Annotated in this window: 56 protein-coding genes and 1 pseudogene (1 of these 57 cut by a window edge); 19 read left to right on the forward strand and 38 right to left on the reverse strand. The window is 70.9% G+C overall.

The features are described 5' to 3' along the window. Positions 1–91: 91 nt before the first annotated feature. Positions 92–1,321: an MFS transporter gene (locus ABIA35_RS41665; RefSeq protein WP_370361613.1), complete on the reverse strand. Its 1,230-nt coding sequence runs from the start codon at positions 1,319–1,321 to the stop codon at positions 92–94. Between the two features lie 233 nt (positions 1,322–1,554). Here ABIA35_RS41665 and ABIA35_RS41670 point away from each other — a divergent pair, with 233 nt between their 5' ends. Then, positions 1,555–3,078: an aldehyde dehydrogenase family protein gene (locus tag ABIA35_RS41670; RefSeq protein WP_370361614.1), complete on the forward strand. Its 1,524-nt coding sequence runs from the start codon at positions 1,555–1,557 to the stop codon at positions 3,076–3,078. After that, the gene (locus ABIA35_RS41675) at positions 3,078–3,491 is read left to right on the forward strand and encodes a DUF779 domain-containing protein (RefSeq protein ID WP_370361615.1); all 414 of its coding nucleotides are present in this window, start codon (positions 3,078–3,080) and stop codon (positions 3,489–3,491) included. The genes ABIA35_RS41670 and ABIA35_RS41675 overlap by 1 nt, the downstream gene beginning before the upstream one ends. On the opposite strand, the gene ABIA35_RS41680 is transcribed toward ABIA35_RS41675, so the two are convergent. The 5 genes from ABIA35_RS41680 to ABIA35_RS41700 form a co-directional block, all read right to left on the reverse strand. Then, on the reverse strand, positions 3,488–3,985 hold the full coding sequence (locus ABIA35_RS41680) for a hypothetical protein (RefSeq protein ID WP_370361616.1): 498 nt from the start codon (positions 3,983–3,985) through the stop codon (positions 3,488–3,490). The two genes, ABIA35_RS41675 and ABIA35_RS41680, sit on opposite strands and share 4 nt — an antisense overlap. A gap of 160 nt (positions 3,986–4,145) precedes the next feature. Continuing rightward, a complete protein-coding gene (locus ABIA35_RS41685) occupies positions 4,146–5,090 on the reverse strand; it encodes an LD-carboxypeptidase (RefSeq protein ID WP_370361617.1) in 945 nt (314 codons plus the stop codon). A 93-nt stretch (positions 5,091–5,183) separates the two neighbouring features. Then, positions 5,184–5,573 (reverse strand): hypothetical protein, encoded by a 390-nt coding sequence (locus tag ABIA35_RS41690; RefSeq protein ID WP_370361618.1) that lies wholly within the window; start codon positions 5,571–5,573, stop codon positions 5,184–5,186. Positions 5,574–5,628: 55 nt separating this feature from the next. Further along, on the reverse strand, positions 5,629–6,348 hold the full coding sequence (locus ABIA35_RS41695) for a LuxR C-terminal-related transcriptional regulator (protein ID WP_370361619.1): 720 nt from the start codon (positions 6,346–6,348) through the stop codon (positions 5,629–5,631). A gap of 193 nt (positions 6,349–6,541) precedes the next feature. Next, positions 6,542–7,771 carry an IS110 family transposase gene (locus ABIA35_RS41700; RefSeq protein WP_370361620.1) on the reverse strand — a complete coding sequence of 410 codons (1,230 nt, stop codon included), beginning with the start codon at positions 7,769–7,771 and terminating at the stop codon, positions 6,542–6,544. 252 nt (positions 7,772–8,023) lie between these two features. On the opposite strand from ABIA35_RS41700, the gene ABIA35_RS41705 reads away from it, so the two are divergent. Beyond that, a complete protein-coding gene (locus ABIA35_RS41705) occupies positions 8,024–8,440 on the forward strand; it encodes a nuclear transport factor 2 family protein (RefSeq protein ID WP_370361621.1) in 417 nt (138 codons plus the stop codon). A 60-nt stretch (positions 8,441–8,500) separates the two neighbouring features. On the opposite strand, the gene ABIA35_RS41710 is transcribed toward ABIA35_RS41705, so the two are convergent. Beyond that, a complete protein-coding gene (locus ABIA35_RS41710; RefSeq protein ID WP_370361622.1) occupies positions 8,501–9,346 on the reverse strand; it encodes a MerR family transcriptional regulator in 846 nt (281 codons plus the stop codon). 149 nt (positions 9,347–9,495) lie between these two features. On the opposite strand from ABIA35_RS41710, the gene ABIA35_RS41715 reads away from it, so the two are divergent. Beyond that, complete coding sequence (locus ABIA35_RS41715) at positions 9,496–10,449, forward strand: hypothetical protein (protein WP_370361623.1); 954 nt, start codon at positions 9,496–9,498, stop codon at positions 10,447–10,449. On the opposite strand, the gene ABIA35_RS41720 is transcribed toward ABIA35_RS41715, so the two are convergent. The 6 genes from ABIA35_RS41720 to ABIA35_RS41745 all read right to left on the reverse strand — a co-directional run bounded on the left by ABIA35_RS41720 (position 10,436) and on the right by ABIA35_RS41745 (position 17,546). Beyond that, positions 10,436–11,647, reverse strand: a complete 1,212-nt coding sequence (locus ABIA35_RS41720) for an anhydro-N-acetylmuramic acid kinase (RefSeq protein WP_370361624.1) — start codon at positions 11,645–11,647, stop codon at positions 10,436–10,438. The two genes, ABIA35_RS41715 and ABIA35_RS41720, sit on opposite strands and share 14 nt — an antisense overlap. Continuing rightward, positions 11,644–12,708, reverse strand: coding sequence for an ABC transporter ATP-binding protein (locus tag ABIA35_RS41725; protein ID WP_370361625.1), 1,065 nt, complete (start codon positions 12,706–12,708; stop codon positions 11,644–11,646). Before ABIA35_RS41725 ends, ABIA35_RS41720 begins: the two co-directional genes overlap by 4 nt. Further along, the gene (locus ABIA35_RS41730; protein WP_370361626.1) at positions 12,705–13,739 is read right to left on the reverse strand and encodes an ABC transporter ATP-binding protein; all 1,035 of its coding nucleotides are present in this window, start codon (positions 13,737–13,739) and stop codon (positions 12,705–12,707) included. The genes ABIA35_RS41725 and ABIA35_RS41730 overlap by 4 nt, the downstream gene beginning before the upstream one ends. Beyond that, positions 13,736–14,635 (reverse strand): ABC transporter permease, encoded by a 900-nt coding sequence (locus tag ABIA35_RS41735; protein WP_370361627.1) that lies wholly within the window; start codon positions 14,633–14,635, stop codon positions 13,736–13,738. The genes ABIA35_RS41730 and ABIA35_RS41735 overlap by 4 nt, the downstream gene beginning before the upstream one ends. A gap of 1 nt (position 14,636) precedes the next feature. After that, positions 14,637–15,629, reverse strand: coding sequence for an ABC transporter permease (locus tag ABIA35_RS41740; RefSeq protein WP_370361628.1), 993 nt, complete (start codon positions 15,627–15,629; stop codon positions 14,637–14,639). A gap of 69 nt (positions 15,630–15,698) precedes the next feature. Continuing rightward, positions 15,699–17,546, reverse strand: coding sequence for an ABC transporter substrate-binding protein (locus ABIA35_RS41745; protein ID WP_370361629.1), 1,848 nt, complete (start codon positions 17,544–17,546; stop codon positions 15,699–15,701). A gap of 306 nt (positions 17,547–17,852) precedes the next feature. On the opposite strand from ABIA35_RS41745, the gene murQ reads away from it, so the two are divergent. After that, the gene (gene murQ, locus ABIA35_RS41750; protein WP_370361630.1) at positions 17,853–18,776 is read left to right on the forward strand and encodes an N-acetylmuramic acid 6-phosphate etherase; all 924 of its coding nucleotides are present in this window, start codon (positions 17,853–17,855) and stop codon (positions 18,774–18,776) included. Positions 18,777–18,837: 61 nt separating this feature from the next. Here the strand turns inward: murQ and ABIA35_RS41755 are convergent, their stop codons facing one another. The 3 genes from ABIA35_RS41755 to ABIA35_RS41765 are packed head-to-tail and all read right to left on the reverse strand — an operon-like array spanning position 18,838 to position 21,997. Next, entirely contained in the window at positions 18,838–19,788 is a 951-nt protein-coding gene (locus ABIA35_RS41755; RefSeq protein ID WP_370361631.1) for a GNAT family N-acetyltransferase, read from the reverse strand. Positions 19,789–19,799: 11 nt separating this feature from the next. After that, the gene (locus ABIA35_RS41760) at positions 19,800–20,801 is read right to left on the reverse strand and encodes a MurR/RpiR family transcriptional regulator (RefSeq protein ID WP_370361632.1); all 1,002 of its coding nucleotides are present in this window, start codon (positions 20,799–20,801) and stop codon (positions 19,800–19,802) included. Next, positions 20,798–21,997 carry a serine hydrolase domain-containing protein gene (locus ABIA35_RS41765; RefSeq protein WP_370361633.1) on the reverse strand — a complete coding sequence of 400 codons (1,200 nt, stop codon included), beginning with the start codon at positions 21,995–21,997 and terminating at the stop codon, positions 20,798–20,800. Before ABIA35_RS41765 ends, ABIA35_RS41760 begins: the two co-directional genes overlap by 4 nt. Before the next feature lie 36 nt (positions 21,998–22,033). On the opposite strand from ABIA35_RS41765, the gene ABIA35_RS41770 reads away from it, so the two are divergent. The 4 genes from ABIA35_RS41770 to ABIA35_RS41785 are packed head-to-tail and all read left to right on the forward strand — an operon-like array spanning position 22,034 to position 26,340. Continuing rightward, complete coding sequence (locus ABIA35_RS41770) at positions 22,034–23,023, forward strand: GNAT family N-acetyltransferase (RefSeq protein WP_370361635.1); 990 nt, start codon at positions 22,034–22,036, stop codon at positions 23,021–23,023. Next, positions 23,020–24,180 (forward strand): exo-beta-N-acetylmuramidase NamZ domain-containing protein, encoded by a 1,161-nt coding sequence (locus tag ABIA35_RS41775; RefSeq protein ID WP_370361636.1) that lies wholly within the window; start codon positions 23,020–23,022, stop codon positions 24,178–24,180. The genes ABIA35_RS41770 and ABIA35_RS41775 overlap by 4 nt, the downstream gene beginning before the upstream one ends. Then, entirely contained in the window at positions 24,180–25,643 is a 1,464-nt protein-coding gene (locus ABIA35_RS41780) for a glycoside hydrolase family 3 protein (RefSeq protein WP_370361637.1), read from the forward strand. Before ABIA35_RS41775 ends, ABIA35_RS41780 begins: the two co-directional genes overlap by 1 nt. Positions 25,644–25,656: 13 nt before the next feature. Then, on the forward strand, positions 25,657–26,340 hold the full coding sequence (locus tag ABIA35_RS41785) for a class I SAM-dependent methyltransferase (RefSeq protein ID WP_370361638.1): 684 nt from the start codon (positions 25,657–25,659) through the stop codon (positions 26,338–26,340). Here the strand turns inward: ABIA35_RS41785 and ABIA35_RS41790 are convergent. After that, positions 26,330–26,566, reverse strand: coding sequence for a hypothetical protein (locus tag ABIA35_RS41790; protein ID WP_370361639.1), 237 nt, complete (start codon positions 26,564–26,566; stop codon positions 26,330–26,332). The genes ABIA35_RS41785 and ABIA35_RS41790 overlap by 11 nt on opposite strands. Positions 26,567–26,671: 105 nt before the next feature. Then, on the reverse strand, positions 26,672–27,238 hold the full coding sequence (locus ABIA35_RS41795; RefSeq protein ID WP_370361640.1) for a TIGR03086 family metal-binding protein: 567 nt from the start codon (positions 27,236–27,238) through the stop codon (positions 26,672–26,674). A gap of 72 nt (positions 27,239–27,310) precedes the next feature. On the opposite strand from ABIA35_RS41795, the gene ABIA35_RS41800 reads away from it, so the two are divergent. The 3 genes from ABIA35_RS41800 to ABIA35_RS41810 all read left to right on the forward strand — a co-directional run bounded on the left by ABIA35_RS41800 (position 27,311) and on the right by ABIA35_RS41810 (position 29,217). After that, positions 27,311–28,147 (forward strand): helix-turn-helix domain-containing protein, encoded by an 837-nt coding sequence (locus tag ABIA35_RS41800; RefSeq protein WP_370361641.1) that lies wholly within the window; start codon positions 27,311–27,313, stop codon positions 28,145–28,147. A gap of 29 nt (positions 28,148–28,176) precedes the next feature. Next, on the forward strand, positions 28,177–28,731 hold the full coding sequence (locus tag ABIA35_RS41805; RefSeq protein ID WP_370361642.1) for a DinB family protein: 555 nt from the start codon (positions 28,177–28,179) through the stop codon (positions 28,729–28,731). A 120-nt stretch (positions 28,732–28,851) separates the two neighbouring features. Beyond that, entirely contained in the window at positions 28,852–29,217 is a 366-nt protein-coding gene (locus ABIA35_RS41810) for an arsenate reductase family protein (protein ID WP_370361644.1), read from the forward strand. Between the two features lie 21 nt (positions 29,218–29,238). Here the strand turns inward: ABIA35_RS41810 and ABIA35_RS41815 are convergent. The 3 genes and pseudogenes from ABIA35_RS41815 to ABIA35_RS41825 form a co-directional block, all read right to left on the reverse strand. After that, positions 29,239–29,877 (reverse strand): annotated as a pseudogene (locus ABIA35_RS41815) (response regulator transcription factor); the annotation flags it as partial. An 18-nt stretch (positions 29,878–29,895) separates the two neighbouring features. Then, complete coding sequence (locus ABIA35_RS41820) at positions 29,896–31,464, reverse strand: MFS transporter (RefSeq protein ID WP_370361645.1); 1,569 nt, start codon at positions 31,462–31,464, stop codon at positions 29,896–29,898. 174 nt (positions 31,465–31,638) lie between these two features. Next, a complete protein-coding gene (locus ABIA35_RS41825; RefSeq protein WP_370361646.1) occupies positions 31,639–33,348 on the reverse strand; it encodes a carboxylesterase/lipase family protein in 1,710 nt (569 codons plus the stop codon). Positions 33,349–33,738: 390 nt separating this feature from the next. Here ABIA35_RS41825 and ABIA35_RS41830 point away from each other — a divergent pair, with 390 nt between their 5' ends. Then, positions 33,739–34,107 (forward strand): hypothetical protein, encoded by a 369-nt coding sequence (locus ABIA35_RS41830; protein ID WP_370361647.1) that lies wholly within the window; start codon positions 33,739–33,741, stop codon positions 34,105–34,107. A 22-nt stretch (positions 34,108–34,129) separates the two neighbouring features. On the opposite strand, the gene ABIA35_RS41835 is transcribed toward ABIA35_RS41830, so the two are convergent. From ABIA35_RS41835 to ABIA35_RS41870, 8 genes are all read right to left on the reverse strand, one after another. Then, positions 34,130–34,600 (reverse strand): hypothetical protein, encoded by a 471-nt coding sequence (locus ABIA35_RS41835; protein WP_370361648.1) that lies wholly within the window; start codon positions 34,598–34,600, stop codon positions 34,130–34,132. Positions 34,601–34,668: 68 nt separating this feature from the next. After that, complete coding sequence (locus tag ABIA35_RS41840; RefSeq protein WP_370361649.1) at positions 34,669–35,853, reverse strand: cytochrome P450; 1,185 nt, start codon at positions 35,851–35,853, stop codon at positions 34,669–34,671. A 276-nt stretch (positions 35,854–36,129) separates the two neighbouring features. After that, positions 36,130–36,801, reverse strand: a complete 672-nt coding sequence (locus tag ABIA35_RS41845) for a hypothetical protein (protein WP_370361650.1) — start codon at positions 36,799–36,801, stop codon at positions 36,130–36,132. A 139-nt stretch (positions 36,802–36,940) separates the two neighbouring features. Next, on the reverse strand, positions 36,941–37,162 hold the full coding sequence (locus ABIA35_RS41850; protein WP_370361651.1) for a hypothetical protein: 222 nt from the start codon (positions 37,160–37,162) through the stop codon (positions 36,941–36,943). Positions 37,163–37,174: 12 nt separating this feature from the next. Continuing rightward, positions 37,175–39,148: an acetate--CoA ligase gene (gene acs / locus ABIA35_RS41855; RefSeq protein ID WP_370361652.1), complete on the reverse strand. Its 1,974-nt coding sequence runs from the start codon at positions 39,146–39,148 to the stop codon at positions 37,175–37,177. An 83-nt stretch (positions 39,149–39,231) separates the two neighbouring features. Further along, entirely contained in the window at positions 39,232–39,834 is a 603-nt protein-coding gene (locus ABIA35_RS41860) for an acetate uptake transporter (RefSeq protein ID WP_370361653.1), read from the reverse strand. A gap of 289 nt (positions 39,835–40,123) precedes the next feature. Beyond that, the gene (locus ABIA35_RS41865) at positions 40,124–40,846 is read right to left on the reverse strand and encodes a DUF899 family protein (protein WP_370361704.1); all 723 of its coding nucleotides are present in this window, start codon (positions 40,844–40,846) and stop codon (positions 40,124–40,126) included. Between the two features lie 156 nt (positions 40,847–41,002). Beyond that, the gene (locus ABIA35_RS41870) at positions 41,003–41,902 is read right to left on the reverse strand and encodes a LysR family transcriptional regulator (RefSeq protein ID WP_370361654.1); all 900 of its coding nucleotides are present in this window, start codon (positions 41,900–41,902) and stop codon (positions 41,003–41,005) included. 38 nt (positions 41,903–41,940) lie between these two features. Here ABIA35_RS41870 and ABIA35_RS41875 point away from each other — a divergent pair, with 38 nt between their 5' ends. After that, entirely contained in the window at positions 41,941–43,020 is a 1,080-nt protein-coding gene (locus ABIA35_RS41875; protein WP_370361655.1) for a DMT family transporter, read from the forward strand. Here ABIA35_RS41875 and ABIA35_RS41880 read toward each other — a convergent pair. Next, on the reverse strand, positions 43,007–43,549 hold the full coding sequence (locus ABIA35_RS41880) for a hypothetical protein (RefSeq protein WP_370361657.1): 543 nt from the start codon (positions 43,547–43,549) through the stop codon (positions 43,007–43,009). The two genes, ABIA35_RS41875 and ABIA35_RS41880, sit on opposite strands and share 14 nt — an antisense overlap. After that, the gene (locus ABIA35_RS41885; RefSeq protein WP_370361658.1) at positions 43,525–44,295 is read right to left on the reverse strand and encodes a thioredoxin family protein; all 771 of its coding nucleotides are present in this window, start codon (positions 44,293–44,295) and stop codon (positions 43,525–43,527) included. Before ABIA35_RS41885 ends, ABIA35_RS41880 begins: the two co-directional genes overlap by 25 nt. Positions 44,296–44,938: 643 nt before the next feature. On the opposite strand from ABIA35_RS41885, the gene ABIA35_RS41890 reads away from it, so the two are divergent. Beyond that, positions 44,939–45,805, forward strand: coding sequence for an Fpg/Nei family DNA glycosylase (locus tag ABIA35_RS41890; RefSeq protein ID WP_370361659.1), 867 nt, complete (start codon positions 44,939–44,941; stop codon positions 45,803–45,805). A gap of 45 nt (positions 45,806–45,850) precedes the next feature. After that, complete coding sequence (locus ABIA35_RS41895; protein ID WP_370361660.1) at positions 45,851–46,690, forward strand: SAM-dependent methyltransferase; 840 nt, start codon at positions 45,851–45,853, stop codon at positions 46,688–46,690. A gap of 42 nt (positions 46,691–46,732) precedes the next feature. Here ABIA35_RS41895 and ABIA35_RS41900 read toward each other — a convergent pair whose 3' ends face one another. After that, on the reverse strand, positions 46,733–47,653 hold the full coding sequence (locus tag ABIA35_RS41900) for a hypothetical protein (RefSeq protein ID WP_370361661.1): 921 nt from the start codon (positions 47,651–47,653) through the stop codon (positions 46,733–46,735). 23 nt (positions 47,654–47,676) lie between these two features. After that, complete coding sequence (locus ABIA35_RS41905; RefSeq protein WP_370361662.1) at positions 47,677–48,147, reverse strand: GNAT family N-acetyltransferase; 471 nt, start codon at positions 48,145–48,147, stop codon at positions 47,677–47,679. 214 nt (positions 48,148–48,361) lie between these two features. Between ABIA35_RS41905 and ABIA35_RS41910 the strand changes: the two genes are divergently transcribed. From ABIA35_RS41910 to ABIA35_RS41920, 3 genes are read left to right on the forward strand one after another with little or no spacing between them, the layout of a single operon-like run. Then, on the forward strand, positions 48,362–49,033 hold the full coding sequence (locus tag ABIA35_RS41910; RefSeq protein WP_370361663.1) for a 4'-phosphopantetheinyl transferase superfamily protein: 672 nt from the start codon (positions 48,362–48,364) through the stop codon (positions 49,031–49,033). A 56-nt stretch (positions 49,034–49,089) separates the two neighbouring features. Beyond that, the gene (locus tag ABIA35_RS41915; protein ID WP_370361664.1) at positions 49,090–49,782 is read left to right on the forward strand and encodes a helix-turn-helix domain-containing protein; all 693 of its coding nucleotides are present in this window, start codon (positions 49,090–49,092) and stop codon (positions 49,780–49,782) included. After that, positions 49,779–51,080: an MFS transporter gene (locus ABIA35_RS41920; protein WP_370361665.1), complete on the forward strand. Its 1,302-nt coding sequence runs from the start codon at positions 49,779–49,781 to the stop codon at positions 51,078–51,080. The genes ABIA35_RS41915 and ABIA35_RS41920 overlap by 4 nt, the downstream gene beginning before the upstream one ends. On the opposite strand, the gene ABIA35_RS41925 is transcribed toward ABIA35_RS41920, so the two are convergent. The 5 genes in view from ABIA35_RS41925 to iolD are tightly spaced (at most 28 nt apart) and all read right to left on the reverse strand, a layout consistent with a single transcriptional unit that may run on beyond the window. Continuing rightward, the gene (locus tag ABIA35_RS41925) at positions 51,069–51,929 is read right to left on the reverse strand and encodes an inositol monophosphatase family protein (RefSeq protein ID WP_370361666.1); all 861 of its coding nucleotides are present in this window, start codon (positions 51,927–51,929) and stop codon (positions 51,069–51,071) included. The genes ABIA35_RS41920 and ABIA35_RS41925 overlap by 12 nt on opposite strands. 27 nt (positions 51,930–51,956) lie before the next feature. Further along, complete coding sequence (locus tag ABIA35_RS41930) at positions 51,957–52,865, reverse strand: ATP-binding cassette domain-containing protein (RefSeq protein WP_370361667.1); 909 nt, start codon at positions 52,863–52,865, stop codon at positions 51,957–51,959. Further along, positions 52,862–54,022: an ABC transporter permease gene (locus ABIA35_RS41935; RefSeq protein WP_370361668.1), complete on the reverse strand. Its 1,161-nt coding sequence runs from the start codon at positions 54,020–54,022 to the stop codon at positions 52,862–52,864. The genes ABIA35_RS41930 and ABIA35_RS41935 overlap by 4 nt, the downstream gene beginning before the upstream one ends. Continuing rightward, entirely contained in the window at positions 54,022–55,086 is a 1,065-nt protein-coding gene (locus ABIA35_RS41940; RefSeq protein ID WP_370361669.1) for a substrate-binding domain-containing protein, read from the reverse strand. Before ABIA35_RS41940 ends, ABIA35_RS41935 begins: the two co-directional genes overlap by 1 nt. A gap of 28 nt (positions 55,087–55,114) precedes the next feature. Further along, positions 55,115–55,252: the end of a 3D-(3,5/4)-trihydroxycyclohexane-1,2-dione acylhydrolase (decyclizing) gene (gene iolD / locus ABIA35_RS41945; RefSeq protein WP_370361670.1), read on the reverse strand. It continues 1,740 nt past the right edge of the window; the window shows 138 of its 1,878 coding nt (coding positions 1,741–1,878); the start codon falls outside the window, past its right edge; it ends in the stop codon at positions 55,115–55,117.

The raw sequence follows: 55,252 nt of genomic DNA on the forward strand, positions 1-55,252 counted from the left end.
CGATCTGGCACAACACCAAGACCGGCGCACCCAGCAAGCGATCACTAATCGCTTACGACCACTGACCAGCCCAACGATCGGACTCAATCATCTAGACCGCCGGGACGACCGCGGGATCGAGGGCCTCGTCGAGGTCCTGGATCCCGACCCGGCGCACCGAGGACAGCATCAGCGGCGCGACCATCGCGGCCGCGAACAGCACCCCGGCCGTGACCATGACGTGGCGCGCGCCGAAGGCGTCGGCCAGCGGGATGATCGTCAGCTGGCCGGCCGGGACCGCCAGGGACCGGCCGAACTGGTCGTAGGACACGACGCGCGACATCATCTCGTTCGGCACGTAGGTGTGCAGCGCGGTGTCCCAGGACACGGCCGCGAACGTGATCCCGAAGCCGGCGACGAACGAGGCCGCCGCGATCGCCGCCACTGCCCCGTTCAGGCCGAGCAGCAGATACGGCACCGCCTGCAAGGTGATGGCCAGCTGGCCGACCAGCAGGGGCCGCCGCACGCGGACCCGGATCATCAGCACGCTCATGATCAGCTGCCCGATCGCCCGGCAGCTGATGATCACACCCCAGCCCTCGGCGCCGAACGTCTGTTTGGCCAGCACCAGGCCGAGCACCATCCCCGCACCCATCTGCAGGAAGCCGGACACCGCGGCGGCCGCCGTCATCGACCAGATCCAGGACGAGGAGCGGAAGTACGACCAGCCGACCCGCAGTTCGGCGAACAGCTTCCGGTCGGTCATGACCGGCCGGGCCGAGACCGGGATGAAGCAGAACACCACGGCCGCGGCGAAGAACGACGCCGAGTCCGCGGTCACGGCCCAGCCGCCGCCGATCGTGCTGACCAGCACGCCGCCGACGGTCGGCCCCAGCACCTTGGCCGCGTTGTTCACGGTGGCCAGCAACGAGTTCGCCTGCCGCAGCCCGGCGGGTCGCACCGTCCGCGGCACGATCCCGCTCAGCGACGGGCCCACGAACGCCGACAGCACCCCGGTGACGAACGCCAGCCCGATCAGATACGCGACCGGCTGCTTGGTGAACAGGCAGAACGCCATCGCGCCCTGCGTCACCCCGAGCCCGAAGTGCGTGACCCGCAGCAGCAGCGCCTGCCCGATCCGGTCGCCGATCCCGCCGCCGAGCAGCACCAGCGCGATCGTCGGGATCATCTGGGCGCTGATGACGTAACTCAGGTCCCGGGGACTGCCGGTGATCTGCAGGACCGCGAAGAACAGCGCGATCTGGGTCGCGGCGCCGCCGGTCACCGAGATCGACTGACCGATGAAGAAACGCCGGAACGGTTTCTCCCGAAGCGGATTCATTATCGCGACCCCAACAGGCGGACGGCACGAGGCGCGCCGAGGCTAACAGCGCCGTTCCGGAGGACGCATCCGAATTTCGCCCGGCTGGCACCGTGCCGCTTCTAAACCTTAATACGCAGATCCACGTACACCGGGGTGAACTGGCGGGCCCCGCGGATTAGCGTCACGCGCATGCCGCCGCGCCGGCCACCGGCGGCAGTCCTCTGAGTCGCCGGCGAACAGGGAGGTCTGCCATGACGGTCTTCGTCGCGCCGGGTCAGCCCGACGCTCTGATGAGCTACCAGCCCCGGTACGAGCACTGGATCGGCGGCGAGCCCGTGGCTCCGGCCGGCGGGCTGTACTTCGAGAACCCGACGCCGATCACCGGGCAGCCGTTCTGCGAGGTGGCCCGGGGCACCGCCGCGGACGTCGAGCGGGCCCTGGACGCCGCGCACGCCGCCGCGCCGGCCTGGGGGCGCACCTCGCCCACGGAGCGGGCCGAGATCCTCAACCGGATCGCCGACCGGATGGCGATGAACGTGGACCGGCTGGCGGTCGCCGAGTCGTTCGAGAACGGCAAGCCGATCCGCGAGACGCTGGCCGCCGACATCCCGCTGGCCATCGACCACCTGCGCTACTTCGCCGGGGCGATCCGGGCCCAGGAGGGCGCGCTGTCGGAGATCGACGAGGACACCGTCGCCTACCACTTCCACGAGCCGCTGGGCGTGGTCGCGCAGATCATCCCGTGGAACTTCCCGATCCTGATGGCGATCTGGAAGCTGGCCCCGGCGCTGGCGGCGGGCAACGCCGTGGTGCTCAAGCCGGCCGAGCAGACCCCGGTGTCGGTGCACTACCTGATGAGCCTGATCGCGGACCTGCTGCCGCCGGGCGTGGTGAACATCGTCAACGGCTTCGGCGTGGAGGCCGGCAAGCCGCTGGCCTCCAGCGGCCGGGTGGCCAAGGTGGCCTTCACCGGCGAGACCACCACCGGGCGCCTGATCATGCAGTACGCCTCGGAGCACATCAAGCCGGTCACCCTGGAGCTGGGCGGCAAGAGCCCGAACATCTTCTTCGACGACGTCTCCCGCGCCCGCGACGACTTCTACGACAAGGCGCAGGAGGGCTTCGCGATGTTCGCCCTGAACCAGGGCGAGGTCTGCACCTGCCCCAGCAGGGCCCTGATCCAGCGCGGCCACTACGGCGACTTCCTGGCCGACGCGCTGGCCCGCACCGAGCGCATGAAGCAGGGCAACCCGCTGGATTCGGAGACCATGGTCGGCGCGCAGGCCTCCAACGACCAGCTGGAGAAGATCCTGTCCTACCTGGAGATCGGCCAGAGCGAGGGCGCGAAGGTCCTGATCGGCGGCGAGCGCGTGGACCTGGGCGGCGAGCTGTCCGGCGGGTACTACGTGCAGCCCACCGTGTTCGAAGGCGACAACGCGATGCGCATCTTCCAGGAGGAGATCTTCGGCCCGGTGGTCTCGGTGACCAGCTTCGACGACTACGACGACGCGATCCGCATCGCCAACGACACCCTCTACGGCCTCGGCGCCGCGGTGTGGACCCGGGACGGCACCACCGCCTACCGCGCCGGCCGCGCGATCCAGGCCGGCCGGGTGTGGACCAACTGCTACCACCTGTACCCGGCCCACGCGGCCTTCGGCGGCTACAAGAACTCCGGGATCGGGCGCGAGAACCACAAGATGATGCTGGAGCACTACCAGCAGACCAAGAACTTGCTGGTCAGCTACTCGCCGAAGGCGATGGGCTTCTTCTGATGCCCGAGCCGGCCGATGGCACGGCGCCGTCGCGGGTCGCGGTCACCGAGACCGCGGCGGCGCTCATGCGCAAGCTCTACGACACCCACGGACCGCTGATGTTCCACCAGTCGGGCGGCTGCTGCGACGGCAGCTCGCCGATGTGCTACCTGGCCGGCGAGTTCCGCACCGGGTCCTCGGACGTCCTGCTGGAACGACTCGAGGTCGAGGGCATCGCGGAGCCGGTGACGTTCTGGATGGGCCGCGAGCAGTTCGAGCGCTGGCGGCACACGCACCTGACGGTGGACGTGGTGCCGGGGCGCGGAGCCGGGTTCTCGCTGGAGGCGCCGGAGGGGGTCAGGTTCCTGATCCGGTCGCGGCTGCTGACGGATCGGGAGGACGCGGTGCTGAACGCTCGGTCGGCCGGAGGCTAGTGCGGATCGGAGGCGAACAGGTGGGCGACGTCGTGGACGCCGTGCAGCCCGAACCAGCTCAGGATGGCAAGGATGCCCGCGACGATGCCCACCCAGTCCTTCAGCATGTCCGCTCCGGGCTCGCCGAGCCGGACACGGCGGCGCAGGTCCCTAATAAACAGCACGAGCAGGCACAGGCCGATGAGTGGCAGGCCGATCCGGGCGTAGTACATCCCCACCGTCCAGGTTCCCAGGATGCTGTGGCACTTGTCGTACTGGTCGAAGGCCTCTGGCGAGGCGTACTTGTCGACGGGGCAGAGCCGCGGATGGATGGGCAACACGAACGCCGGGGCGACGATGAACGCCGCGATCGGGAGCGCCGCGATCCAGCCGTAGGGCGTCACGAGCACCAGGGCGAGGGTCGGATGCCTGGACCACCATTCACGCCAGGGCAGCCAGCCCTCACCGACGATCTTGGCGGTCCACAGGCGCATGGCGGTCATCAGGATCGCCATGGAAAGGAGCATCACCGCCCCCGTTATCAGGATGTCGCGCACCACACTCCGTGGGATTGCCGCACGCACGCTCAGCAAACACCGCGGACAGAGGACCGGTCCTGCGCCGGATGTGCTCTCAGGCTTGTGCTCTCGGGCCTGTGCTCTCAGCCTCGCGCTCTCAGCCCGCTGACACAGGCGCCGCCGGCGTCAGCGGCGGGTCCAGGAACGTCAGCGTCGCCGCCGCGGTGTCCAGCCGGGCTCGCACTCCCAGCGGCAGCGACTGCATGAACACGCCGTGGCCGATGTCGGCGCCGAGCAGCACCGGCACGCCGAGGTCGCCGAGCCGGTCGGCGAGCAGCTCCTCGACGTCGGCCAGCGGGCCGCACTCGTCCCAGGTGCCGCACAGGATGCCGCGCACGCCGTCCAGATAGCCGGTGCGCCGCAGCTGGGTCAGGACCCTGTCGAGGCGATAGGGCAGCTCGCCGACGTCCTCCAGGAACAGGATGCCGTCGCGCGCCGGCACCGAGAAGGGCGTGGCCAGCGAGGTGGCGAGCAGGCTCGCGGTGCCGCCGACCGTGACGCCCTCGGCGACGCCGGGCACCAGGACGCGCGTGTCCTGGAAGACGAGCTCGGTGCAGCGCTGCGGCGTCAGCAACAGCCGCGCCAGCCCTTCGAACGACGGCACGCCCGAGCGGAACATCACACTGGAGACCATCGGCCCGTACACCGAGGCCCATCCCAGCCGGCTGCGCACCGCCTCGATCAGGGCCGTGACGTCGGAGAAACCGACCACCACGCGCGGCTCCGGCGTCCCGACCGCGTCCCAGTCGAGCACCTCCAGCGCCCGCTGCACGCCGTACCCGCCACGCGCGCAGATCACCGCCGCGTACCCGGGCTGCCCCAGCGCCCGCGCCAGATCCTCGGCCCGCACCTTGTCGTCAGCCGCCAGATACGGGTACGGCCCCACCGCCCGCGCCGACGGGAACACCTCCGGCAGGAGCCCGACGCTCCGCAGCGCCGCCAGGCCCAGATCAAGCTCCTGGCGCCCGGGCGGCCCGCTCAGCGCGACGACGGCGACGCGGTCGCCGGGCTTCAGGGCCGGGGGTGTCAGGAGAGGGCGCATGAGGCGACTCTCTCATGCGGGGGCGGGGATGATCGAGAGTCGGCCGGCGGGTGGAACAGGCTGGTGGTCAGACGGATGGGTCAGACAGGTGGGTCAGACAGGTGGCTCAGCGGGTGGAGCACCCTTCGTGGCCCGGCTGGGCGGCCCCATGATCTCCACCGCCGTCCTGCCCAGCAGTCGTTCCCGGTAGAGGACGGGCACGGTCCATCCGGGCTTGGGCATCTTGTTGATCGCCCAGTGCGCGGCCCTGGCGACGGCGACGATCTCAGTACCGTCCCCCCGTGGGATCGCCACCCGGATCCGAAAGTACGGCTGAGTCAGGCTCCTCCCCCTCGGCACGACGTGTTCCGCGTGCAGAACCGTGGCACGTGCCTCCTCGCCGTGGTCGATGGTGCGCTTACGGCGGACTGCCCGCGCGACCGCCAGAACAGCGGCGACGGCGAGGCCGATGACGATGCCGATCAGGCGAGTATCAGCACTCACACCATCAACGGTAGACACACCGGCTCCACGATCAAGACATCGGAGAGCCGGTGCCTTAGGGGAGATCCCTCGTACTCCCGCCGTAGATGCCTGCGCCTGCGTCGGCACCAGCGCCTGCGCCTGCGCCTGCGCCTGCGTCAGCCCCAGCGCCGGCGCCGACGCCGGCCAGCAGCAACGCCAGATGGAACCGGCTGCGCGCCCCGTACTTCTCCATCAGGTCCGCGACCGTATAGGTGATGGTGCGCCGGCTCAGCCCCAGCTGCTCGGCCACCATGTGGTCGGTGCAGCCCTCGGCGAGCAGCGTCACCACGGCACGCTCCCTGGCCGACAGCCCCGCCGGCCACCGCACCGGCACGGCCGCCTGGGCCCACAACCGCAGGTACATCTCGACCAGGGCGCGCACCAGCGGCTTGGCGGTGATCTGCCAGACCCCCTTCAGCGGATCCTCGGGGTCGATGGGCGTCATGACCACCGCCCGGTCAATGATGACCAGCTTGGCCGGCAGGGCCGGCAGGATCCGATGCTCGGCGCCGGTGGCGATCAGGCGCGCGTCATGGGCCGACGGGGCCGCCCCCAGCCAGCGCGTCCTCACATCCGGCGGCATCGGGAGCGTACCGAGCACCGAGCGCTGGGACGACGCGGGAACCATGACCAGCCGCTCGCTGCGCTCGACGGAGACGATCTCGGTGAACCGGGCCACCACGGCATCGGCCCCGAACAGCGAGCACACCCCGCGCCCGACCCGCAGCGACCTCAGCCACGCCGCCTCAGACATCGCCGACACCCCCTGACGTCCTCCCGCTCCGTGAATCCGCATCCTGCCCCGGAAAACCGAGCAGCGGCAACGCGAGGCGGACACCGTTGCGACTTTGCGCAAGAACGCCGCAGCAGTGCTGCGCGCCTCCCGCCACGGCCCGCATGGTTCCTTTCATCCACCAGCCCCGAAAGACATCCCTGAAATGAATGTGTCAAGCAGTAGTTTGTTTGGCCTGGTTTGTCCAGGCGGTGTGCTCGTCGTAGAGGGTGCCGTGTTTCAGGCAGCCGTGCAGGATGCCGACGAGTCGGTTGGCGACCTGGCGCAGGGCGGCGTTGTAGCCGATGCCGCGCTCGCGCTGCTTGTCGTAGTAGGCGCGGGCGCCGGGCGAGACGACGATGGCCTTGGACGCCTGGAACATCAGGGCGTCGATGAGCCGGTCGTTGTGCACGTAGCGGGCGGCGACCACGCGTTTCTTGCCCGAGGCGCGGGTGATCGGGCTGGTCGCGGCGTAGTTGCGGCGGGCTTTGGCATCGGTGTAGCGGTCGGGGGCATCCCCGAACTCTGCGAGCACCCGAGCGCCGGTGATCGTCCCCAGTCCGGGCTGGGAGAGGATGATCCTAGCGGCCGGGTGCTGCCCAAAATGTGCCTCGACCTCCTGCTGCAAGGCGGCGACCTGCGCGTCGAGCACGGCGAGCACGGCGGTCAGGGCACGCACACTGGCAGCGTAGGCCGCGGTGACCGCCGCCGGCTGCCCGAGCTGCGGGGTGCGCAGCGCGGCCTGGATCCGCTCGGCCTTGGCCGCCACGTCGCGACGCCGGGCCCGCTTCAGCGCGGCGGCGATCTGCGACCGGGACAACCGCGCGGCCGATTCCGGATCCGGGGCCTTGGCCAGCAGCTCCAGCGTGTCCGGGGCGTCCAGGTCCTCGAAGGCGTTCAAGGCTGCCGGGAAGTAGTCGCGCAGCGCATGCCGCAGCCGCTGGGTGTGCCTGGTGCGCTCCCAGATCAGGGTCTTGTGCGCTCTGGTCATCACCTTGATCGCCTCGGCCAGGCTCGAGTCCCCGGCCACGGGGCGCAGCTGGTGGCCGTCGGTGCGGACCATGTCGGCCAGCATGTGTGCGTCCGCGGCGTCGCTCTTGGCCCCGGACACTGCCCGGCGTTCCCGGTAGCGTGCCGCGACCAGCGGGTTCACCGCCAGCACCGTGTAGCCGGCGGCCAGCAGCGCCAGCACCCACGGGCCCCGGTCGGTCTCGATACCGACCACCACCTCGTTGTCGTCGTCCTGGGACGCCTCGCCGAGCTGCTCGGCGACCAGCCGGTGGAGCTTGGCCATCCCGGTCACGCCCTCGGGCAGCCGAGCCTTGGCCAGCCGCTTGCCCGAAGCGTCTTGGATCTCCACGTCGTGGTGGTCCTCGGCCCAGTCGTCGCCGATGAACAGCCGCACCGTTCCCCCTCCATCTCATTCGTCGATGTCCAGCAGCCTGCGGGAGAACCATCAGCGACCTAATCAAGCAGTGCTCACGCCGAACTTCAGCAGGCACGACATCCCATCAGCGATCAACTCTCCCGGCCGACTGGCAGGGGCACGTTCTTTCGTCAGAACTCGAGGTTCTGGAAAACCAAGTGCTCACCTGTCAGCGGCTACCAACCAGGAGTCTGCCGGATGGCCTACTCCTACGAATGATTAGGAAACCTCATGAACTACGACCTGCGAACCCTGTCCGACCGGGCCGAGCTCAACGACCTGCTGCTGCACCTGGGCCGAGCCCTGGACGAGCACCGCTTCGCCGACCTGAACTCCGTTCTGACGCAGGACGCCGCCGGCTCGACCCGCAACGGAACCGGCACCGGCCGCGACGTCCTGATCGCCCAGATCGAGGCCGGCAACAAGGACCACACCCGCCTGCTCCACCGGCTCAGCAGCGTGCTGATCCATACCGACGACGACACCGCGACAATCCGCGCCTACATCACCGCCCTGTCCGGCCACGCCGACAGCCTCGTACCGACCGAGCGCCGCTACGGACTGGCCCGCATCAAGGCCGTCCGCACGCCCGAGGGCTGGCGGATCAGCGAGCTGAACGTCGAGCCGGTGTTCGTCGTGGGGCGATAGCTCTAGGGCCCACGACTTGGCAGACACATCGCCGCTTGTAGCTGATGCGAAGGAAACGGCCTAGTCGTCGGCAGGTTCGTCGATCGGCCAGGCGATCTCCAGGCGGTTGTTCGGGTCGTCCGGTGTCCCGGTCCACTGGCGGTAGATCATCCGGACCGGGCCCGCGAAAGCAAAGCCGTGCTCGGTGATCCACTCTGCGACGGCGTCGTACGCGCCGAGTATTTGCGGGAACATGGCGGCCGTCCCCTCGACCTCGGTGCAAGCGAGGGTACTCTGGGGCAGCTCGCGCACGGTCATGCCCTCGGGCAGGTCCGTGGGCTGCGCGCCGTTCTCCCAGAACGGCAGGCACGCCTCGACGAGCGTCTCGTTCTCGTCGTCGCACACTCCGTGGAAGCGGACGAAAGCAGGTCCGGTGAAGGTAAGCGGGCCGTTGCCTGCGGCCTCGTACATCTCCTGGTAGGCGCCACGGAGGAAGCCGTCGAGCCCGGAGTTGTCCACGGTCGCCCCGCGGACGAGGATTCGTTCGGCGGAACCCTGGCGCACGGTGACACGGTGGGTCATCTCTGCTCCTTCGGTCAGTCGGTTCAGCAGGCTGTGGACTATGGAACGTTGCACCTCCAGCCGTCGCTCGGCCGCCCGCAGATGCGCCTGCACGGCGGAGACCAGCTCCTCCTTGCCGCCGCCGAGCAACCGGCGCACCTCTTCGACAGGGATGTCCAGCTGCCGCAGCGCCCTGATCGATTGCGCCGTACGCAGCTGGTCACGCCGGAAGTACCGGTAGCCGCTCACCGGATCGACGAACGTCGGCACCAGCACGCCGCTGGCGTCGTAGTGCCGAAGCGCAGTCACCGAGAGGCCGCTGGCCTGCGAGAACTGCCCGATCGGCAGCAGGTTGCTCCTATCCACAGCTCAGACTGTGCCGTCTCGTGCCACCCGAGAGTCAAGCCCGTCCTCGGACGACGGCTTCACCCTCGGCGGACTCATCCTCGCGATCGATGCCGGCGCCGTCGCCACCGTCTACCGTCGATGCGAACTGATGACGAAAGGACCATCCGATGGCCGATGTCCAGGCGGTTCCGGCGCCCCGATTCGGCCGCTGGCTGGTCGAGACCAGTCTCGTCGGTGTGATCGGCGGGATCGTCTGCTGGTTCCTGGACAAGATGCTTCTCGTGTTGCTCGTTCCCGACGGCGCCGGCCCGTTCGCGCTGTTCGCGATCATGATCGCGCTCGGTTGTGTGGCGCTGCTCGGCGGCATCGTCATCGTCGTCCAGGCTTCGGCCTGGACACGGCTCGGGGCCGGGTCGGCGGCGGCATGGCGAACAGCCGCCGCCGTCTGCGTGGTCGGCTGGCTGCCGTGGTTCGGCCCCGACGAGATCCGCCTGGGGCTGACATTCCGGCTGGCGATCGGCCCGGCGCTGCTGGCCGGCACCGTCTGGTTCGTCGCCGTGGCCGTCGCTGTCGGCGCCGCTCCGGCCGTCGCCCCTCGCACCGTGCGCCGGACGGCAGTGGCGGCCCTGGCCGTGTCGGCGGCACTATGGCTTCCCGTCCACGACGCCGTCATCTCCTCGGCGTCCGCGACGGCTCTGAATCGGCGGTCGATTCCGCGCTCCTCCGCGCTGACCGTCTCCTGGCCCGGCTACCTCCCGGAGAAGTACCTGCGTGTCAGCGACGACATCCGGCTCCAGTACGACCTCGAGACGGGCTTTCCCTGCCCCGGCGACTGTGGCAGCAATGGAGTGCTCACGGTGGGCCCGGCCACGACGTCCCCATGCGCCCTCCCCATGGCCATACCCGACGGCCGTACCGTCGCACCGCCGGCCGACTGCCGCCAGATCGCACCGGGGACCTGGTCCCGCCAGACCCCCGACCGGGGATGCGACGTGATCGAGCTCAGCGATGCCCGGACAATCCAGATCTACGAGGACGACTGCCCTGCGACATCTGTCCTCCTCCACATCCTGGGCAGCCTGCGCCCGGCGGACTCCGCGGAGATCCTCAGCCGGACATGAAGAACCGCACCGACCGAGGCCCCTTCTCCACCACCTCCGGCAGCACCAGCGTCCCGCGCGCCGGCGGGCTGATCCGCCCCAGCACGCGCTCCCCCGCCGCTCCCGTGCACGCCGCGACCGTGCCGGGCAGGCCGTGGGCCGTGAACCAGCCGATCAGCGCGAACGCGATCGCCTCCTTGGCGTCCGACGGCACCTTGTACGCGTCCGAGCGCAGCATCTCCACGTCCGGCAGGCGCTTCGCGATGCGCTTCATCAGTTCCGGGTTCTCCGCGCCGCCGCCGGAGACGGCCAGGGTGGCGATGCCGTGGGAGCGGACGGCGTCGACCACCGTCATCGCTGTGAGCGTGGCCAGGGTCGACATCAGGTCCTCGGGGGTGAGGTCCGGGAAGTCGTCGATGTGGGCGGCCAGGTAGGCGTCGTGGAAGAGTTCCTTGCCGGTGGTCTTCGGAGGCCGCCGGGCGTAGTAGGGCTCTGCCATCAGCGCCGCGAGCAGGCCCGGGTGGACCAGGCCGGCGGCGGCCAGGCGGCCGTCGCGGTCGTAGGGTCTGCCGGTGAGCTGGCGGCAGGCGGCGTCCAGGAGCGCGTTGGCCGGGCCGATGTCGAAGGCCACCGGAGGGTCGGCGACGACGGTCAGGTTCGCGATGCCGCCGAGATTCAGGGCCCCGACCGGGCCGGGCAGGCCGCGCAGGAGCAACAGGTCCAGCAGCGAGACCAGCGGGGCGCCCTGGCCGCCGGCCGCCACGTCGGCGGCGCGGACGTCGGAGACCACCGGGACGCCGAGGCGCTCGGTGATCCAGGCCGGCTGGCCGAGTTGGAGGGTGCCCAGGACCCGGCCGTCCTCGGTCCAGTGGTACAGCGTCTGGCCGTGCGAGCAGACCAGGTCGGCCGGGCCCGCGGCCTGGACGGCCTGCCAGGCCGCCGCCGCGAACGCCTGGCCGATACCGGTGTCCAGGCGGCACACCGCGCCCAGATCGGTCTGGTTCGGCGGCAGGGCGGCGACGATCTGGGCCCGCAGCTCGTCCGGGTAGGGGACGTGGTCGGCGTGGACCAGCTCGCCGACCAGGACGCCGCCATCGCCGCCATCGCCGCCATCGCCATCGTCGCCATCGCCGCCATCGCCGCCATCGAGCCGGAAGTCCACCAGCGCGACGTCGATCGCGTCGTGGGAGGTGCCCGAGCTCAGTCCCAGGACTCTCACGCGCTCGCGGCTCCGGCCTCGACGCCGACCACGCGGCGGGACTCCGGATAGAAGCAGGCGTGCTGGTGTTCGGCGGCGTCGCCGGCCGCGATCCCGCTCGGCTCCCCCAACGGCACCAGCACCGGATGCTTCTCAGCACACTGATCGCCGGCGAACGGGCACCGCGGCTGGAACAGGCAGCCCGGCGTCGCCGTCCGCTCGTCCAGGGCCATGGTCGGCGCCGTACGGTCCGGGCCCGGCTCCTCCAAGCCGCGCATGATCGGCACCGCCGAGAGCAGGCACTGCGTGTAGGGGTGCACCGGCGTCAGGATCACGTCGTCGGTGAGCCCGCGCTCGACGACCTCGCCGCGGTAGATCACGTGCAGTTCGCCGCCGTCGCCGACGTAGCGCGCGGTGGCCACGTCGTGCGTGATGAACACCAGCGAGATGCCCAGCCGTGTACGCAGATCGCGCAGCAGCTTCAGGATGCCCAGCCGCATCGAGACGTCGATCATCGACACCGCCTCGTCGGCGATCAGCACCTCCGGGTCCACGGTCAGCGCGCGGGCGATGACCACGCGCTGGCGCTGCCCGCCGGAGAGCTGGTGCGGGTACTTCGGCAGCACCGCGGCCGGCTCCAGGCCGACCAGGGTCAGCAGCTCGGCGGCCCGCTCGCGCCAGTCGCCGGCCTTCTCCCCGGTCTTCCCCCCGGAGGCGCGCTTCTCCTTGGCCCGCATCCGCAGCGGGTCGCCGAGGGTCGCCTCGATGGTCCGCGTTGGATTCAGGGCCGAATACGGGTCCTGATGGATCATCTGGATCCGGCGGAAGTACTTGGCCCGCTGGTGCGGCTTGAGCTTGGACAGCTCGACGCCGTCCACCACCAGCTCGCCGCCGTCGAACGTCTCCAGCCCGGTCAGGATCTTGCCCAGGGTGGTCTTGCCGCAGCCGGACTCGCCGATGAAGGACACCGCGCCGCCGTCGGGCAGCGTGAAGTCCACGCCGCGCAGCGCGTGCACGGTCCGCGCGCCGGTGAAGGTGCCGTGCGTCTGGTAGGTGCGGGTGATGCCGCGGGCCTCGATCATGCCGGTTCTCCCACGGCGGCGGGCGCCCCGGCGTTGCCGGAGAGCACGGTGGACGGGTCGACGTGGCAGGCGCGCCGGCGCCCGGACTGCGGCCGGCCGTCGAGCTCCCAGCCGACCAGCAAAGGCTCGGTGTCGGCGCAGACCTCGACCGCGAACGGGCAACGGTCGCGGAAGACGCAGCCGGCGCGGGCCACGGTGGTCAGGTCCGGCGGACGTCCGGGCAACGCGCGCGCCGCCTCCACGTCGCCGGTGATGCGCGCGGTGGCGCCTATCAGAGCCTTGGTATAAGGGTGCGAAGGCCGGCGCAGCACGTCCAACAGCGGGCCGTCCTCGACGATCCGGCCGCCGTACATCACCGCCAGGCGGTCGGCGATCTCGGAGATGGCGCCGATGTCGTGGGTGATGATCAGGGTGGACAGCTGGTTCTCGTCGTGCACCTTGCGCACGATGTCCAGCACCGAGGCCTGGGAGAGCATGTCCAGCGCGGTGGTCGGCTCGTCCAGGATCAGCACCTTGGCGTTGAGCACCAGGGCGAAGACGATGCCGATGCGCTGGCGCATGCCGCCGGAGAGCTCGTGCTGGTAGGAGTCCAGCACCCGCCGGCCGTCCAGGCCCATCCGGTTGGCCAGGTCCAGCGCCCGGGCCATCAGAGCCCGAAGATCGGCGACCTCGTGCGAGCGCCCGAGGTCCAGCAGCTGCTTGCCGATGGTCTTCAGCGGGTTCAACGAGTTCTGCGATGCCTGGAACACGTAGCCGATGGCCCCGCCGCGCGCCTTGCGCAGCTGCTTGCCGGCCAGCGCCGTGACGTCCCCGACGCCGGCCACCTCGATGGTCCCGGCGGCGATCCGCCCCGGCGCCGGCACCGCGTTCAGCAGCGACAGCGCCAGTGTGGACTTGCCGGAGCCGGACTCGCCGACCAGGCCGGTGATCTCCCCGGCCCGCAGCTCCAGGGAAGCCTGGGCCACGGCCGGCAGCCAGCCGGCCGACGTCTGGTACTCGACCGTCAGGCCGCGTACTTGTACCTCGCTCACGCGCGCTCCCTCAGCCGCGGGTTGAACAGTTCGTCGATCGCGTCCAGGAAGAGCACGATGCCCAGGGTCAGCGCCAGGATGCAGACCAGCGGCGCCAGCAGGTAGATCAGCGCCGAGGACGTTTCCATCGCTCCTCCGGAGAACACCGCCTGGTTCAGCATGACGCCCCAGTTGGTGCTGGAGAACGGCACCAGGCCCAGGAAGAACAGGCCGACCTCGGCGCCGACGAAGGCGATCATCGACAGCATCAGCTGCATGGTGGCGTAGGGCGCGATGTTCGGCAGCATCTCCTTGACGATGATGTGCCGCCGGGACAGGCCCAGGCCCCGCGCCGCCTCCAGGAAGCCGCGCTCACGCAGCGACAGAGCCTGCGCGCGCACCGCGCGGGCCACGCCGCCCCAGCCGGTGATGCCCAGCACCAGGCCCATCTCCCACGGGCTGCCGAAGCTCCACACCGTGGACAGCAGGATCAGCAGCGGCAGGCCCGGGATGGTCAGGACGAAGTCGGTCAGGCGCATCAGGACACTGTCGGTCATGCCGCGCTGGTAGCCGGCGATCAGACCGATCGTGACCCCGAACAGGCTGGTGAAGAACGCCGACAGCGCGGCGGTCGCCAGCACGTAGCGCGCGCCGGTCACCACCTCCTGCAGGACGTCCGAGCCGGCGAAGTCGGTGCCCAGCCAGTGCTTGGCGCTGGGCGGGGCGTACAGAGCGTTCGGGTCGACGGCCAGCCGGCCGTAGAACCAGGGCCCGCAGATCCCCATCAGGACGAAGAACACGATGATGATCAGGCCGATCAGCCGGCCGGGCTTGCGGGTCACGGCCTTGCGGAAGGCCGCCCAGGCCGGGCGGCGGCTGCGCGCCGACGCGGCGAGGGTCGCGGTGACGGTCGCCATGTCAGCGCCTCACTCTCGGGTCGATCAGGGTGTAGCAGAGGTCGGCGATGATGTTCGCGATGATGATGGACACCGTGATCAGCAGGAACGCCCCGGCCATCACCGGGTAGTCGCGGCCGCCGATGCTCTTCAGGAGCAGGTCGCCGAGCCCGGGGTAGTCGAAGGTGTCCTCGATGAAGAAGGACCCTGCGAACATGACTCCGAAGGACAGCGCCAGCACCGTGAACAGCGGCAGGATCGCGTTGCGGCCGATGTAGCGGGCCCGGGTGACCGGGGCGATGCCACGCAGCTCGGAGGCCAGGATGAAGTCGTCGCCCAGCACGGAGACCACCGAGGACTTCATCGCCAGCAGCCAGCCTCCGTAGCTGAGCAGTGCGTAGGCGCACACCGGCAGCACCGCGTGCTGGGCCACCGAGCCGATGTAGGGCAGGTTCCAGCCCGGGTCGTATTGGATGTCGCTGGTTCCGGCATCGGGCAGCAGGTTCCACTCGGTGTGGAACACCACCAACAGCAGCAGGGCCAGGACGAAGGCGGGGATGCCGGCGACCAGCGAGCCGGTGACGGTCAGCAGACCGCCCCAGCGGCTGGACCGCTTGACGGCGGCGAAGATGCCGCCGATCACCCCGAACAGGAAGCTGACCAGCAGCCCGGTCAGCACCGGGATCACGGTCCACGGCAGCGCCGACCAGATCAGGTGGCTGACCGGGACCCCGGAGTAGGTGATCGACTGCCCCAGGTCGCCGTGCGCGAGCTTGGCGAGGTAGCCGCCGTACTGCGAGAGCAGCGAGGCGTGGGAGGTGAAGCCGTAGATCGCCTGCACCTTGGCCGACGCCTGGTCCGAACTCATTCCCATCATGATGTATTGCTCGTACTGCACATCACCGGGCTTGCCGGGCAGCGCGTGCACGAGGAAGAACGTGAACGTCACCACGACCCAGACCATCACCAGTCCGGTCAGGAGCTTGCCGGCCAGCCGGCGGGCGAATCCCGTCATCTTCCTCCCCTCCCTCTTGAGCTTCCTGTCATCGTCCTGGCCCTGTGTTCTCTGTTGTTCCCAGGGCTCTTACTTGCCCTGCACGTATCCCTGCATCATCCACACGCCGGGCGGGTTGGCCAGCAGGTCGTCCTGCCCGGTCTTGGGGAAGTTGGTGAACCGCTTGTCCAGGTTGAACATCACGTGGGTGTAGTTCCAGATCTGGATCATCGGCAGCTCCTGGTTGGTGGCCGCGGCGAGCTGGGCGATGATCGGCTGCTGGTCGGACACCGGCGTCGTGGACAGCTGCGCGGTGAGCTGGCCGGGGTCGATGCTCTGGCCGTTGACCGTGTAGGACGCCGGGGTGTGCTCCCAGTTGGTGGGCGCCGCGTCGTTGTGCGCGGCCTGGCCTCCTGAGACGCTGTAGCCGTCGGCGGAGCCGTAGATGCGGGCGTAGGCCTTGTCGGTCTGCGGGCCCAGGGCCACCAGCCACCAGCCGACCGCGTACTTACCGGCCGCCATCTCCTTCTGGTAGGTGGCGAAGTCGGCGGTGATCGCCGCGGTGGTCGGGATGCCGAAGGCGGTCAGCTCGTTGGCCACGATCGTGGAGGCCGCGATCCAGTCCGAGAAGCCGTTCACGGTCTGCAGAGTGATCGTCCACGGCGCGCCGCCGGGCAGGTGCCACTTGCCGGAGGAGTCCTTGGTGAAGCCGGCGCCCTGCAGCAGGGACGCGGCCTTGGCCGGGTCCGGCTTGTAGGGGTTCAGCGCCGCCTTCTGGTCCGAGGACAGGATCGTGTCGGACTGCGAGCCCACCAGGCCGGTGGTGGTCGGGGCGGCGATGCCGCCGACCGGCTCGCCGACCTTGGTGACCGCGTCGCGGTCGATGACGTAGGCCAGCGCCTGGCGGACCGGGGTCAGGTTGTACGGCGCCTGCTTCTCGTTGAACGCGATCGAGGCGCTGACGTAGCTCGGGGCGTCGACGCGGGTGTAGCCGGCGGACAGCACCTGGTTCAAGATGTTGGTGGGCATCGAGGTGTACGGGGCGAAGTCCAGCTCGCCGCCGTTCATGTAGCCCCAGATCTGCTGGTTGCCGGAGTAGCTGCGCAGGATGACCTGCTTCGGCGAGATCTTGCTCGCGGCGTAGAAGTACTGGTTGCGGTCCAGCAGCGCCTCGCCGGGGTTGACCCGGGTCTCCACGAACGGGCCGGCCGAGACGTCCTTGGCCGGGGCGAAGGCGGCGATGGTCTTGCCCTCGGCGGCCAGCTTGGTGGCCGCTGCGCTCGCGGCGGACTGGTCGGAGCCCTGCACGGCGGCGATCTGGGACCAGACGTCGGCCGGGAGCTGGCTGCCGTAGACCGAGTTGGCCACGATCGTCGAGGTGAGCACCAGGCGCTGGAAGTACAGGTTCTTCACGCCGGGCTGCTGGTCGATCTCGATCTTGCCGCCGCCCAGGTCCTTGACGTCGGAGACCTCGAAGTTGCTGCCCGCGACGACGGTGCCGCCGGCGCTGGCCACGGGGCCGGCCGTGCCCTGGGTGTAGGCGATGGCCAGCGAGGTCTTGATGTCGGCGACGGTGACCGGGGTGCCGTCGGACCACTTGGCGTTCGGCTGCAGCTGGATGGTCAGACCGGAGTCCGAGGAGGTCCAGCTCGCGGCCAGGCCCGGGAGCAGGGCGTTGGGGTCGGACGGGTCGTTCTTGGTGAAGCCCAGCTCCATCTGGTTGTAGCCCAGGAACATGTTGGGCGCGGCGTTGAAGGGGTTCATCGGCGCGCCGGCGGTGATCTTGTTGTTGGCGTCGATGCTGGTGAAGACGCCGCCGGTGCCACCACCGCCGCCACCGTTGGATTTCTTCGCCGAGGAGCTGGAGCACGCCGACAGGGCGGTGGCCGCTATCGCCGCGACGGCGATGGCCGCGACCAGTGGTTTGGGTCGGGACATGGTCCTGACATCTCCGTTCGGTTCGGTGGGACGGGCTGGTTGGTGAGTATCTGTCTGGCATCGCGCGCTGGCGAGCAGCGCGCTTGAGAGTTCGTGCGTGGTCCGCATGGCGGATCCGGCCGAGCCGGGCACGGTCGAGCCGCCGCAGTGTGTGGAACCGTAGGACGCGGCGAGGACCTACGTCAATGAGTTGCGCGGATCGCGTTCATTCCGTAACTTGCCAACGGCACGCCCCGCACCGCACCACGCCGCCCCACGCCGCACCATGACGACCACGCAGGCCGCCCCCGAGAGGAAACGCCACGCATGAGCCCCTTGACCCCGCCGACCGCAGAGCGCGTGGCCGCGCCGACCGAGGAGCGCAACCCGGCGACCGCGGACATCGACGCCGTGCCGACGGTCGAGGTGCTCAGGCTGCTCAACGCCGAGGACGCCCGGGTCCCGGCGGCGGTCGCCGCGGTGCTCCCGGCGCTGGCCGAGGTGGTGGAGGAGACCGTGCGCCGGCTGCGGGCCGGCGGCCGCGTGCACTACTTCGGCGCCGGCACGTCGGGCCGCGTGGCCGTGATGGACGCCGCCGAACTGATCCCCACCTTCGGCCTGCCCCCGGGCGTGGTCGTCGCGCACATCGCCGGCGGCATCAAGGCCCTCACCATCCCGGTGGAGGGCGCCGAGGACTCCGCCGAGGGCGGCGCGGCCGATGCCGCGGAGGTCACCGCCGCAGACGTCGTGGTCGGCCTGACCGCCAGCGGCCGCGCCCCCTACGTCGCCGGCGCCCTGCGCGCCGCCCGCAAGGCAGGCGCCTTCACCGCCCTGGTCTCGGCCAACCCCGACGCGGCCCTGGCCGGCGAGGCGGACGTGCACCTGGGCCCCGACACCGGCCCGGAGGCGATCGCCGGCTCCACGCGCCTGAAGGCGGCCACCGCCCAGAAGCTGATCCTCAACGGCTTCTCCACCGCCGCGATGATCGCCCTGGGCCACACCTACACGAACCTGATGGTCGACCTCGCCCCGACGAACACCAAGCTGCGCGGCCGCGTCCTGACGATCCTGACCGAGGCCACGGGCCTTGCCGAGCAGGAGTGCGCGACCGCGCTGGCCGAGTGTGACGGCGAGCTGAAGACGGCGCTGATCTGCCTGCTCGGCGCGGTGCCGCCGGCCGAGGCGCGCCGCGCGCTGGCCGCCGCCGGCGGGCAGGTGCGGGCGGCGCTGGCGGCCTCCGCGCGGACCTGAGCCCCGCGCGGAGGTCGCTCACAGACGCGGGTCACCAGCCGCCGAGCAAGAGGTGCGCCGCTCAGCGGCTGGTGACTCGCACGTAGTACCCGTCCGGATCGAACACGCGGAAATCCAGCAGCCCCCACGGCCGCTCGGTCAGCCCGTCGGCGATCGGCCAGCCGCTGTCGACGGCCCGCTGATACGCCGCCCGGACATCAGCGACCTCCAGCACGATCTCGGTGCCGGTCGGCACGCTCCGCGCCGCACGATCCACCTCGGTCCAGGCCCGCACCGCGCCGATCCGCACGGTCCCCAGCGCCACGGCGGCGTAAGGGCTCTGGCTCGTACGGCGGTCGTCGGCGATCGAGAAGCCCAGGACTCGGGTGTAGAAATCCACGAACACGTCGAGGTCCGCCACGAACACCTCGATCCGCATCGCGGCGTCGGCGTCGGGGTCGGAGTCGGAGTCGGCAACAGCAATGGGGGCGGCGCCCTCTCGGAACTCCCGGGCCAGCACCCCCATCCGCACGAAGTCCTGCCACCGCCCGCCCTGGAAGAACGCCTCGCGCAGCCGCCCCTCCTCGACGAAGCCGGCCTTGCGGTACGCCGCGATCGCCGCCGGGTTGTCCCCGTTCACGGTCAGCTCGATGCGGTGCAGCCCCAGGCCGGTGAAGCCGTAGCCGATGATCGTGCGCACCGCGTCGGTGCCCAGTCCGCGGCCCTGATAGGGCGCGCCGATCATCACGTTCAGCGTCGCGCAGCGGTCCTTGACCGTGGCCCCGTACAGCGCGATGTGGCCGATCAGCTCGCCGGTGGCCAGCTCCACCACCGCCAGGCCCGCGTCGCTGCCCTGGTTGCTGCTCCAGAGCCGGAAGGTCTCCGCGACCTGCTCGGCCGGCCTGGCCACCAGCTTCCCGCCGGCCATGGTGACCAGGGTCCGCGGGTCCGACCACCAGGCCACGAACGATTCCAGGTCGGCATCGCGCACCAGCCGCAGCCCGACCAGCTCTCCGGTCAGCGTGTAGTCCATCCCTGTCACCCCTACCGTCCCCGTGCTCCCTGGACCGCGCTGCGCGTCCGTTCCAGCGCGCGCGTGGTCCGGCTGAAGTTGCGCTGCGCCACACCGACGAACAGGCAGTCGACCACCGTCAGCGCGGCGATGCGGCTGGCCATGGCGCCGGAGCGGAACGTGGTCTCGCGCACCGCGGTGGTCAGGACCAGGTCGGCGACGTCGGTGATGGGCGAGCGCGGGAAGTTGGTGATGGCGATGGTGCGGGCGCCGTTGTCGTGCGCCTCGGCCAGGGCCGTGACGGTCGCCGGGGTGGCGCCGGTGTGCGAGACGCCGATCGCGACGTCGCCCCGGCCCAGCAGCGCCGCCGAGGTCAGCGCGGCCTCGGCGTCCGGCCAGGCGAAGGCCCGGTGCCCGATGCGGTGCAGCTTCTGGTGCAGGTCCAGGGCGATCAGGGCGCTGGCCCCGATGCCGTAGACGTCCACCGCGCCGGCCGACACCACGGCGTCCACGGCCCGCTCCAGCACCTGCAGGTCCACCTGCGCGACGGTGTCCTCCACGGCGCGCGCGTCGGCGTAGCCGAGCTTGGTCACCACGTCGGCCAGCGAGTCGCCCGGGCCGATGTCGCCGCCGGCGGTGTGCGCGGACGCGGCGGCGTCCTCGATGCCGGCCGCGGCGGCCAGCCCGATCCGCAGCTCCGGGTAGCCCTTGAGGCCCACCGCGCGGCAGAAGCGGATGACCGTGGTCTCGGAGGTGTCGCAGTCCGCGGCCAGCTCGCTGATCGTCTTGGCGGCCACCCCGGCCGGATCGGCGATCGCCGCCTCGGCGACCCGCCGCTCCGAGGGCGGCAGCGTCGGCAGCAAGGCCCTGATCCGCACCAGCACGGTCGGCGGCGGCCCGGCTTCGTTGCCCAGCACCGCTCCCCCGGCCGCGCCCGCCGCCGCCCCGTTGCCGCCATTGCCGCCGTTGCTGCCATTGCCGCCGGAGCCCGATCCGCGCGCGCCGCGGGAGGGCCGATTCGCGCCACTGCTCATGCTGTGATCCTAAAGCCAGGACCGGCGTTGTCGTCACCGGTGTTGAGACTGCCGCCGGAGCCGCTTTCGCGCACGTCACCGGGCTGTGCAACGGCCTTTGGCCGCGCGGCGGCGTCCGGCTGTGCGGCGTCCGGCGGGACCGCGACGCCGAACTCGGCGGCGACCGCGGCGTGCAGCGAGCGCCGCAGCTGCCGCGCGCGGTTGTCGCGGCCGAACAGCACCGCGTTGGTCAGCAGCACGCACCAGATCCCGGTCGCCGGGTCGAAGGCCAGGCTGGTGCCGGTGAACCCGGTGTGCCCGGCGCCGGTGGCCGGCCACTGGTCGGACATGAAGTCGTAGGAGTCCCCGCGCAGCGTCCAGCCCAGGCCGCGCCGGCCGTCCAGACCGTCGGTCTGGCAGCGCAGCGCCTCGGCGCGGACCGCCGGGGTGAGGATCGGGCTGTCCTGGGCCAGCCAGCCGGCGCGCAGGTAGGCGGCCAGGTCGGTGGCGGTGCCGAACAGGCCGGCCTGGCCGGCGACGCCGCCGAGGCTCTCGGCGTTCTCGTCGTGCACGACGCCGGACTTCGGGTCCTGACGCTCCGGATCGTCGAACCAGTTCGCCTCGGTGGGAGCGGCTTTCCCCGGTGGCAGGGAGGTCGGCAGGAATCCGGTGGCGGCCATGCCCAGGGGTTCGGCGACCAGCTCGCCGAACGCCTCCTGCAACGGCTTGCCGGTCACGTCGGCCACGATCCGCCCCAGCATGATGAAGCCCGGGTCGGAGTACTTCACGACGGTCCCGACCGGCGCCTGCAACGGCTCGGCGAGCACCGCGGCGAACCGCTCCTCGGCGGTCACGGGCAGCCGCCAGACCTCCAGGATCGCGGGCAGCCCGGAGGAGTGGGCCAGCAGATGCCGGATGGTCACCTGCTCCTTGGCGCGATCCCCGCCGAAGCCCGGCAGGTACTTCACCACCGGGTCGTCCAGCCCGATCTCCCCGGCGTCGGCCAGCCGCAGCACGCACGGCAGCGTGGCCGTGACCTTCGTCAGCGAGGCCAGGTCGTAGCGGGTGTCCGGGCCGACGCCGGCACCGAACGCGGCGACGTCCACCGGGCCGTCGGTCCCGCGGCCGTAGGCGAGCACCGCGCTGGGGACGACTCCGGCCGCCACGGCGTCGGCGACGAGCCCTCGGGGATCTGGTAGATTTCCACCGTCAATCATGCCTGAAGACGTTAGCAAATGACGAAGAGGGCCGCGATGCGTTCCGCAACTCCCGAAGACCTCCCGACCCTGCGCGAGCTGGCTTCAGCCGGCCTGATCCACGATCCCGACGCCGGCGCGGTCGTGGACCTGCTGTGGTCCTCGGCCGCCGAGGGATGCCGGATCGTCCTGGAGCATCCCGGCGACGGCAGCGGCGACAGCAGCGGCGACGGCGATACCGCCGCGGGGACCCGCGTGATCGGCTTCGCTCTGGGATCGCTGCGCCCGGCCCACGACGACATCCCCGCCACCGGCCACGTCAACCTGCTCGTCGTCGGCCCGCAGGACCGCGAACGCGGCCACGGCCGGGCCCTGCTGGCCGAACTGGAGCGCCGCCTGGCCGCCGCCGGCGCGACCCGCCTGCGCATCCGCGGCAACCCGCCGTACTTCGCCTGGCCCGGCATCGACGTCCGCTACACCCCGGCGGCGTGCCTGGCCACGGCCGCCGGCTACGAGCGCCTGCTGGACTGCAACAACATGCTGGTCGACCTGGCCGTGGCCGACCTGGACACCGAGCACGACGAGCGCCGCCTGGCGCAGGCCGGCATCGACATCGAGGTGCGGCGCGCGCGGCCCGAAGACGAGAAGGCGCTGTGCGCCTGGCTCGACGAGGAGTTCGGCGGCACCTGGGGCCAGGAGGCGGCGATGGCGCTGCGCGACGACCCGCCGAGGCTGCACGTGGCCGTCCGCGAGGGCGCCTTCCTGGGCTTCGCCGGGCACGGGATCCAGCGCGTGGCCATGTTCGGCCCGATGGGCACCGACGAGGCGGCCCGCGGCCTGGGCATCGGCGCCGTCCTGCTGCGCCGCTGCCTGGCCGACCAGCGCGACGCCGGGATCGCGGTCGCCGAGATCGGCTGGGTCGGGCCGGTGCGGTTCTACTCCAAGACGGTCGGGGCGACGCTCGGCCGGGTCTTTTGGGCCTTTGAGAAAACGCTTGAGAAAACTCTTGAGAAATCGGTGGCTTCTGAGAAGTCGGCCTCGGCATGAGCGCCACCACTGTCTCCGGGCTCGAGCAGGTCATCGTGGCCGGTACCCCGTTCGCCGGCCGGCGCGTCGGGCTGCTGACCCACCCGGCGGCGATCACCTCCGACGGCCGGCATGCGGCGCACGCGCTGCTGGAGGCGGGCTGCGACCTGCGTGCGCTGTTCGGCCCCGAGCACGGCGTGCTCGGTACCGCGCAGGCCGGGGAATCCGAGGCGTCGGCAACGGATTCCAGCACCGGCCTGCCGGTCCACGACACCTACGACCACAGCGTCGGCCACCTCACCGGCATGCTCGCCGAGTCCCGGATCGACGTGCTGGTCGTGGATCTGCAGAACTCCGGAGCCCGCTTCTTCACCTACGAGTCCAGCCTGTACGACGCGATGGCCGCCGCGGCGCCGATCGACGTGCCGGTGTGCGTGCTGGACCGGCCCAATCCGCTCGGCGGACGCCTGGTCGCGGGACCAGTACTGGAAAAGGAATACTCTTCGTTCGTCGGACGGGCCGCCATCCCGGTGCGGCACGGCCTGACGATGGGCGAGCTCGGCCGGCTGTTCGCCGCCGAGCTGGGTGTCGAGGCCCCGGAGGTAGTACGGCTGGGCGGTTGGGACCCCGCGAAGCTGTTCCCGGCCACGGGGCTGCCGTGGGTGCCGCCCTCGCCGAACCTGCCGACGCCCATCAGCGCCCTGATCTACCCCGGGACCTGCTTCCTGGAGGGGACGAACGTCTCGGTCGGCCGCGGCACCACCACGCCGTTCGAGCTCATCGGCGCACCCTGGCTGGACCGCACGTTCGCCGAGCGGCTGCGGGATGCGGCGCCGGCCGGGATCGCGGTGCGGGAGGCGTATGCGACCCCTGCGTTCGACCGGTACGCCGGTCAGCAGATCTGCGGCGCGCAGCTGCACGTCACCGATCCCGGCGCCGTCGATCCCCTGGCGGTGGGCGTCACGGTGCTGTGCGCGCTGCGCGACGGCTGGCTGGGCCGCTTGAGGTTCCGCGACAAGCACTTCGACCTGCTGGCCGGATCCGACGAGCTGCGCACGGCCCTGGGCAAGGGCGCCAGCGCCGAGGAGATCTTGGCGCAGTGGCGGGAGCCGGCCCGCCGGTTCGCCGAGGTGGAGCGGGAACCGTATCTGTTGTATCCGCGCGAGGGAGAGTGCTGATGTCCGAGCTCGACGTGTTGATCGCCCGCGTACTGCAGCCGGGCTTCGCGGGAACCTCGGTGCCGGACTGGGTACGGCGGCGGCTGGACGGCGGGCTCGGATCGGTCATCGTGTTCGCGGCGAACATCGAGTCGCCGACGCAGCTGCGGGCCCTGACCGACGAGGTGCGCGCAGCGAATCCGGACGCGTTCGTGGCTGTCGACGAGGAAGCCGGGGACATCACGCGGCTGGAGTTCGCCACCGGCTCCTCCTCTCCCGGGAACCTGGCCCTGGGGGCGATCGACGACGTGGCGGCGACCGAGGCGATGTCCCGCTCGGTCGGCACGCTGGTGCGCGAGGCGGGAATCGACCTGAACTACGCACCGGTCGCCGACGTGAACACCGAGCCTCGCAACCCGGTGATCGGCGCGCGCTCCTTCGGCTCGGACCCCGCGCTGGTCTCGCGGCACGTCGCCGCGGCGGTGCGTGGACTGCACGCGGCGGGGGTCGCGGCGTGCGCGAAACACTTCCCCGGCCACGGCGACACGGTCGTGGACTCGCACTACGGACTGCCGACGGTGACCGCGACGCTGGAGCAGCTGCGGCGGGACACGCTGCCGCCGTTCAGCGCGGCCGTGGAGGCCGGGGCGCGGGCGGTGATGGTCGCGCACCTGCTGATGCCGGAGTTCGACGCCGAGCACCCGGCCTCGGTGAGCCCGGCGGTGGTCGGCGGACTGCTGCGGGGCGAGCTCGGGTTCGACGGCCTCGCGGTCACCGACGGGATCGGGATGGCCGCGGTGCGGGAGCGGTACGGGCTCGCCGGGGCGGCGGTGCGCGCGCTGGTCGCGGGGATGGATCTGGTGTGTGTCGACAGCAACTCGACCGATGACGACCTCGCTGCGGTGACCGAGGCGATCGTCGCGGCGTTGCGGGACGGGACGCTGCCCGAGGCGCGGTTGGTGGAGGCTGCTGAGAAGGTGGCGGCTTTCGCTGGTTGGCGGCGGGAGGTGCGGGAGGCTTTCCCCAAAGAAGAAGGTGTACTTCCGCCTTTCGACGCGGGTTCGGCAGCGGCCCGTCGCGCGGTCAGGGTCTTGCGCGCGGAGGACGGCGCGTTGCCGCTGAAGGCCGCCCCGCACGTGATCGAGGTCGAACTCCCCCGCAGCCTCGCCACTCCCCTGGCCGACCTCCTGCCGGGCACGACCAGCTCCAAGCTCGCCGACACCGCCGAGGCTGCTGATCTCCCCGCCGACCGCCCGCTCGTCATCGTCGTACGAGGTATCCAGCGCTCCCCCGAAGACCTGGAGCGCGTAAGCCGCCTCATCCAGGAGCGCCCCGATACGATCGTGGTCGACCTCGGCGTCGCGCACACCGACCCCGGCGGCGCGGCCTGGGTGGCCGGCTACGGCATCTCGCGGGTCTGCGTGCAGGCCACGGCCGAGGTCCTCGCCGGCAGGCAGCGCCCGACTGGAGGGACCCGAGCATGACGGACAAAGCCCCATGACGAACACAGACCTGGATAACCAGACCTCGTACTGGGACGCCGTCTCGGCCACGAAGCGCTTCACCCACCCGCTGCACGCCAAGTGGACCGACCCCCTCAGCCGAGACGCCGCCGTCCTGGACTACGGCTGCGGATACGGCCGGACCATGGCGGAGCTGGCGCAGCACCGGTTCACCGACCTGACCGGCGTCGACAGCTCGGCGGGGATGATCGAGCAGGCCCGCGAGCAGCAGCCCGCGATGCGCTTCGAAGTCCTCGACGCCCCGCCGGCACTGCCGTTCGCCGACGCGAGCTACGACCTGGTGGTGCTGTTCGCGGTGCTGACCTGCATCCCCGGCGACGACGCACAGCGCCGCCTGATCGGCGAGCTGGAGCGGGTCCTCAAGCCCGGCGGAACGCTGTATGTCAGCGATCTGCTGCTGGGCGAGGACCCGCGCAGCGTCGAGCGCTACGAACGATTCGCCGCCACGCACGGCACGTACGGAATCTTCGAAACCAGCGACGGCGCGGTCTGCCGACACCACCACGCCGACCACTTCCCGCGCCTGCTGGCCGGCCTCGACGTCCAGGACACCCGCCGGATCCCCGTGGCCACGATGAACGGGAACGAGGCCGCGGGGATCCAGGTGCTGGCGCGCAAGGCTGCTCAGTCAGGTGCCGGACCGGAAGCTAAAGGATGATCGGCGCCGTCTCAACGATGACGTGCCCCCGTTTCCCGTCCTCCCAGCCGAAGTCGGCGACGTCGTGGGTGCCGTCGTCGGCATCGACGACCTCGATCCAGAAGCCGTTGTTGCCGCTGTAGAGCTGGCCACCGTTGACGCCGGTGGCCAGCGTGAGGATGGCATCCTCGACGAACTGGGTGCCGTCGGGCGGCTGCAGGGTGACCCGGAGGCCGTGCATGCGCATGTCTCGATCGTGCGGGTAGCAGGGGTGCGCCGGGAATCAGGTTCGGCCGTTCAGGCGACAGACGTATATGCGGCGTCCGCCGTGTTCGCCGTGTTGGCCCGAGGTCTAAGCGCTCCGCCCCGAAACCGCGAGCGCCTTCTCCAACGTCGTGGCGTCCTGGCCGATCGCCACCTCGGCGGCGAACCCGTCGTACTGCCGGTACATCTCCGCCGATGCCTCGACGGCCTTGGCGACGGTCGCGGCGATCTCGTCCGAGATCTCGTACGGCTGCCCGGTCGCGGTCGCCAGGTCCCAGCCGTGCAGGACCATCTCCATCAGGATCATCTCCGCGACCTGCGGCGCGGGCGTCTTGCCGCCGCCGGTGTCGATCTCGCTCTCCCACACCTCGGCCGGGGCCCAGGCGGCCAGGGCGCGGTCGAGCTGCGCTCGGTATGCCTCCGCATAGCCGGGCTCGGAGGCGAAGTCGCGCTCGGTCAGGTCGGGGCCGACCTGCTCGCTGCGGGCGCGTCGCTCGAAGGAGTACGCGGTCCAGAGGATCAGGTGGTTCAGGAGTTCCTTGACGTCCCACTCCGCGCACGGGGTCTTATCGGTGAACCGGCCGGCATCGGTGCCCGCGACGACGCGCGCGGCCTGGTCGGCGGCCTCGGTCAACTGCTCGTGAATGGTGCTCATGCCTTGACGCTACGGTCCGGCGTGCCGTGCGTCTTGAAGAAACGCGTCAGTGGCCGCCGCTACTCTGGCCTCATGCCAGATCCCCAGGTCAAGCCGGTGCAGGACGACAGCCGCGGCATCGTGAACCCGGCCGCGGCCGGTACCGTCTTCCGCCTGGACCGCTTCCCGCCGACCGGGGCGGCGGGGCGGTTCATCGACCGCTACTGGCTCTCGACGTGGCGCCTGCCGCCGGGGGTGCGCCACGAGCAGCAGGTGCTGGTCCATCCGGTGGTCAACGTGGTGTTCGAGGCGCACGGCGCGGTGGTGTCCGGCGTGGACACGGGACGGTTCGCGGTCACGCTGGAGGGCCGGGGGCGCGCGCTGGGCATCATGTTCCGCCCGGCGGCCTTCGCCCCGTTCTCCGACGGGCCGCTGAGCGCCCTCACCGACCAGACCGTCCCGCTGGCGCAGGTCCCGGCGCTGGCCGACCTCGAGGCGACGCTGGTGCCGCTGGTCGGCGACCTGGACGTGCCCGGCGAGCAGCTCGCCGCCACCGCCGACGCCGCGATCGCCGCCCGCGTCCCGGCCGAGCGGCAGGACTGCGAGACCACCACCGAGTGGGCCGAGCTGGCAGTCGGGGACCGGGAGCTGACCCGCGTGGAGGACCTGGCGCGCGCCGCGGGCGTCGGCATCCGCACGCTGCAGCGCGCGTTCACCGAGCACGTGGGCATCGGCCCGAAGTGGTTCCTGCGCCGCTACCGCTTGTACGAGGCCGGCGAGCGGATCGCGCACGACGAGCACGTCGACTGGTCGGTGCTGGCCGCCGATCTGGGCTACGCCGACCAGGCACACCTGACGCGCGACTTCACCGCCGCCTTCGGGCTGCCGCCGGCGCAGTACGCGGCGACGGCCCGGGATGGCAGGCGGTGAAACCGGAGTCTGGAATCTACGATCTGACCATGACTTCGCACGACCCTGTCACCAAAGACCTGCTCGAGACCTTCGAAGTGGTGCGCTCCAGGACGTTCGCGCGCCTGGAGGGACTCACGGACGCCGAATACCAGTGGCAGCCCGCCGCCGACTGCGTGACCGTGCGCCCCACCGAGGAGGGCGTCTTCCGCGCCGACTCGCGGCCGCCGGGCTCCGGGCCGTCCGACGCGCCGGAGCCGGTGTCCACGATCGCCTGGCGCATGTGGCACATCGGCGCGTTCTGCCTGCGCGGCTACGTGATCAACTTCTTCGAGCACGTACCGGACTTCGGCGACCGCTACGAGTGGCCGGGCATTGCGAACCTCGGCGTCCTGGCGATGGAGGAGGACTGGGCGCGCTTCGTCTCGCGCATCGAGGCCCTGGGCGATGAGCGGCTGCTGGCCCCGATGGGAAAGATCGCCGAGCCGACGGGCATGGCCGACGCCAGCTATCTGGCGCTGGCCCTGCACGCGCTGGACGAGGTCGCGCACCACGGCGGCGAGATCGGACTGATGCGGGACCTGTATCTGCGCCAGGGCGGCTGAGCTCGGCGGGGCGGCGGCGCTCGCCGACCTCGCCGACCTCGGCGGCCTCGGCGGCCTCGCCAACCTCGCCGACCGCCCCGGTTCGGCGGACCGGCCGCCCCGGTCCGCTACCGTCTGACCATGGAGATCTGGATCAACCCCCGCTGCTCGAAGTGCCGCATCGCCCAGGAGACCCTGGACGCCGCCGGCGCCGAGTACACCGTCCGCCGCTACCTCGACGACCCGCCGACCGCCGACGAGCTGCGCGACATCCTGGAGCGCCTCGGCCTGGAGCCGTGGGACATCGTGCGCGACGGCGAGCAGGTCGCCAAGGACCTCGGCGTGAAGCAGTGGGGCCGCGACAGCGACGCCGACCGCGAGCGCTGGATCGCGGCGATGGCCGAGCACCCGATCCTGATCCAGCGCCCGATCATCACCGCCGACGACGGCCATGCGGTGGTGGGCCGGTCCGATGAGGCTGTGCGGTCGGTGCTGCCGGGGGCTTAGAGGCTTGGCCTTCGGGTACGTCCGGTACAGGTGAGCTCCCACCGTGCGGTGCGACAACAGCAGCCGGCTGCCGATCTGCTTGTTGCTCAGGCCGGTCGCGGCCAGTTGGGCGATCTCCAGCTCCTGCGGCGTCAGCGCCTCGTTCGTGCCGAAGTCGCGGCGGATCCGGGGCGCCCCGATGGCACGCGGTTCGGCCGATGCCCGGGTCGCCCAGGAAGCGGCGCCGAGGCGATGGAAGGCCTCCAAGGCCTGCTCCAGGTGGCCGCGGGCGCGGGCGGCTTCGCGGGTGCGCCGTAGTCTTTCGCCGTACAGCAGGTGGATGCGGGCGGTCTCAAGCGGCCACGGGCCGGTGCCGGGTTCGGCCAGGGCCTGCTCGAACAGGACCTCTGCCTCGTCGTCCGGGGCGACCATCGCCGAGGCCGCCAGGACGAGCATGCGCAGGCGGGGTGAGATGCGGCCGACTCCGGCTTCCCGCAGTGCTCGGACGTGGCTCGCCGCCTCCCCCACGCGGCCGGTGCGGACGGCCGCCTCGACCAGATCCAGGGGCACCCATAACGCATAGCCCTGATACTTCTGCAGCCGGCCGGCCGGGCTGGTCTGCCACGCCTCGTGGAACGCGGTCTCGAAGTCGCCTTCGGCGATCGCCATCGACCCGGCCATGGCAGACGCGTTGTGGGACTACGCGTTGCCGTACCTGTCCGTCTGATCTGCGTCAGCGTCCTCAGCGTCCTCGGCGTCCTCGGCCACATCGGTCTGCACGCCGTGGCGCAGACCCAGCAGCGCGATCACGAACGCCAGGGCCATGATCCCGGCCATCGTGTAGAGCACCACCTCGATCGCGCTCGCGTAGTCGGCGCGCACGAAGTGCGGGATCGACGAGGACGAGCCGTTGCCGCTCTGGCTCGCCGACTGGGTGGCCAGGTGCGCGGCCTGGTCGGGTGGCACGCCCTGGCCGACGAAGGAGTCGGTCAGCTTGTCGCGCAGCACGGTCGTGAAGATCGTGCCGAGGATGGCGAAGCCGAGGCTGGAGCCGTAGTTGCGCAACGTCTGGGTGATGCCGGTGGCCTCGCCGTACTTGTGGCGCGACGCCCGGTTGAGCGCGTCGGTGTTGGACTGCCCGATCATCAGGCCCATGCCGGCGCCGGCCAGGATGATGCGCCAGACCAGGTCGCCCTCGTTCAGCGTCGTCACCTCGCTGGCCCACAGGTAGTAGCCGACGGCGGCGAGGGCGCAGCCGATCACGACCGGCCGCCTGGCCCCGGCCCGGTCCAGCATCGCCCCGCCGATCTGCGCGGCCACGACGAAGCCGATGAAGAAGTACAGCAGGTCGATGCTCGCCGACCCGGCGTTCTTGCCGAGCGAGGCCTCCGCGTAGACGCTGGCGAAGAAGAACGTCGGGATGAACGCGGCCATCACCACGGTCAGCAGGATGTTCTGCATCAGGAAGGTGTGGTTCCGGAACAAGTCCATGGACATCAGCGGCGAGGCGGTGCGGCGCTCCACCCGGACGAAGACCACGAGCAGCGCCGCGCCGAGCACCAGGCAGATCCAGATCCCGGGGCTGCGCCAGCCCCACACGCTCGCCTGTTGGAAGCCGAACACGCTCAGCCCGATGCCGCCGACGATCAGCGCGAGCCCACGGTAGTCCATCGGCGCGGGCCGGTGCTCGTCGGACGGCTTGGCGATCGCGGTCAGCACCAGCGCGACGATCGCGACCGGCACGTTCACCCAGAAGATGGCCCGCCAGGTCCACTCCGTGAGCCAGCCGCCGAGGATCGGGCCGATCGCGGTCAGGCCGCCGGCGGCGCCGAAGAACAACGCGAGCGCCCTACCGCGTTCGCGCATCGGGAAGGTGTCGACCACGATCGCCAGCGCGGCCGGGTACATCAGGGCGCCGCCGGCGCCCTGCAGCGCCCGGAACCCGATCAGCCAGGCCTGCGCGCCGCCGCCCTTGGGGGTGAGGCCGCACAGCGCGGACGCGCCGGCGAACAGCACCACGCCGAGCACCACCATCTTGCGGTGGCCGACCGTGTCCGCGAGCCGCCCGCCGAAGGCGAACAACGCGGCGAGCGCCAGCAGGTAGGAGTTGACCACCCACTGCAGGCCGGTGGTGGACAGCCCGAGCTCGGACTGGATCTTCGGCGCCGCGATCGAGACGATCGTCTGGTCGATGAAGGTCATCGCGACGGCACAGATCATCGCCGCGAGGATCAGCCGCGGTCTCGGCGCCGCCGCCGCGTCGGCCATGGACCAGCTCCCTTCCCGCCGAACGCGGCGACCGGCTTCCAGCATGTGGCGGGCCGTGCCGGGCCGCACCCAGGCTGATCCGAACCGGCGACGGGTTGTCGGGCGGATCGGGCGGACCGCCGCTGATCATGTCGTGCGGATCGCACGGGACGTGATCGCGGGCGTCTCAGGAGGTCAGGACACCCACGGCGCAGTCCGGTTGACCGAGTCCCAGAACTGGCAGTCGTGCTGCGTCGCGATCGAGCTTGCCGGGACGAGCGTGCTGTCCCCGCCCGCTTGCAGCGACATGACCGGGTTGCCGGGTACCGAGAACAGATCCCAGGGCGGCGTGCCGGGCACGGTCGGCACCCCAGTGCGCGCGAACCCGGTCCACTCGGACAGGACCTGTTCCTGAAGCGCGAGTTGGTTCGGATCCAGCGTCCCGGGCACGTCGTGGGCGAGCCGGTTGACGGCGCTGTGGTTGGCGCCGAGCGGCAGCGTCTGTCCTGGCGAATCCGCGTCGTCGTCCTCGTAGGCGTAGACCGGCACGGCTCTGGCCAGTTGCGCATAGCTTTCCAGGGACGGGCACACACTGAAAGCGTCGGCCATCACCGTTCGGTAGGCGATGAACGGGGATGGGGACGGGTAGTGCTGCACCGGATAGAGCCGCAGCACGGTGGAGGCCGACGGGCCGAACTGCTGACGCACCAGTTGCTCGTACTGCGCGGTCGTGTCGGCGACGACCGGGTGGCCGGGGGTGTTCGTGTAGACGCCGCCGTTGAACTCGTCGCGGCCGACCCCGATCATCACCTTGACCCGGTTGACCCGGCCGAGGGCGAACGCCTGGCTCGCCGACATCGGCAGCGTCGTGCCGTTGACGATCGGCCCGATCGCCCCGCCGCCGGTCGGATCGAGGCCCTGGCCGCCGTTCTCGACCAGGGTGTCGGCCGGCAGCGCCCGCAGGCACGCGGCGACGTCGGGGGCGTTGGGGACGTCGGGGGCACCAGGGGCGCCTCCGCAGCCGACCTTGGCCGCGAACTGCGCGCCGAGGCGCTGCCCCTGGGCCTCGTCCGGCAGCGCCGACTTGCAGTCCGCGGGCCACCAGATGGTGTTCACGGCGAAGTTGTAGTACCCGCTGATGCTGATGCCCCGTTGGAACAAGCCGTTCGCGGTCGGCGAGGCGATCTGGTCGCAGACGCTGGCCCCGCCCGCCGACTCGCCGAAGATCGTCACATTCCCCGGGTCACCGCCGAACCCCGCGATGTTGTCCTTGACCCAGCGCAGCGCCGCCTGCTGGTCCTGAAGCCCGAAGTCGCCGCTGTGCGGGCCCAACGCCTGGTCGGCCAGGAACCCCATGACCCCCAGCCGATACCCGGCATACACATAGATGGCCGGCCCGGCACCGACGAAGTTCGCCCCGTCATCATCACGGAATTCGCCGAGGAACCCGCCGCCGTGGATCTCGAACATCACCGGTAGCCGCTGCCCCGGCCGCGCACCCGCCGGCTCCTGGACTTCCAGGAACAGGCAGTTCTCACTCGTGCCGGGCTGCACCCCGCCCGGCGGATAGCTCGGCGCGAGACATCCCGGCCCACGCTGCGTGGCCTGATAGGTCGCCGTCCACGGATGTACCGGCTGCGGCGGCGTCCACCGCAGCTTCCCCAACGGAGGGGCCGCATACGGGATGTCAAGGTACGACGTCTGCCGCCCGGCGGTGACACCGCACACCGGACCGCTGCGTGTCGACACGAGGGTCCCCGCGGAACACGTCGGCGGCGAGGCCGACGGCTCGGCCCGACGCACAGCCGAATAGCCGAGACTGGGCACCACGGCCACCGCCGCCAATGCCACGGCGGCGACAACGCCGGCGACGTACCGTCGACGCCAAACAGTCCAAGCGCGCACGACGTGCTCCTCAGGACTCCAGGCCCGATCGTCACTGACGACACAGCGACCGTCGACAGTCTGTCACAGTCGATGCCTGATAAAGGGTCGACACGGGGCCACGCACGCCATGAACCGTACCGGTATCGCGCGGTACTCGTCGGTTTGACAGCGGGTCGAGCGACCGACCCTGACCTGCTGTCATAGCCATCGCCGTGGCGCGAACCCGGAGCGCTTCAGCTGGAATGGGCGGTCACCGGCAACGGCGACTACCTGTGCTGGCTGACCGCCGGCCGCCCCGACAGCTGGACGACCGTCGCCTGGAACCCCCGGGGCAGCTACTACGACGCCCACCCGGTCGGCGCGGTCGAGTTCCTGCACGGCTGGATCACCGGCCGCATCTCGACGACTGTGTTCGGGGATGCCGACGATCCAGACCCGTGGTTCGAGCCCTTCCGCGAGATCACCCAGGTCTCCATCAGATTGACCGAAGGCGACCTCCCGTATGAGGAGCGGCTGCGGATCCTCCACGCGGCCTTCGCACCCACCGCCGACCGCGGCGGCTACAACCGCGCTGGCCGCCGCCAGGACCATTTCGCGGCGACCGATCACGGCTGGCGATTCACCTCCGAGACGGCCTACGGCCACCAGCTCCGCGTCACGCTTCCGCGCGACGACGAGGATCGAGCCCGCCTCCTCGTGCTGGACGCCATCGATCGCATCGGCTGTCAGCCGACGAAGATGGTGGGAGGCGCTACGACCGACTGGGGAATCGGCTGAACGGCGTTGACGTCCGGTTCGGTCAGCCCGGCACACCGAACTCGGCGAAATACGGCATGCCGATCAAGACGCCGGCCACGACCTCACCAATGATCGTCGAACCGGCGGCGTCATTGTCGGCTGCCAGCGGCCCTGCGCTCGCGACAACCTCCTCGTCCGCTTCGTCCTCGTCCTCGTCGTCACCCTCGCCCTCGTCGTCGTCCGACTCCCGGCCGCGGACGTACTCTGCCGCCCAAGCGCTGGCCGTAATCCCATCAGCAGCGAAATGCACGTCCACCGTGACGGTGACCGCGCGACAGTTCGCAATGATGAACTCGAAGCCGTCTCGGTAGTGCACGGCCTCTGGCTGAGCCAGCCCCGCGCCCCACTGCGGTCCGATGGCCTCGTAAGACGTGATCGCACCCTTGGTCGCACGGTCGAGGTCTGTTACGTACTGCCGTATACGGAAATGCGCATCCCGAAGCGCAACAGCGAGAACGGTTGAATCGAGCACGGAGCGACGCTACAGCTCGCCTGTGACTGCTACGCGTCAGGGCGGCGCAATGTCCAGAATGGCGGGCGTCAGGCCCCCCGCCGCGCGACCGTCGTCCACCCCCGCGGCGGGGCGAGCAGCGCCCTGGCCAGCGGCTGCTTGCCGGTCAAGCGCACGGAACCGCGGTAGTCGCGCAGGATCGCCAGCGACAGCTCCTCCAGCGCGCGCGAGGCGAAGCCGTTGGCCGGGCACATCTGCTCGCCCTTGCTGAAGGGGAGGAACGCGGCGCGCTGGCCGGGGGTGGCATTCTGCCAGCGGTCGGGGTCGAACTCGTCGGGGGCGTCCCAGACCGCCGCGGAGCGGTGCAGGGCATGCAGATCGATCATGACGTGATCGCCGTGTCCGACGGGGCAGCCGGCGATCGTGTGCGGCCGTTCCACCTCGCGCGCCAGGCGCCAGGACGCCGGGTACAGCCGCAGTGTCTCCCGTATGAGCAGGCGTGCCTGGTCCTCGGTGAGGTCGGCGCTGTCCAGGCCGTTCTGGTAGGCCAGCAGGATCGCCCATTCCAGCGTGATCCCGGTGGATCCGATGGTCGCCAGGATCAGCCGTTGCAGGAGTTGGCCGCGTTCGGCGGGGCCGAGGTCGCCGTCCAGGCCGAGGACGACGTCGACGAGGTCGGCGGGTTCGCCGGTCGGCGCGGGCATCCCCCGGAGCATCTCAGCGAACTGAGCGCGCAACGCCATCTCGGTGCGGCGGGTACGCCACATCGGCCTGCCCACCACGGCGGAGGCGATGGTGGACGTGCGGACGTAGGTGTCGATGAGCTGCGTGAACTCGGCCGAGCGACCCGACGCGAGTACCGGGGCGAAGTGCGCCTGCACCGCACGCACTCCCCATCCCTGGTGCGCCAGCCGGCCCCGGCCGCCGCCGAGGTCGTCGATGAGCTCGTGCAGGTCGTAGTGCAGGTCGTAGTGCAGGTCGTAGTGCGGGGCGCAGGTCCGCTCGCCGGTTCGTCGGCCCAGGACGCCGAGGAGGCCCGCGGTGGCTTGCGCGTGCTGGTCCCGGGTGAGCCCCCGCTGCCCGATCCGGAGGATCGTCGCCTGCTTGACGTAGTTGTCCGCCGGCCCGAGCAGGACCTCGCGAGCGGCACCGGCGTCGGCGACCGCGAGCGTCCCGCCGGCCAGGCGGGCCATGCCGGCCTGGCTCGCGGCCGTCTCCTGACGCCAGCGTTGCATCTGCGGCCACAGGCCCCGTCGCTGCGCGGATAGCAGCATGCGTGGTCACCCACTCCTTCGCGACAAGGGCGGCGTGCCCGCCATGGCACGCCGCCCTCAGTTGTTCCGGTCTAGTTCGGGGTGGGGTACGTGTAGTGCCAGGCGAACTTGCGGGCACGGCGCTCGGCGCCACGCGCCCGCACCTTGGAGATGATTGCCGACATGTCAGGTTCCCTTCTTGTGAAGCGTTTCCGCTTATGGAGACCATAATGTGGCATGCTTTGAAATAGGCTGGAATTCCCTCTTCACGCCATCGACTGCCTGCGCAAACGGCGTTCAACCGTCGATTTCGTCGGTTGAACGCGAACGCACAGACCGTCCAGCGTCCGCCCACGTCGTACCGATGTACCGGATCACAGCCTCGACGTGGACACCGCAATGCGCCGGAAGCTCTTGGCACAGCTCAGCCAGCTCGCCGGCGGCCAGGAGTTGGGTCTGGAGGCGTCGCAGGACCTGGCGACCGCCCTCCGAGTAGCGCAGCGCGGGATCGCGCCGCAAGGCCTCCAACGCGGCGGCGGGATCGTGGGCCGCACCACGGTCTCCGGGGACCGGAGAAAGCCCGGCGAGCACCCTGCGACGCACGTCATGCGCCGTGCCGAGGGAGATCCCCGCCTCCCGCGCGATCGCCCGGACCGAGGTGTCGGGCTGCTCGGCCAGCAGCCGCGCCGCCGCCCGCCTGCCCTGCTCGGCGCTGACCGGCCGCGCACGTCCGTCGCCGCCGATCCGGACCCGCCCGGCCCGCGGCTCGCCGAGTGTCCGCCGTACCGCGGAGACGGTGTCCGCGGACAATCCCACGGCCCTGCCGATCTGGCGATCGGATCGCGTGGGGCTCGCGCGCAACATCCGTGCGGCGGCCGCACGGCGCTCGGTCAGGCTCGCCGTCCGGCCGAGCGCTCGCGCCGTGTCGTCGGTGCCGGTGTCGGTAAGCGCGTCGGCATGCTCCCCCACCTGAAGTCCCCCGTCTGCTCGAAACGAACTCGATCAAACCGGTCATCAGGATTTCAGCGCGCGCGGGACCTGTCGTTGGCGAGGCGTCTCCGTCTTCTTTACTCTGAGTCTCCTCCGTCGGGGGCAGCGGTCCGCCAGATCACCGATAGTCGTCCTCGTCGATCGCGACGACCCGCGCCTGCTCGACGGCGTCGGCCTCGTTCGCGACGTCGAGGTCGACGCGGGCCAGGACGTCGTCGCCCTGCGGGGCGAGATCCGTGTGCTGCTCTGCTGCGTCGGCCTCAGGCACCTCGGCGTCGAGCTCGACCGCGCCTGTGCCGTCTTCGTCGTAGGTGTCGGGATGCATCGGGTCGACCGGCATGGCAGCTCTCCCTCACTCCTCCTCGGCGTGCGGCAGCTTCGCCGAGATCAGGTCCATGACCGTGGAGTCGGCCAGGGTCGTGGTGTCGCCGATCGCCCGGTCCTCGGCGACGTCGCGGAGCAGGCGGCGCATGATCTTGCCGGAGCGGGTCTTGGGCAGCTCGGGGACCACGATGATCTGGCGCGGCTTGGCGATCGGGCCGATGGCCTTGCTGACGTGCTCGCGCAGCGTCTCGGCCAGTTCGGCGTGCTCCTCGTTGCCGCCGCGCAGGATGACGAAGGCGACGATGCGCTGGCCGGTGGTCTCGTCCTTGGCGCCGACCACGGCGGCCTCGGCCACGACCGGGTTGGAGACCAGTGCCGATTCGACCTCGGTGGTGGAGATGTTGTGGCCGGAGACGAGCATGATGTCGTCGACGCGGCCCAGCAGCCACAGGTCGCCGTCCTCGTCCTTCTTGGCCCCGTCGCCGGCGAAGTAGTAGCCCTGCTCGGCGAAGCGGGCCCAGTAGGTGTCGACGAAGCGCTGCGGGTCGCCCCAGATGCCGCGCAGCATCGAGGGCCAGGGCTTGTCCAGCACCAGGTACCCGCCGCCGCCGTTCGGGACCGGCGTGCCGCTCTTGTCCACGACGTTCGCCGAGATGCCCGGCAGCGGCCGCATCGCCGAGCCCGGCTTGGCCTCGGTGACGCCGGGCAGCGGGGAGATCATGATCGCCCCGGTCTCGGTCTGCCACCAGGTGTCCACCACCGGGGTCCGGCCGCCGCCGATGTTCTCCCGGTACCAGATCCAGGCCTCGGGGTTGATCGGCTCGCCGACCGAGCCCAGCAGGCGCAGGGAGCTCAGGTCGAACTTCGCCGGGAGCGCCGAGCCCCACTTCATGAAGGTCCTGATGGCCGTCGGCGCGGTGTACAGCAGGGAGACCTTGTACTTCTGGACGATCTCCCAGAAGCGGCCCTGGTGCGGGGTGTCGGGGGTGCCTTCGTACATCACCTGGGTGGCCCCGTTGGAGAGCGGGCCGTAGACGATGTAGGAGTGCCCGGTCACCCAGCCGACGTCGGCGGTGCACCAGTACACGTCGGTCTCCGGCTTCAGGTCGAACACCGCGTGGTGGGTGTACGACACCTGCGTCAGATAGCCGCCGGTGGTGTGCAGGATGCCCTTGGGCTTACCCGTGGTACCCGAGGTGTACAGGATGTACAGCGGGTGCTCGGAGTCGAAGCCCTCGGCGGTGTGCTCGGTGTACTGCCCGTCCACCAGTTCGTGCCACCACACGTCCCGGTCGTGGTCCCACGCCACGTCGTGGCCGGTGCGCTTGACGACCAGCACCTTCTCGATGGTCGGCGAGGCCGCGGCGGCCTCGTCGGCGTTGGCCTTGAGGTTCACCACCGAGCCGCGCCGGTGGTAGCCGTCGGCGGTGATCAGCAGCTTCGCGCCGGCGTCCTCGATGCGGCCGCGCAGGGCCTCCGGGGAGAACGCGGCGAAGCACACCGAGTGCACCGCGCCGATGCGGGCGCAGGCCAGCATCGCCACCGCGGTCTGCGGGATCATCGGCATGTAGATCGCGACCCGGTCCCCGGCGGTGACGCCGAGCTCGGTCAGGGCGTTGGCGGCCTTGCAGACCTCGTCCTTGAGCTGGGCGTAGGTCAGCGACACCGAGTCGCCGGGCTCGCCCTCGAAGTGGATGGCGACCCGGTCGCCGTGCCCGGCCTCGACGTGCCGGTCCACGCAGTTGTAGGCCGCGTTCAGCCGCCCGCCGACGAACCACTTCGCGAAGGGCCGTTCGGACCAATCCAGGACCTGCGTCCAGGGGTGCTCCCAGTGCAGCCGCCGGGCCTGGGCGGCCCAGAACCCCTCGCGGTCGGCCTCGGCCTCGGCGTAGGCGGCCGCGGTGACGTTGGCGTGGTCGGCCACGTCCTGCGGCGGGGCGAAGCGCCGGTTCTCCTTGAGCAGGTTCGAGAGTGTCTCTTGGTTGACGCTGTTCTCGCTCATGTCTCCCAACCCCAGTCGTCGCGGACGGAAGGGAACGAGGACCGCAAAAACTGCGGCCCTCGTTCCACGCTATTCCCCTCGGCTCATCGCGGCCAGGTCGGGAACAACTGCTTCTTGTGGGTCTCGTTGGCCACGGCCGCGAGCGAGGCGTACCAGGCCGCCAGCGCGGTGACGATGCCGACGAAGCCGCCGATCTTGGTGAAGCCGGCCGGGCCGGAGGTGGAGTTCTGCCAGGCGCCGATGGCCAGCAGCAGGAACGTCAGCGTCAGCAGCCCGAACACGGCCAGCACCGCGCCGTTGGTGCGCAGCGCCGCCACGGTCATGTAGCCGGTGAACAGGAACCAGGCGAACAGGTACAGCCCGATGGTCTTGTGGGCGTCCTCGCCGGAGCTCCAGTGCACGATCGCCCAGTAGCTCAGCCAGAACGCGCCGAAGGAGGAGAACGCGGTGGCCCCGAAGGTGTTGCCGCGCTTGAACTCCCACATGCCGGCCAGCAGCTGCGCGATGCCCCCGTAGAACAGGGCCAGGCCCAGGACGACGTCGCCGCCGCCCTTCTCGGAGATCATGTTGGTGTTGATGACGCTCAGGATGAACGTGGTCATCGCGAACCCGGCCAGGCCCAGCGGGGCCGGATCGGCGACGCCCGAGGACGGCGCGGGGGCGGGGGTGTTGGGGGTCTCACTCACGGCAGGTGCGTCCCTTCCCTAACTGACGGACGCCGCCGGCCCTCACCGGCCGCGTCCTTGTCACCGTAGGAAGCGAAACGGGCGGTGGACATGGCACGCGGGCGGCGAGGTGGACCATCGGTGGGTGGGATGCGGTGAACGGTTGCCGGGGTGCGGTGAGTGGGGCCCGTGGGGCGGTTGAGCGGTGTGCCGATTCGAACCAGTGGCGGTGAAGAGGCATTCGGCCCTGGTGAACAGCCAGCCTGCACCTGGTGAACAGCCAGCCGGCTCAGGTGAGCAGCCAGCGGGCTCAGTGGTGGCGGCCCTGCCGTCCGAGGCTCTGCTCGGGCGTCGCACCGGGCCGGCGCCACTGCGGCACCGGACGGCTGGTCGGCCCGGTATCGCCGTTCCCAGCAACGTCCGAGCGCCAGAACCAGGCCGGACGCTGCCCCTCGGGCCGCCCCTCCGGACCGTCCTGCCAGGCCTCGCCACGGCCGTACGGCGTCATGTCCAGCAGCGCGAATGTCCCGATGAACGCCTCGGTACCGCGGTCGGTACTCGAATAGGTGAGGAAGACCCGGTCGCCGTCACGCAGGTAACTGGCGATGGCCCCCATCTCGCCGCCGGCCGGCTCCTCGATGCCCCGCACGGAGTACCACGGCTGGGTGTACCCCATGAACTCCACGAACGGCGCCACCTCCTCCCACGCCCCGGTGGTGACTACGGCGAACGAGACCCCGCGGACGGTGAGGTAGTCGGCGTCCCTGATGTGCCAGGCCGAGAGCGTGCAGCCCTCGCACTGCCCCTGGTGCGGCGCGCCGTCCCACCACATGTGCTTGTAGACCAGCAGCTCGTCGCGGCCCTGGAACAAGTCCAGGAACGGGACCGGCCCGTCGGGCCCCACGACCTTGACGCCCCCGTCGAACTCCACCATCGGCAGCCGGCGCCGGGCCGCGGCGATGGCGTCGCCCTCGCGGGTGTGGGCCTTCTCGCGGACCAGGAGTTCGTCGCGGGCGGCCTGCCAGGCGGCCATGTCGACGATCGGCGGGGTGTTCGGCCGGGTGTTCGTCACGGTGTCCTCCACTGTTGCTCATACCGGGGCGACCTTTGGCGGCGGCCCCCTTCGTGGAGAAAGACGAACCGGTTGCCCGGAAATCGACGCCGCAGCCGCCGAGTCCTCCTACGCCGCCTACTCCTGCACCTCCGCCGCCGCCCGCCGCAGCTCCCCCAGCACCGTCCGCACCGCGCGGCGCGCCGAGGCCTCGGGCCGGTGCAGCACGTCGATGTGCCGGCGGGCGCGCACTCCAGCCAGCGGTCGCAGCACCACGCCAGGATGCGGACGCGTCGTCCAGCGCGGCAGCAGCGCGATCACGCCGCCGCCGGCCGCGACCAGTTCGGCGACGACGCTGAACTCGTTGACCCGGTGCACCAGCTCCGGACGCCGGCCCGCAGCGGTGCCGATCGCCTCGACCAGCGGTAGGACCGGGAAGCCGTCGTGGACCGTCACCCATGGCTCGGCCGCGACGTCGTCGGGCGTCAGGCGTCCCTTGGTGACCAGGCGGTGGCCGACGGGCAGGGCGATGTCCAGCGGCTCGTGCAGCAGCGGGGTGACGGTGACGGTTCGTGGCCAGGGCGGGGCGTGGTCGAAGCGGTGAGCCAGGACCAGGTCGTAGTCGCGGGTGAGCTTCGGGAACCGCTCTTGGGCCACGTCCTGGTCGGCCAGGGCCAGGCGCGGTGATCCGGGGCCGGCCAGCGCGCGCAACAGTTCGGGGAAGAACATCAGCGCCGCGCTGTGGAACGCCGCGACCGAGACCGTGCCGGCCGGCTCGGCCACGAACTCCTCCACCACCTGCCGGGCCCGGGCCAGCGCTGCCTCGACCTCGATCGCCGCGTCGGCGAGCGCCTGCCCGGCCGGAGTGAGGACCAGGCGGCGGCCGGAGCGCTCGGTCAGCGGGACCGGGACGGTGCGTTGCAGCAGACGCAGCTGCTGCGAGACCGCCGAGGGCGTGACCAGCAGCGCGTCGGCCACGGCCGCGACGCTGCCGAGCTCGCCGAGTTCGCGCAGGATCCGCAGCTGGCGTTCGTCCATGACAGGACAGTGTAGGGAAACTTCATGGTTGGTTGAGAATGACGTCCTCGACTACACCGATGGCACGCCCCGACGATGGCCGGGTGACCTCCCTGACCGCCGATCGCCCAGGCACCGGCCTGCCCGGTTCCGGCCGAACCGGTGCTGGCCGAACCGATCTGCCCAGCACCGGCCTGCCCGGCACCGACCGCCGCACCGACCTCGTCCTGCTCCTCGTCGCCTTCGTCTGGGGCTCCAGCTACCTGGCCGCGAAGTCGGCCGCCGCCGCGACATCGGTGCTGGCCGTGCTATTCGCCCGCTACGCGCTGTCGGCCGCTTCCGGCTCCGCGCTGCTGGCCGCGCGCGGCCGACTGCGCCCGAGCCGCGCGGAACTGCGCGTCGGCGCGATCCTCGGCGTGACCCAAGCCAGTGTCCTGATCATCGAGACCTACGGCGTGGCGCACACCTCCGCCGCCAACGCCGGCCTCATCATCAGCCTGACGATCATCCTCACGCCGTTGCTCGATCGGCGCGGCGCGGCCCTGCCTGGCCGCTACTTCGCTGCGTCGGGGGTGTGCGTGGTCGCCGTCGGGCTGCTGATGAGCGGCAGCGGCGGACTGCACACACCCAGCGCCGGGGACCTGCTGATGCTGGCCGCCGCCGTAGTACGGGCCGCACACGTCGCGCTCGTCGGCCGGCTCACCGCGGGCAGCGACATCAGGCCTCTGAGTCTGACCGTCGTCCAGACCTACGTCGGCACCGCATTGTTCGCCCTACCGGCCGCCGCGGACCTGCCGAGGCTGACACACGCGAGCGCGAGCGCCTGGGCCGAGCTGGTCTACCTGGCCCTGTTCTGCAGCGTGTTCGCGTTCGTGGCGCAGACCTGGGCCGTGCGCCGCACCTCGGCCAGCCGCGCCAGCCTGCTGCTGGGGACCGAGCCGGTCTGGGCCGTCGCGGCCGGAGTGGCACTCGGCGGCGAACACCTCGCGGCGCCAGCCGTCGCCGGAGCCGTGCTGATGCTCGGCGGGACGTACTGGGGCCAGGCGATCGAGCGTGCGCACCGGGCACGCTCGACCGGCCGCTTCGCAGCACCACCGCCGCCGGACCCGATTCCCGTCACCCCCGTCAGCCCCGCATAGTCGACAGGGACGCGGCGGTCAGCTCCACCGGGTGCGCACTCACCGGCATCAGGCATTCCTGCGCACTGCACGCGGCATAGCTGACCAGCACCTTGGCATCGCCGTGGGCGTCCACATCCACCGGCAGCTCGGTGGTCACCGGACCGTCGGGATACACCGGGAAGCTCACATCAGTACCCTGCATCGGCAGCATCCGCACCGGCGACTCGGCGGTCAGCGGTCCAAGGCTGCGCAGGGCGCCGGCGACCTCCACGAGCGTGGGCCGGCCCAGGCCCTGGATGCCGTCGGCGGGCAGTCCGACGCTGTACAGGTGGAAGCCGGGGCGCTGCGGGGTGAAGGTCGTCAGCAGCTTGCTGCCGTCGCCGGACAGGTGCATCGCGACGCTGACGCCCTGGTCGGTGAAGCCGACGTCGGGGACGTGCCGGTGCACCGTGGTGGCGAAGGCGAGCGCGGCGAGCACCGGGACGCCGGACAGTGCCGCGACGGTGAGGACGTTGGAGGACTTCACCGGACCCACTGCCCCAGCCACGCCGCCAGTTCCGCCTCGGTGTACTTCGGCTGGCCGTTGCGCGCGGAGTCGGCGCGCACGGAGCCGTCGGGGTTCAGCACCACCAGCAGCGGCATGCCGAAGGTGCCCATCGGGTCGTACTGCGTGGCCAGCGCGAGGTGCTGCGGGTCGGCGTTGCCGAGGTCGATGTGCACCACGTGGTAGGACTGCGCCAGGACGGCCTGGGCCTTCGGCGTGTGCATCGCCCGCTCCAGCGCCCGGCACGCGGTGCACCAGTTGGCGCCGAAGTCGAGCAGCACGGCCTTGCCGTCCATGTGCGCGGCGGCGACGGCATCCACGATCTGCCCCATCACCGAGGCGCTCGGGTCGTAGGCGGGGCTGTCGGCGATCGGCGGCGGAGGGGCCGGGTGCGGTGCGGCGGGCACCGGCGCCGAGGCAGCCCCTGCCGAACGGCGCGCGGCGGCGGTACGCGGCTTCGCAGGCTGCGGGGCGACATCGGTGGTGCCGGACGGGATGAGCACCGGCACCGCGACACCGGAGCCGGGGGCGTGCGGCAACGCCTGGCCCTGCTGCGTGCCGGACGCCGCGGGCACAGCCGGGGCGGCGTGCACCTTCTCAGCCCGCACGGCGGCCTGCGAGACCGGCACCCCCGGCACACCCGCGACACCCGGCGCGCCTGGCGCACTGAGCGGCTGCGCCGCGCCGGCAGGCTCCCGGTGCTGGTCCGGAGACGAACACGCGGCCAGCCCGAAGGCGGCGGACGCCACGGCGACCATTGACACGCACTTGCGCACGACTACTCCCGATTCCGTATTGGATGCCCGGAATCTAGCGGCCGGTGCACGCCACGCCGGTGAACCGCAAGCGTGGCGCGCGCTTTTTCACCCTGCGGGTGCGGGGAGCCTCTGGCGTGTGTCGGCGACGAAGGCGAGGACCTGGGCCAGGCGTCGGCGGCGGCCAGGGCGTTGGAGCCCTGCGTCCCGCCGTGCCTGCCGGGATTGATCGTGATGTAGAGCGGGCTCCCCACCATCGAATGCCCGGCGGCGGGATAGTAGAGGTAGCGGTGCGCAGGCGCGCCGGGCACGGCATCCAGTTGCCGCATGACGTCGGTCATGGGTCGAGGGAGCTCCGGAGGCGTCGGCGACGTCGTACGTCCCCTCCTGCGGCACCGACCGCGCCAGGTCGACCGAGCCGGAGGCCCCGGCGGTCAGTAGCCGCGCGGTGGTGCCACGTATTCGGCGCACGCGCTCAGCATCGCAAACCGCGGACGCCTCCGAAAGGGCGTTCGCCCCGGCTCCGGCCGGTCCAGCCGCCGAGCAGTCCCGCAGCCCACCAGTCCGGCAGCCCACCGCTCCCGCAGCCCACCAGTCCAGCGAGCGCAACGCCGCGTCAGCGGGCAGAGTAGCTACCATGCCCGAACTGCCGGAGGTCCAGGCGCTGGCCGCGTTCCTGGACGAACACCTCGCCGGACACGCGGTGGCCGCGGCCACGCCGGTCGCCGTCCAGGCCCTCAAGACCTACGACCCGCCCCTGTCGGCCCTGGAGGGCCAGGTGGTCAGCGGGGTGACGCGGCATGGGAAGTTCCTCGACTTCAGCGTCGGCGAGATCCACCTGGTGCTGCATCTGGCGCGCGCCGGCTGGGTGCGCTGGCAGGAGCAGCTGCCGACGGCGCCGCCTCGGCCGGGCAAGGGGCCGCTGGCGTTGCGGATCCGTATGGAGGAGCCGGCCGGCAGCGGCATCGACGTGACCGAGTACGGGACGAAGAAGGGGCTGGCGGTCTACGTCGTGCGCGATCCGGCCGAGGTGCCGGGGATCGCGCGCCTGGGCATCGATCCGCTGTCCGAGGCGTTCACCGCCGAGGTGCTGGCCGGGCTGTTGGACGGCGAGCGCCGGCAGATCAAGGGCGTGCTGCGCGACCAGAGTGTGCTGGCCGGGATCGGCAACGCCTACTCCGACGAGATCCTGCACGCCGCCCGCATGTCCCCGTTCAAGCTGGCGGCCAAGCTGACCCCCGAGGAAGTGGCCGGCCTGTACCAGGTGACCATCAATACCCTGACGGATGCCGTCGAGCGCTCCCGCGGGCTGCCGATGAAGGATCTGAAGTCGGAGAAGAAGTCGGGGCTGCGGGTGCACGGCCGCACCGGGGAGAAATGCCCGGTGTGCGGCGACACGATCCGCGAGGTGTCCTTCGCCGACTCCTCGCTGCAGTACTGCCCGACGTGCCAGACCGGCGGAAAACCGTTGGCTGATCGGCGAATGTCGCGTTTGCTGAAGTAGCGTCCTGCTACATTCTCTTCCCAGCCGAAGAGATAGGGGCGGGGCGTGGACGAGACCATGGCGAGGCTGGGGGAAGACCCGTTGTCTCCGGGCTGGGAGCCACCGCGGATCGACACGACCAAGGCCCACCCCGCGCGCATCTACGACTGCCTGCTCGGCGGCAAGGACCACTTCGAGGTCGACCGCCAGGCGGCCGAGGTCGTCATCAAGGCCCTGCCGGGCGCCGAGGACATGGTCCGGGAGAACCGCGCCTTCCTGGGACGCGCGGTCCGCCACCTCACCGAGGCCGGGATCACGCAGTTCCTGGACATCGGCACCGGCATCCCCGGCCCCGGCAACACCGGCGCCGTGGCCCGGTCGGTCTATCCCGAGGCCCGGGTCGTCTACGTCGACTACGACCCGGTGGTCGCCGTCCACTCCCGCGCCCTGCTGGCCGGCGCCGATCCCGCGCTGACCGCGATCGTGGTGGCCGACGTGCGCGATCCGGCCTCCATCCTGGACAACGCGGCCGTGCGCGAGGTGCTCGACTTCGACCGGCCGATCGCCGTCCTGATGGTGGCGCTGCTGCACTTCATCAAGCCCGAGGAGGACGCGCCCGGCATCGTCGCGGCCTTCCGCGACGCCCTGCCGCCCGGCAGCGCGGTGGTGATCTCGCACGGCACCGACGGCGGCGACCCGCAGACCTCCGCCGAGGCCCGCAAGGGCTGGGACAACGCCACATCCCAGTTCACCGTCCGGGACCGCGAGGACATCACCGCCCTGTTCGACGGTCTGGACCTGGTCGAGCCCGGCGTGGTGAACGTCCCGCTGTGGCGGCCGGAGGGACCGGCGCGCGAGGACTGGGCCGCCATCTGGTTCGACGGCGGGGTCGGGTTCAAGCGGTAGGACGGGCATCGGCGCCTGCGCTCTCGGGCGTGGGTTTGGCTGTCAGCCTCCGTTTCGACCGCGCAGCGTCAGGTAGGCACAGCGCATGTGGATCGCCTTGTCGAGCTCTGCCAGGGTCCGGTCGAAGAACTCGCGCCGGTAGACCGCGTCCGTCAGGGCCGTGATCGCGAAGTACAGGGCGCTCAGGCCTGCCAACAGGACCGCCACATGCAGCAGTTCGCTGCTGACGCCCGGGACGCGCACGCCCCACAGGTGCGCGTCCGGCGGCACGTGGCCGAACCAGTCCTTGAGCACCGGCGGCCGGATCGCGATGGCGCCGAAGACCACGTAGAAGAAGAACACCATCCAGCTGAGCAGGCTGATCTGGATGGTCTGGGTGAGCAGCAGATACATGAACATGTTGCGGCGCTGTCCCAGGCCCAGGGCCGGATCGGTGGCCAGGTCCGGTTCGGCCTCGGCCAGCGGGGCCAGCGGGGTCGCGGCGCAGCTGGCGCGTATGCGGTCCGGGGTGCAGGCGCGGGGCAGCGTGCCGGTCTCCTCCGGCAGCCGCGCGACCAGGAAGGCCTGGATCAGCACCACGAAGAAGGCGGCCGTCACCCACAGCCAGCCGGTGGTCAGGGCCGCGGCGATGCGCCAGAAATCGCCGCTGAAGAAGATGACCATGCCGAACAGCGCGAGCAGCGGCAGCGCACGGACCGCCAGGTGCCCGACCTCGCGCACCTCGGCGAACACCCGGCGCACCGTCCAGTAGCCGAGCATGGCGCCCAGCCGCGCCAACCGGATCAGGGCCGCGAAGGGGCGCAGGAAGGCAGGCAGGGACGCGACCGTGTAGCGGTCCTCGACGAAGTGCGGCACGCCGTGCCGGACGAACCAGTGCTCCACCTCCGCCAGTGCCGCTTCGGCCGAAGCTGGAGCAGTGGAACCGGATTCGACTGATTCGGCAGCGGGGCCCGTGCTTGTCATCAGGGTTCGATCATAATCGCCTCTCACTCCAGCCGGAACAGCACTTCCTCGATCTCCTCGCCCCGGGCCTCGGCGAAGCCGCGATCCTGTCCGGTCCGCTTGAACCCGGCCCTCTCCAGCACGCGCTGCGAGGCGAGGTTGTCGAAGGCGGCCGAGGCGAACACCGGCCGCACCTCCACCTGCTCCAGCACCGCCGCCAACGCCGCGCCGGCCAGGCCGCGTCCCCAGCAGTCGCGCCGGATCCAGTACGTCACATCGATGTCGTCCCCGATCGGGAAGGCCGCCGCGCTGCCGACGATGTCGCCGCCGTCCTCCACCACCACGTTCACGATCCGATCGTCGGCGAGCAGCCGGCGGTGCTTTGCCAGGTAGGCCTCGCGGTCGTTGGCCGTACTCGTGAACGCGGCCATCGTCTGACCCCCGGCGTCGCATTGGATCTCGAACAGCGCCGGGAGGTCGCTCTCACGCATCGCGCGGATCACGGGTTCGGTCATGGGAAAAAGACTATTGCGACCTACTGACAACAAATCGCTGCCGCAACCCCTGCCCTGGTCACGATGCCCGAGCCGCGAGCGTCGGCGGCGCGTTTGGAGCGTCACGGCGCGGAAACGTGAACTCCATGGAGACCGAAAACGACGCTCCACTGCCCCCGACCGACTTCCGCGACCGCACGGCCGGCCACGCCATCGGCCGCACGGCGGTGCGCCCATGACCGACCGGATCCGCGTCTGGGTCATCACCACCGACACCGCCCCGGAGACCGCCGAGGCCTACCAGGAACTGCTCGACGACGACGAGAAGGCCCACGCCGCCGACTTCCTGCACGAGCGCGACCGGCACCGCTACCTCGTCGCGCACGGCGCGCGCCGCGTGATCCTGGGCCGCGAACTGGACCTCGCCCCGCAGTCCCTGGACTTCACCCCCGATTTCAACGGCAAGCCCGCGCTGGCCGGCGGCGGCCCGCACATCAGCCTGGCCCACGACGGCGCGCTGGCGCTGCTGGCGGTGGCGGCGACCCGCGAGGTCGGCGTGGACGTCCGCCAGCTGGTCGAGGGCCTGGACCCGGTGGACATGTCCGAGCGCTACTTCCTGCCCTTCGAGGCACGCTACGTCGCCGGCGGCCACGACTCGCTGGAGCAGACGGACCGCTACGCGCGCCTGTGGACCCGCAAGGAGGCGGCGGCGAAGGTGGCCGGCGGCCTGGGCTGGGCGAACACGAAGGCGGCGGTGCTCCAGCGGGACCTGGTGGCGTGCGTGGAACCGGCCAGCTCGCACCGGCACCGGGTGCTGCCGGTCGCGGTCCCCAGCGGGTACCGGGCGGCGGTCGCTTTGTTCGGAGAAGCCCCGTTCCAGGTGGAGGTGGTGGCCTTCGAAGCCTGAGCCGACCTGCGGCGGGAGCCTTGTAAAGGTTTCTTTAGCAAGATACCTTTAGATGCATGACCGGCTCAGAGCACGATGACGCCCTGCATCTCACCGACCCGCAAGCCATCCGCGCGTACGCCCACCGCACCCGGATGGCCTTGGTCGCCCTGCTCCGCACCGACGGCCCGCTGACCGCCACCCGCGCCGCCGAGCTCACCGGCGAATCAGTGGCCAGTTGCAGCTACCACCTGCGCATGCTCGCGAAGTACGGCCTGGTCGAGGAGGTCGCCGGACCCGGACGGCAAAAGCCGTGGCGCGCCACGGCGCAGTTCACGAACGTCCCGCGCGCCGCCACGGACCCGGCCGTCGCGGCGGCGACAGCGGAACTCCGCGTGTTCCTGGCCCAGCAGTACTTCGAGGAGGTGCTGTACGCCGAGCGCAACTGGGACCGGCTGCCGAAGGAGTGGCAGGAGGCCGAGGCCTTCGGCGACCGCATGCTCTACCTGACGCCCGCCGAGCTGCAGGAGCTCGAAGAGGGCATCGACGCGCTGCTCAGCCGCTTCGACGAACGCAACACCGCGCCGGAGCTACGGCCGGAGGGGGCGGAGTTGGTGCAGGTGCTGCGGATCGCCTATCGGAAGGACCTCCGGCCGGCACCGGGCAGCGACACCGGTCCGGGAACCGACACCGACTCGGGTACCGACACTGGCTCGGGCACCAACACCGCCTCGGGAACCGACACCACCGCCCAAGGCGCCCAGTCATGACCGCCGCCGTCAAGGGTCCCACCGAAGCCCCCACCGCCGGCGCGATATCCCGTCTGCTCCCGTCCGGCCTCCGCCACCGCGTCCCCGCGGTCCTGCACCGCCGCGATTTCCGCCGCTACTGGCTCGGCCACAGCGTCTCCCTGATCGGCGACGAGGTGCACCGCATCGCGATGCCGCTGGCCGCCGTGCTGCTCTTCGGCGCCGGGGCGACCGCGATGGCATGGCTCACCGCCGCGCCGATGATTCCCGCGCTGCTGCTGTCGATCCCGGCCGGGGTGTGGATGGATCGGCGGTCGAGCCGGCGCCGCGTCATGCTGATCGCCGACGTGGGCCGTTTCCTCGCCGTGCTGTCGGTGCCGGTCGCCTACGCCTTCGGCGTGCTCACCCTCGTGCAGCTGATCGTCGCCGAGCTGATCGTGGGGACGCTGGCCGTGCTGTTCAACATCGCCGGCAACACGCTGTTCGCCTGCATGGTCCCCGGCGAGGAACTCGTCGAGGCCTCAGCCCTGGACAACGGCAGCCGAGCCTTCGCCTACGTCTCCGGCCCCAGCGTCGGCGGCCTGCTGGTCCAGCTGCTCAGGGCGCCGTTCGCGCTGGTCGGCGACGCGGTGAGCTACCTGGCCTCAGCCCTGTCGCTCAGCCGGATATCCCCCGTCGAGCCCGAACCGGCGCCGCCTGCCAAAGGCAACTACCTCGACGGCCTTCGCTGGATCCTCCGGACCCCCGGCATCAGAGCCCTGGCCAGTGCCGTCGCGACGGTCAACTTCTTCGACTTCATCTTCCAGGCCCTGTTCATCCTCTACGCCACCAAGCACCTGCACATCAACCCCGGCCTGCTCGGCCTGGTCCTCGGCTCCGGCGCGATCGGCGGACTGGTCGGCGCCGTGCTGACGAAGCGCATCGTGGCGCGCATCGGCATCGGCATGGCGATGACGGTCGGCTTCCTCGGCTTCTCCGCGCCGCACATGCTGGTCGTGCTGGCCACGGGCCCCAAGGCGGCGATCGTGCTGACGCTGTTCGTGTACGAGTTCCTGTCCGGTCTGGGCGTGATGGTCCTGGACACCTCCGGCAACGCCTATCTCACCGCTGTGATGCCGGACGCCAGCCGCTCGCGCATCTCCGGCGTCCTGCAGACCATCAACTACGGCATCCGGCCCCTCGGCGCGCTGAGCGGCGGCTGGCTGGCCACGACCGTCGGCATGCGCACCTCCTTGTGGATCTCCACGATCGGCGCCTGTTGCAGCGTCCTGTTCCTGCTCGGCTCGCCGCTGCGCAAGCTGCGCGAACTACCCGGCTGACGCAGGCTCCGGCGCCGTGAACACCGGCTGCGGCGGCCGCGCCGGGAACCCCGCCGCCGCCCGCGCCTCGCAGAACGCCTCGATCAACGCCGGATGCACCGGCCCGTTGGACGCCACCAGATCCGCGTCCCCGGGATGCCACTCCAGCCCGGCGTACGTCGTGGCCTTCCCGCCGGCCTCCCGTACCAGCAACACCCCGGCGGCCCAGTCCCACGGCCCGCACCGCTGCTCCCAGTAGCAGTCCAGCCGGCCGGCGGCGACCCACGCCAGGTCGATCGCGGCGCTGCCGGTGCGCCGCACGTCCCGCGACTGACGGAACACCGAGGCGAACTCGGCCAGGTTGTCGTCACTGTCGAAGGACCTGGTCGGCGGGAAGCCGGTGGCCAGCACCGCCCGGTCCAGCCGCCGCACCGGCGAGGCGCGCAGCCGCCGGCGTCCCTCGTACGCGCCGTGCCCGGCCTCGGCCCAGTAGATCCGGCGGCGCGCGACGTCGGCGACCACCCCGAGGGCGAGCCGCTGCCCGTCCCAGAACGCCAGCGAACAGGCGCAGTGCGGGATGCCGCGCACGAAGTTGGTGGTGCCGTCGACGGGATCGACGAACCACGTCGGGCGCGACAGGTCCATCTCGGCCAGGCCGCCGCCCTCCTCGCCGACGACGGCGTGGTCGGGATGGGCATCCTTCAGCCAGGACCGGACCAGCCGCTCGACCCGCAGGTCGGTGGCGGTGACCAGGTCCGCGGCGGAGGTCTTGAAGCGGAGCCGGCGCGGGGCGGCCGAGCGGCGGATCAAGGTGGCGGCCTCCCGGGCGACGCGGATCGCGCCGAGGGTCGCGGGGCGGGGCAGGGGCATGGCCAGGTCCTTCGACAGTGCTTTCGATCAACCGTTTTCGTCGAGCGCTTCAGCCGGCTCCGGACCAGCCTGCGGCTCTTCAGCTGCCGGAGCAACAGGGGCATCGGCAGAGGCATCGGCGACGGCACTGGCGTCGATGCCGGGTATGCGTTCAAGCTCGTGTCCGAGCGTTTCCAGCTCCGCCCCGCCGGACATCAACCGCACCAGTTCGTCGCGGCCGATCTCGGACTTGGCGAAGTCCCCGAGTAACCGGCCCCGGTTCAGTACTACGAACCGGTCCCCCACCGGATGCGCGTGGTGCGGGTTGTGGGTGATGAACACGACGCCCAGGCCCTTCTCCCGGGCCTGGACGACCCGCCGTAGTACCACCCCGGCCTGTTTCACGCCCAGCGCCGAGGTCGGCTCGTCCAGGATCAGGACCCTGGCGCCGAAGTGCACGGCCCGGGCGATCGCCACCGACTGCCGCTCGCCGCCGGACAACGTGCCGACGGGCTGGTCGGGGTCGCGCAGGTCGATCCCCATCGCGGCCAGGGCTTCGCGGGTGCTCTCCCGGGCCGCGCGGGCGTCGAAGCGCCGCCACGGCCCCCAGCCCCTGGTCGGCTCCGAACCGAGGTAGAAGTTCCGCCAGATCGCCATCAGCGGCACCATCGCCAGGTCCTGGAAGACGGTGGCGATGCCGGCGGCGCGGGCGTCGCGGGGGCTGTGGAACCTCGTCGTCGTGCCGTCGATGCGCACCTCGCCCTCGTCGGGGGCGAACACCCCGGACAGGATCTTGATGAGCGTCGACTTGCCGGCGCCGTTGTCCCCGAGCACGCACGTGACCTGCCCGGCGCGCACCGACAGCGACACCCCGCTCAAGGCGCGCACGTTCCCGAAGTACTTGCCGACGCCGTCGGCCTCCAGCAGCGCCACGGACGCGTCATCGGAAGTGGTCATCTGCGCGCCCTCATCGCTCGCCGGTGGGTCAGGGTGTTGACGGCCACGGCCAGGAACAGGATCGCGCCCAGGAACGTGAAGTCCCAGGAGCTGTCCCAGCCGGAGTAGATGACGCCCTGCAACGCCATCCCGATGATGCAGGCCCCCAGCGCGGCGCCGAGCGCCGAGCCGTGCCCGCCGGTGAGCAGACAGCCGCCGACGACCGCGGCGATGATGTAGTAGAACTCGTAGCCGACGCCCTGCTCGGAGACCGCGGTGTTGGTCTGCAGGAACGAGATGACGCCGACCAGCGCGGCGGCCGTCGAGGTCGTCATGAACAGCAGGACCTTGGTACGCCGTACCGGCACCCCGACCTTGCGTGCGGCATCGGCGTCGCCGCCGACGGCGAACACCCAGTTCCCGAACCGGGTCCGGGCCAGCAGCCACACCGCGGCCGCCGTGACGCCGACGAACCACAGGATCGCGGTCTGGTAGCCCACCGGCAGACCGCTGCTGTGGGCGAAGGAACCGCCGAAGACGTCCTTGGCGCTGTTCAGCCCCGGATGGTCGGTGCCGGTCAGCCCGATGTTGGTACTGCCGTGGTTCACCTTCAGCACGCCGCCGACCGACAGGCCGCGGAAGACGAAGTACGTGGCCAGCGTGACGATGAAGCTCGGCAGCCCCGAGCGGGTCACGACGATCCCGTTCACCGCGCCGACCAGCGCCCCGAAGGCGAACGTCGCAGCGACCGCGGCCCAGGCGTTCCAGTGCTCGTTCCCGACCAGCAGCGCCATGATGATCGCGCAGAACCCGGTCATGCCGCCGGTCGACAGGTCGAACTCGCCGCCGATCATCAGCAGCCCGACCGGCACCGCCATGATCCCGAAGAACGCCGCCTGTTGGGCCCAAGCCTGGAATCCGGTCTGGGTCAGCCACAGGTGCTGCGGGGTGCTGTCGGTGACGGTGAAGACCACGAACACCGCGACCGCCCCGAGCAGCGCTCCCAGGGCGGGGCGCCGCAGGGCCCTGGTGAGCGCGCCGACCAGGCCGCCGGCGCCCTCCGGGGGCTCGTTGGGCTCGCCGGGGCCGCCGGGGCCGTCAGAGCCGCCCTCGGGCCCGCCGGCGGGCGGTGGCCCGGCCTCCCCGGGCCGGGCCACCGCGACGTCCGAGTCGGTCATCAGTCGTCCCCGGCCGCGATCGCGGCGGCCACGGACTTGATGTTCGTGCTGTCCACGAGCTTGGGTCCGCTGGCCACGGTGGTGCCGCCGCCGACCGCGTTGCCCTCGTGCTTGTCGTACAGGAACAGGAACTCGACCGGGAGGTAGCCCTGGAGGTACTGCTGCTGGTCCACGGCGAAGTCCAGGGTCGGGGGCGAGGCCTGCAGGTCGTTCTGCACGTCGCCGGACAGGTCGAAGGTGGCGATCTTCACGTGCGCCGGCTTGGCCACGACCAGCGACTGGCCGATCGCGTTGTTCAGCGTCATCACCGCGTTGATCCCGGGGTGCGCGGCCAGGTAGGCGGTGACCTGGCCGACCGCCTGCTGCGGGTTGGAGGCGGCGTTCGGCGTGGACAGGATCAGCTCGGTGCAGGCCGGCCCGGAAGTGGGGGAGTCCCCACTTACGCACTTCTGGCCGACGCCCAGGCCCTGCGCGATGCCGTCGCAGCGGTCGAGCAGGTTCTGGCCGGACTGGTGGATCACGCACAGCACGTTGGAGGCGTTCTCCTTGGCGAACCGCTGCCCGGCTTGCTTGCCGGCCAGCTGCTCAGGCTGCCCGACGCAGGTGATGGCCTTGGCCGCGGCGATGTCGGCGTCGTCGCACCCGGCGTTGACCAGGACCACCGGGATGCCGGCGTCGGAGGCGGCGGCCAGGGTGGAGTTCATGACGCTCGGCGCGTGGTCGGAGACGATGATGCCGTTGACCTTGGCGTTGATCGCGTTCTGGATCTGCGCGTTCTCAGCGTTGTCGTCGGGCTGGGCCTGGCCCTGCTGCTGGGAGCCGTAGGTCTCGGACAGTTTGCAGCCGGTGTCCTTCGCTGCGTCCTTGGCGCCCTTGTAGACGACGCTCCAGAAGTTGCCGTTGTCGCCGTGGGTGATGACGGCGAAGGTGTAGGGGCAGGAGCCGCCGGAGCCGGCCCCGGTCTTGGACGACGAGCTCGACGACGAGCAGCCGGCGATCAGGAGCGCCGTGGCCAGCACTGCCGTGAGCAGCCGGCCGATGGAAGAGCGTGTTCTCGGTGCCATACGTGCCTCCTCCACATTCGTTGTGGCGTTACAGGTACGGGCGTTGAGCCTTCTTCGCCTCCTCATACCCCGTTCGGGCCGCGCGAGTGGATTCCAGTTCTGATACCTGCGCGACCGGGACGTCCCACCACGCGCCGCCGTCGGGCCCGCCGGCCAGCGGATCGGT

The organism is Catenulispora sp. MAP12-49 (genome assembly GCF_041262705.1).
Lineage (GTDB): Bacteria > Actinomycetota > Actinomycetes > Streptomycetales > Catenulisporaceae > Catenulispora.

Bases quoted from the DNA above. Each gene is read 5' to 3' on its own strand.
- ABIA35_RS41930 (WP_370361667.1), bottom strand. From the start codon at position 52,865: ATGACCACTTCCGATGACGCGTCCGTGGCGCTGCTGGAGGCCGACGGC.
- ABIA35_RS41685 (WP_370361617.1), bottom strand. From the start codon at position 5,090: ATGCGCCCTCTCCTGACACCCCCGGCCCTGAAGCCCGGCGACCGCGTC.
- ABIA35_RS41665 (WP_370361613.1), bottom strand. From the start codon at position 1,321: ATGAATCCGCTTCGGGAGAAACCGTTCCGGCGTTTCTTCATCGGTCAG.
- ABIA35_RS41780 (WP_370361637.1), top strand. From the start codon at position 24,180: ATGTCCGAGCTCGACGTGTTGATCGCCCGCGTACTGCAGCCGGGCTTC.
- ABIA35_RS41840 (WP_370361649.1), bottom strand. From the start codon at position 35,853: ATGCTGCTATCCGCGCAGCGACGGGGCCTGTGGCCGCAGATGCAACGC.
- ABIA35_RS41940 (WP_370361669.1), bottom strand. From the start codon at position 55,086: ATGGCACCGAGAACACGCTCTTCCATCGGCCGGCTGCTCACGGCAGTG.
- ABIA35_RS41900 (WP_370361661.1), bottom strand. From the start codon at position 47,653: ATGACAAGCACGGGCCCCGCTGCCGAATCAGTCGAATCCGGTTCCACT.
- ABIA35_RS41920 (WP_370361665.1), top strand. From the start codon at position 49,779: ATGACCGCCGCCGTCAAGGGTCCCACCGAAGCCCCCACCGCCGGCGCG.
- ABIA35_RS41715 (WP_370361623.1), top strand. From the start codon at position 9,496: ATGGCCGATGTCCAGGCGGTTCCGGCGCCCCGATTCGGCCGCTGGCTG.
- ABIA35_RS41790 (WP_370361639.1), bottom strand. From the start codon at position 26,566: ATGCGCATGCACGGCCTCCGGGTCACCCTGCAGCCGCCCGACGGCACC.
- ABIA35_RS41765 (WP_370361633.1), bottom strand. From the start codon at position 21,997: ATGATTGACGGTGGAAATCTACCAGATCCCCGAGGGCTCGTCGCCGAC.
- acs (WP_370361652.1), bottom strand. From the start codon at position 39,148: ATGAGCGAGAACAGCGTCAACCAAGAGACACTCTCGAACCTGCTCAAG.
- ABIA35_RS41675 (WP_370361615.1), top strand. From the start codon at position 3,078: ATGCCCGAGCCGGCCGATGGCACGGCGCCGTCGCGGGTCGCGGTCACC.
- ABIA35_RS41760 (WP_370361632.1), bottom strand. From the start codon at position 20,801: ATGAGCAGTGGCGCGAATCGGCCCTCCCGCGGCGCGCGCGGATCGGGC.
- ABIA35_RS41735 (WP_370361627.1), bottom strand. From the start codon at position 14,635: ATGGCGACCGTCACCGCGACCCTCGCCGCGTCGGCGCGCAGCCGCCGC.
- ABIA35_RS41875 (WP_370361655.1), top strand. From the start codon at position 41,941: ATGACGTCCTCGACTACACCGATGGCACGCCCCGACGATGGCCGGGTG.
- ABIA35_RS41745 (WP_370361629.1), bottom strand. From the start codon at position 17,546: ATGTCCCGACCCAAACCACTGGTCGCGGCCATCGCCGTCGCGGCGATA.
- ABIA35_RS41800 (WP_370361641.1), top strand. From the start codon at position 27,311: ATGCCAGATCCCCAGGTCAAGCCGGTGCAGGACGACAGCCGCGGCATC.
- ABIA35_RS41925 (WP_370361666.1), bottom strand. From the start codon at position 51,929: ATGCCCCTGCCCCGCCCCGCGACCCTCGGCGCGATCCGCGTCGCCCGG.
- ABIA35_RS41850 (WP_370361651.1), bottom strand. From the start codon at position 37,162: ATGCCGGTCGACCCGATGCATCCCGACACCTACGACGAAGACGGCACA.
- ABIA35_RS41705 (WP_370361621.1), top strand. From the start codon at position 8,024: ATGAACTACGACCTGCGAACCCTGTCCGACCGGGCCGAGCTCAACGAC.
- ABIA35_RS41810 (WP_370361644.1), top strand. From the start codon at position 28,852: ATGGAGATCTGGATCAACCCCCGCTGCTCGAAGTGCCGCATCGCCCAG.
- ABIA35_RS41680 (WP_370361616.1), bottom strand. From the start codon at position 3,985: ATGGCGATCCTGATGACCGCCATGCGCCTGTGGACCGCCAAGATCGTC.
- ABIA35_RS41865 (WP_370361704.1), bottom strand. From the start codon at position 40,846: ATGGCCGCCTGGCAGGCCGCCCGCGACGAACTCCTGGTCCGCGAGAAG.
- ABIA35_RS41695 (WP_370361619.1), bottom strand. From the start codon at position 6,348: ATGTCTGAGGCGGCGTGGCTGAGGTCGCTGCGGGTCGGGCGCGGGGTG.
- ABIA35_RS41915 (WP_370361664.1), top strand. From the start codon at position 49,090: ATGACCGGCTCAGAGCACGATGACGCCCTGCATCTCACCGACCCGCAA.
- ABIA35_RS41890 (WP_370361659.1), top strand. From the start codon at position 44,939: ATGCCCGAACTGCCGGAGGTCCAGGCGCTGGCCGCGTTCCTGGACGAA.
- ABIA35_RS41785 (WP_370361638.1), top strand. From the start codon at position 25,657: ATGACGAACACAGACCTGGATAACCAGACCTCGTACTGGGACGCCGTC.
- ABIA35_RS41755 (WP_370361631.1), bottom strand. From the start codon at position 19,788: ATGGACTACACGCTGACCGGAGAGCTGGTCGGGCTGCGGCTGGTGCGC.
- murQ (WP_370361630.1), top strand. From the start codon at position 17,853: ATGAGCCCCTTGACCCCGCCGACCGCAGAGCGCGTGGCCGCGCCGACC.
- ABIA35_RS41805 (WP_370361642.1), top strand. From the start codon at position 28,177: ATGACTTCGCACGACCCTGTCACCAAAGACCTGCTCGAGACCTTCGAA.
- ABIA35_RS41910 (WP_370361663.1), top strand. From the start codon at position 48,362: ATGACCGACCGGATCCGCGTCTGGGTCATCACCACCGACACCGCCCCG.
- ABIA35_RS41670 (WP_370361614.1), top strand. From the start codon at position 1,555: ATGACGGTCTTCGTCGCGCCGGGTCAGCCCGACGCTCTGATGAGCTAC.
- ABIA35_RS41905 (WP_370361662.1), bottom strand. From the start codon at position 48,147: ATGACCGAACCCGTGATCCGCGCGATGCGTGAGAGCGACCTCCCGGCG.
- ABIA35_RS41870 (WP_370361654.1), bottom strand. From the start codon at position 41,902: ATGGACGAACGCCAGCTGCGGATCCTGCGCGAACTCGGCGAGCTCGGC.
- ABIA35_RS41795 (WP_370361640.1), bottom strand. From the start codon at position 27,238: ATGAGCACCATTCACGAGCAGTTGACCGAGGCCGCCGACCAGGCCGCG.
- ABIA35_RS41775 (WP_370361636.1), top strand. From the start codon at position 23,020: ATGAGCGCCACCACTGTCTCCGGGCTCGAGCAGGTCATCGTGGCCGGT.
- ABIA35_RS41725 (WP_370361625.1), bottom strand. From the start codon at position 12,708: ATGATCGAGGCCCGCGGCATCACCCGCACCTACCAGACGCACGGCACC.
- ABIA35_RS41820 (WP_370361645.1), bottom strand. From the start codon at position 31,464: ATGGCCGACGCGGCGGCGGCGCCGAGACCGCGGCTGATCCTCGCGGCG.
- ABIA35_RS41770 (WP_370361635.1), top strand. From the start codon at position 22,034: ATGCGTTCCGCAACTCCCGAAGACCTCCCGACCCTGCGCGAGCTGGCT.
- ABIA35_RS41935 (WP_370361668.1), bottom strand. From the start codon at position 54,022: ATGACCGACTCGGACGTCGCGGTGGCCCGGCCCGGGGAGGCCGGGCCA.
- ABIA35_RS41740 (WP_370361628.1), bottom strand. From the start codon at position 15,629: ATGACGGGATTCGCCCGCCGGCTGGCCGGCAAGCTCCTGACCGGACTG.